51 protein-coding genes (2 of these 51 cut by a window edge) are annotated in these 56170 nt (G+C 71.5%); 17 read left to right on the top strand and 34 right to left on the bottom strand.

The window, feature by feature from the left end; translation table 11 throughout:
- A protein-coding gene (gene secA / locus R9Z33_RS01865) for a preprotein translocase subunit SecA (protein WP_318649605.1) crosses the window boundary here: on the bottom strand, positions 1-1936 show its 5' portion. Its footprint begins 797 nt before the window's first position; 1936 of the gene's 2733 nt are visible here — the first part of the coding sequence; its start codon is at positions 1934-1936; its stop codon lies off the left edge, out of view.
- A gap of 164 nt (positions 1937-2100) precedes the next feature.
- Here secA and R9Z33_RS01870 point away from each other — a divergent pair, with 164 nt between their 5' ends.
- The 4 genes from R9Z33_RS01870 to R9Z33_RS01885 are packed head-to-tail and all read left to right on the top strand — an operon-like array spanning position 2101 to position 6043.
- Positions 2101-3078 (top strand): peptidylprolyl isomerase, encoded by a 978-nt coding sequence (locus tag R9Z33_RS01870; RefSeq protein ID WP_318649606.1) that lies wholly within the window; start codon positions 2101-2103, stop codon positions 3076-3078.
- 3 nt (positions 3079-3081) lie between these two features.
- Complete coding sequence (argJ, locus tag R9Z33_RS01875) at positions 3082-4311, top strand: bifunctional glutamate N-acetyltransferase/amino-acid acetyltransferase ArgJ (protein WP_318649607.1); 1230 nt, start codon at positions 3082-3084, stop codon at positions 4309-4311.
- Positions 4292-5236 carry an 8-oxo-dGTP diphosphatase MutT gene (gene mutT / locus R9Z33_RS01880; RefSeq protein WP_318649608.1) on the top strand — a complete coding sequence of 315 codons (945 nt, stop codon included), beginning with the start codon at positions 4292-4294 and terminating at the stop codon, positions 5234-5236. Before argJ ends, mutT begins: the two co-directional genes overlap by 20 nt.
- A gap of 21 nt (positions 5237-5257) precedes the next feature.
- Positions 5258-6043 (top strand): competence/damage-inducible protein A, encoded by a 786-nt coding sequence (locus R9Z33_RS01885; RefSeq protein ID WP_318649609.1) that lies wholly within the window; start codon positions 5258-5260, stop codon positions 6041-6043.
- On the opposite strand, the gene R9Z33_RS01890 is transcribed toward R9Z33_RS01885, so the two are convergent.
- Together R9Z33_RS01890 and argE are read right to left on the bottom strand one after the other, a co-directional pair.
- Positions 6044-7006, bottom strand: a complete 963-nt coding sequence (locus tag R9Z33_RS01890) for a M14 family metallopeptidase (protein ID WP_318649610.1) — start codon at positions 7004-7006, stop codon at positions 6044-6046. It abuts the gene before it with no gap.
- Positions 7003-8166, bottom strand: coding sequence for an acetylornithine deacetylase (argE, locus tag R9Z33_RS01895; RefSeq protein ID WP_318649611.1), 1164 nt, complete (start codon positions 8164-8166; stop codon positions 7003-7005). The genes R9Z33_RS01890 and argE overlap by 4 nt, the downstream gene beginning before the upstream one ends.
- A 50-nt stretch (positions 8167-8216) precedes the next feature.
- On the opposite strand from argE, the gene R9Z33_RS01900 reads away from it, so the two are divergent.
- On the top strand, positions 8217-9749 hold the full coding sequence (locus tag R9Z33_RS01900; protein ID WP_318649612.1) for a M81 family metallopeptidase: 1533 nt from the start codon (positions 8217-8219) through the stop codon (positions 9747-9749).
- A gap of 12 nt (positions 9750-9761) precedes the next feature.
- Here R9Z33_RS01900 and R9Z33_RS01905 read toward each other — a convergent pair whose 3' ends face one another.
- From R9Z33_RS01905 to R9Z33_RS01925, 5 genes are all read right to left on the bottom strand, one after another.
- Positions 9762-10619 (bottom strand): alpha/beta fold hydrolase, encoded by an 858-nt coding sequence (locus R9Z33_RS01905; RefSeq protein WP_318649613.1) that lies wholly within the window; start codon positions 10617-10619, stop codon positions 9762-9764.
- Positions 10620-11543 carry an allantoinase PuuE gene (locus tag R9Z33_RS01910; RefSeq protein ID WP_318649614.1) on the bottom strand — a complete coding sequence of 308 codons (924 nt, stop codon included), beginning with the start codon at positions 11541-11543 and terminating at the stop codon, positions 10620-10622. It lies immediately after the preceding gene.
- Between the two features lie 73 nt (positions 11544-11616).
- Positions 11617-11883, bottom strand: coding sequence for a hypothetical protein (locus R9Z33_RS01915; protein ID WP_318649615.1), 267 nt, complete (start codon positions 11881-11883; stop codon positions 11617-11619).
- 89 nt (positions 11884-11972) lie between these two features.
- Complete coding sequence (locus R9Z33_RS01920) at positions 11973-12410, bottom strand: CBS domain-containing protein (RefSeq protein WP_318649616.1); 438 nt, start codon at positions 12408-12410, stop codon at positions 11973-11975.
- Positions 12411-12618: 208 nt separating this feature from the next.
- Positions 12619-14376, bottom strand: coding sequence for a glucan ABC transporter ATP-binding protein/ permease (locus R9Z33_RS01925; protein ID WP_318649617.1), 1758 nt, complete (start codon positions 14374-14376; stop codon positions 12619-12621).
- 147 nt (positions 14377-14523) lie between these two features.
- On the opposite strand from R9Z33_RS01925, the gene R9Z33_RS01930 reads away from it, so the two are divergent.
- Together R9Z33_RS01930 and R9Z33_RS01935 are read left to right on the top strand one after the other, a co-directional pair.
- On the top strand, positions 14524-15534 hold the full coding sequence (locus R9Z33_RS01930) for a Bug family tripartite tricarboxylate transporter substrate binding protein (RefSeq protein ID WP_318649618.1): 1011 nt from the start codon (positions 14524-14526) through the stop codon (positions 15532-15534).
- Positions 15531-16517 (top strand): Bug family tripartite tricarboxylate transporter substrate binding protein, encoded by a 987-nt coding sequence (locus R9Z33_RS01935; RefSeq protein ID WP_318649619.1) that lies wholly within the window; start codon positions 15531-15533, stop codon positions 16515-16517. The genes R9Z33_RS01930 and R9Z33_RS01935 overlap by 4 nt, the downstream gene beginning before the upstream one ends.
- A 64-nt stretch (positions 16518-16581) precedes the next feature.
- On the opposite strand, the gene R9Z33_RS01940 is transcribed toward R9Z33_RS01935, so the two are convergent.
- Entirely contained in the window at positions 16582-17094 is a 513-nt protein-coding gene (locus tag R9Z33_RS01940) for a hypothetical protein (protein WP_318649620.1), read from the bottom strand.
- Positions 17095-17219: 125 nt separating this feature from the next.
- On the opposite strand from R9Z33_RS01940, the gene R9Z33_RS01945 reads away from it, so the two are divergent.
- Together R9Z33_RS01945 and R9Z33_RS01950 are read left to right on the top strand one after the other, a co-directional pair.
- On the top strand, positions 17220-18197 hold the full coding sequence (locus R9Z33_RS01945; RefSeq protein ID WP_318649621.1) for a Bug family tripartite tricarboxylate transporter substrate binding protein: 978 nt from the start codon (positions 17220-17222) through the stop codon (positions 18195-18197).
- Positions 18198-18212: 15 nt separating this feature from the next.
- A complete protein-coding gene (locus R9Z33_RS01950; RefSeq protein WP_318649622.1) occupies positions 18213-18665 on the top strand; it encodes a VOC family protein in 453 nt (150 codons plus the stop codon).
- 162 nt (positions 18666-18827) lie between these two features.
- Here R9Z33_RS01950 and trxA read toward each other — a convergent pair whose 3' ends face one another.
- The 6 genes from trxA to tsaE are packed head-to-tail and all read right to left on the bottom strand — an operon-like array spanning position 18828 to position 27807.
- Positions 18828-19157: a thioredoxin TrxA gene (gene trxA / locus R9Z33_RS01955; protein WP_213612301.1), complete on the bottom strand. Its 330-nt coding sequence runs from the start codon at positions 19155-19157 to the stop codon at positions 18828-18830.
- A gap of 53 nt (positions 19158-19210) precedes the next feature.
- The gene (gene addA, locus R9Z33_RS01960; RefSeq protein ID WP_318649623.1) at positions 19211-22705 is read right to left on the bottom strand and encodes a double-strand break repair helicase AddA; all 3495 of its coding nucleotides are present in this window, start codon (positions 22703-22705) and stop codon (positions 19211-19213) included.
- Positions 22702-25704, bottom strand: a complete 3003-nt coding sequence (gene addB, locus R9Z33_RS01965) for a double-strand break repair protein AddB (protein WP_318649624.1) — start codon at positions 25702-25704, stop codon at positions 22702-22704. The genes addA and addB overlap by 4 nt, the downstream gene beginning before the upstream one ends.
- Positions 25701-26441, bottom strand: a complete 741-nt coding sequence (locus tag R9Z33_RS01970) for a nucleotidyltransferase family protein (RefSeq protein WP_318649625.1) — start codon at positions 26439-26441, stop codon at positions 25701-25703. The genes addB and R9Z33_RS01970 overlap by 4 nt, the downstream gene beginning before the upstream one ends.
- Positions 26438-27376: an aminoglycoside phosphotransferase family protein gene (locus R9Z33_RS01975; RefSeq protein WP_318649626.1), complete on the bottom strand. Its 939-nt coding sequence runs from the start codon at positions 27374-27376 to the stop codon at positions 26438-26440. The genes R9Z33_RS01970 and R9Z33_RS01975 overlap by 4 nt, the downstream gene beginning before the upstream one ends.
- The gene (tsaE, locus tag R9Z33_RS01980) at positions 27373-27807 is read right to left on the bottom strand and encodes a tRNA (adenosine(37)-N6)-threonylcarbamoyltransferase complex ATPase subunit type 1 TsaE (protein ID WP_318649627.1); all 435 of its coding nucleotides are present in this window, start codon (positions 27805-27807) and stop codon (positions 27373-27375) included. The genes R9Z33_RS01975 and tsaE overlap by 4 nt, the downstream gene beginning before the upstream one ends.
- An 82-nt stretch (positions 27808-27889) precedes the next feature.
- On the opposite strand from tsaE, the gene R9Z33_RS01985 reads away from it, so the two are divergent.
- The 3 genes from R9Z33_RS01985 (at position 27890) to R9Z33_RS01995 (ending at position 34185) form a co-directional block, all read left to right on the top strand.
- On the top strand, positions 27890-28906 hold the full coding sequence (locus R9Z33_RS01985; protein ID WP_318649628.1) for an NAD(P)/FAD-dependent oxidoreductase: 1017 nt from the start codon (positions 27890-27892) through the stop codon (positions 28904-28906).
- Complete coding sequence (locus tag R9Z33_RS01990; RefSeq protein ID WP_318649629.1) at positions 28903-29547, top strand: DUF938 domain-containing protein; 645 nt, start codon at positions 28903-28905, stop codon at positions 29545-29547. The genes R9Z33_RS01985 and R9Z33_RS01990 overlap by 4 nt, the downstream gene beginning before the upstream one ends.
- A gap of 207 nt (positions 29548-29754) precedes the next feature.
- Positions 29755-34185, top strand: coding sequence for a Calx-beta domain-containing protein (locus R9Z33_RS01995; RefSeq protein ID WP_318649630.1), 4431 nt, complete (start codon positions 29755-29757; stop codon positions 34183-34185).
- A 45-nt stretch (positions 34186-34230) separates the two neighbouring features.
- Here R9Z33_RS01995 and nusB read toward each other — a convergent pair whose 3' ends face one another.
- From nusB to glcF, 12 genes are all read right to left on the bottom strand, one after another.
- Complete coding sequence (gene nusB / locus R9Z33_RS02000) at positions 34231-34713, bottom strand: transcription antitermination factor NusB (RefSeq protein ID WP_318649631.1); 483 nt, start codon at positions 34711-34713, stop codon at positions 34231-34233.
- Entirely contained in the window at positions 34710-35201 is a 492-nt protein-coding gene (ribH, locus tag R9Z33_RS02005) for a 6,7-dimethyl-8-ribityllumazine synthase (protein ID WP_318649632.1), read from the bottom strand. Before ribH ends, nusB begins: the two co-directional genes overlap by 4 nt.
- 103 nt (positions 35202-35304) lie before the next feature.
- On the bottom strand, positions 35305-36426 hold the full coding sequence (gene ribB, locus R9Z33_RS02010; protein ID WP_318649633.1) for a 3,4-dihydroxy-2-butanone-4-phosphate synthase: 1122 nt from the start codon (positions 36424-36426) through the stop codon (positions 35305-35307).
- A complete protein-coding gene (locus R9Z33_RS02015) occupies positions 36423-37025 on the bottom strand; it encodes a riboflavin synthase (protein ID WP_318649635.1) in 603 nt (200 codons plus the stop codon). The genes ribB and R9Z33_RS02015 overlap by 4 nt, the downstream gene beginning before the upstream one ends.
- A 3-nt stretch (positions 37026-37028) precedes the next feature.
- The gene (gene ribD / locus R9Z33_RS02020) at positions 37029-38141 is read right to left on the bottom strand and encodes a bifunctional diaminohydroxyphosphoribosylaminopyrimidine deaminase/5-amino-6-(5-phosphoribosylamino)uracil reductase RibD (RefSeq protein ID WP_318649636.1); all 1113 of its coding nucleotides are present in this window, start codon (positions 38139-38141) and stop codon (positions 37029-37031) included.
- The gene (gene nrdR / locus R9Z33_RS02025) at positions 38141-38593 is read right to left on the bottom strand and encodes a transcriptional regulator NrdR (protein WP_318649637.1); all 453 of its coding nucleotides are present in this window, start codon (positions 38591-38593) and stop codon (positions 38141-38143) included. The genes ribD and nrdR overlap by 1 nt, the downstream gene beginning before the upstream one ends.
- A 157-nt stretch (positions 38594-38750) precedes the next feature.
- On the bottom strand, positions 38751-40049 hold the full coding sequence (gene glyA, locus R9Z33_RS02030; RefSeq protein ID WP_318649638.1) for a serine hydroxymethyltransferase: 1299 nt from the start codon (positions 40047-40049) through the stop codon (positions 38751-38753).
- Between the two features lie 67 nt (positions 40050-40116).
- Positions 40117-40554: a ribose 5-phosphate isomerase B gene (gene rpiB / locus R9Z33_RS02035; RefSeq protein ID WP_318649639.1), complete on the bottom strand. Its 438-nt coding sequence runs from the start codon at positions 40552-40554 to the stop codon at positions 40117-40119.
- A 66-nt stretch (positions 40555-40620) separates the two neighbouring features.
- Entirely contained in the window at positions 40621-41679 is a 1059-nt protein-coding gene (locus R9Z33_RS02040) for a bifunctional transcriptional activator/DNA repair enzyme AdaA (protein ID WP_318649640.1), read from the bottom strand.
- A 49-nt stretch (positions 41680-41728) separates the two neighbouring features.
- Positions 41729-42292: a tetratricopeptide repeat protein gene (locus R9Z33_RS02045; RefSeq protein WP_318649641.1), complete on the bottom strand. Its 564-nt coding sequence runs from the start codon at positions 42290-42292 to the stop codon at positions 41729-41731.
- 50 nt (positions 42293-42342) lie between these two features.
- Entirely contained in the window at positions 42343-43323 is a 981-nt protein-coding gene (locus R9Z33_RS02050; RefSeq protein WP_318649642.1) for a Bug family tripartite tricarboxylate transporter substrate binding protein, read from the bottom strand.
- Entirely contained in the window at positions 43320-44636 is a 1317-nt protein-coding gene (gene glcF / locus R9Z33_RS02055) for a glycolate oxidase subunit GlcF (RefSeq protein WP_318649644.1), read from the bottom strand. The genes R9Z33_RS02050 and glcF overlap by 4 nt, the downstream gene beginning before the upstream one ends.
- A 55-nt stretch (positions 44637-44691) precedes the next feature.
- On the opposite strand from glcF, the gene R9Z33_RS02060 reads away from it, so the two are divergent.
- Positions 44692-45516, top strand: coding sequence for a bestrophin-like domain (locus R9Z33_RS02060; protein ID WP_318649645.1), 825 nt, complete (start codon positions 44692-44694; stop codon positions 45514-45516).
- A 12-nt stretch (positions 45517-45528) separates the two neighbouring features.
- Here the strand turns inward: R9Z33_RS02060 and R9Z33_RS02065 are convergent, their stop codons facing one another.
- The 5 genes from R9Z33_RS02065 to cydD all read right to left on the bottom strand — a co-directional run bounded on the left by R9Z33_RS02065 (position 45529) and on the right by cydD (position 52157).
- Positions 45529-46500: a Bug family tripartite tricarboxylate transporter substrate binding protein gene (locus tag R9Z33_RS02065; protein WP_318649646.1), complete on the bottom strand. Its 972-nt coding sequence runs from the start codon at positions 46498-46500 to the stop codon at positions 45529-45531.
- A 107-nt stretch (positions 46501-46607) separates the two neighbouring features.
- The gene (gene recQ / locus R9Z33_RS02070; RefSeq protein WP_318649647.1) at positions 46608-48416 is read right to left on the bottom strand and encodes a DNA helicase RecQ; all 1809 of its coding nucleotides are present in this window, start codon (positions 48414-48416) and stop codon (positions 46608-46610) included.
- Positions 48413-48817, bottom strand: a complete 405-nt coding sequence (locus tag R9Z33_RS02075) for an OmpA family protein (RefSeq protein ID WP_318649648.1) — start codon at positions 48815-48817, stop codon at positions 48413-48415. The genes recQ and R9Z33_RS02075 overlap by 4 nt, the downstream gene beginning before the upstream one ends.
- 66 nt (positions 48818-48883) lie before the next feature.
- Positions 48884-50530, bottom strand: a complete 1647-nt coding sequence (gene cydC, locus R9Z33_RS02080; protein WP_318649649.1) for a thiol reductant ABC exporter subunit CydC — start codon at positions 50528-50530, stop codon at positions 48884-48886.
- Positions 50520-52157 carry a thiol reductant ABC exporter subunit CydD gene (gene cydD / locus R9Z33_RS02085; protein WP_318649650.1) on the bottom strand — a complete coding sequence of 546 codons (1638 nt, stop codon included), beginning with the start codon at positions 52155-52157 and terminating at the stop codon, positions 50520-50522. Before cydD ends, cydC begins: the two co-directional genes overlap by 11 nt.
- Before the next feature lie 157 nt (positions 52158-52314).
- Here cydD and R9Z33_RS02090 point away from each other — a divergent pair, with 157 nt between their 5' ends.
- Together R9Z33_RS02090 and R9Z33_RS02095 are read left to right on the top strand one after the other, a co-directional pair.
- Complete coding sequence (locus tag R9Z33_RS02090) at positions 52315-53202, top strand: polysaccharide deacetylase family protein (protein WP_318649651.1); 888 nt, start codon at positions 52315-52317, stop codon at positions 53200-53202.
- Entirely contained in the window at positions 53202-53735 is a 534-nt protein-coding gene (locus R9Z33_RS02095; protein WP_318649652.1) for a lipocalin family protein, read from the top strand. The genes R9Z33_RS02090 and R9Z33_RS02095 overlap by 1 nt, the downstream gene beginning before the upstream one ends.
- A 57-nt stretch (positions 53736-53792) precedes the next feature.
- Here the strand turns inward: R9Z33_RS02095 and R9Z33_RS02100 are convergent, their stop codons facing one another.
- A complete protein-coding gene (locus R9Z33_RS02100; protein WP_318649653.1) occupies positions 53793-54548 on the bottom strand; it encodes a sulfite exporter TauE/SafE family protein in 756 nt (251 codons plus the stop codon).
- Complete coding sequence (locus R9Z33_RS02105; RefSeq protein WP_318649654.1) at positions 54545-54691, bottom strand: DUF3553 domain-containing protein; 147 nt, start codon at positions 54689-54691, stop codon at positions 54545-54547. The genes R9Z33_RS02100 and R9Z33_RS02105 overlap by 4 nt, the downstream gene beginning before the upstream one ends.
- A gap of 240 nt (positions 54692-54931) precedes the next feature.
- Between R9Z33_RS02105 and R9Z33_RS02110 the strand changes: the two genes are divergently transcribed.
- Positions 54932-55534: a histidine phosphotransferase family protein gene (locus R9Z33_RS02110; protein WP_318649655.1), complete on the top strand. Its 603-nt coding sequence runs from the start codon at positions 54932-54934 to the stop codon at positions 55532-55534.
- A gap of 159 nt (positions 55535-55693) precedes the next feature.
- Positions 55694-56170: the beginning of a hybrid sensor histidine kinase/response regulator gene (locus R9Z33_RS02115; RefSeq protein ID WP_318649656.1), read on the top strand. The gene runs 2043 nt beyond the window's last position; the window shows 477 of its 2520 coding nt (coding positions 1-477); the start codon lies at positions 55694-55696; its stop codon lies off the right edge, out of view.

Raw genomic sequence — 56170 nt, forward strand, 5'->3', positions numbered from 1 at the left:
TCACGTCGTCGTATTTCAGCAGGTTCTTGCGCGTGTCGAAGTTCCGCGCCTCGACCTTCTTCTGCGCCTTCTCCAGTGCCTTGTTGATCCAGGGATGGATGATGGCCTCGCCTTCCTTGAGGCCGAGCTTCGTCAGCATGCCGCCCATGCGGTCGCTGCCGAAGATGCGCATCAGGTCGTCTTCCAGCGAGAGGAAGAAGCGGCTGCCACCCGGGTCGCCCTGGCGGCCGGAGCGGCCGCGCAGCTGGTTGTCGATGCGGCGGCTCTCATGCCGCTCGGTGCCGATGACGAAGAGCCCGCCCGCCGCCTTCACGATGGGCTGCGCCGCCGCAACCTCCGCCAGGTGGCGCGCATAGACCGCGTCATATTCCGGCCCATGCCCCTCGGGCACCTCGGCCTTGGCGAGCATGTCCGCGTTGCCGCCGAGTTTGATGTCGGTGCCGCGGCCAGCCATGTTGGTGGCGATGGTGACGGCGCCGGGGCGGCCGGCCTGGGCGACGATGCCGGCCTCCTGCTCGTGGTAGCGCGCGTTCAGCACATTGTGCGGGATGCCCGCCTGCTTGAGCAGGCTGGAGATCAGCTCGCTCTTCTCGATGCTGGTGGTGCCGACGAGGCAGGGCTGGTTGCGCTCCCGGCATTCGCCGATGAGCTTGATGACCGCCTGGTATTTCTCCATGGCGGTCCGATAGACCTCGTCATCCTCGTCCTTGCGCGCGACGGGCACGTTGGTCGGGATTTCGACGACTTCGAGCTTGTAGATCTCGGCGAACTCGTCCGCCTCGGTCGCGGCGGTGCCGGTCATGCCGGAGAGCTTGGGATAGAGGCGGAAGTAGTTCTGGAAGGTGATGCTGGCGAGCGTCTGGTTCTCCGGCTGGACGGTCACGTCCTCCTTCGCCTCCAGCGCCTGGTGCAGGCCGTCGCTGTAGCGGCGGCCTTCCATCATGCGGCCGGTGAACTCGTCGATGATCACGATCTTGTCGTTGCGGACCACGTATTCGACGTCGCGCTTGAACAGCACATGCGCGCGCAGCGACTGGTTGACATGGTGCACGATGGAGACGTTGTGGCTGTCATAGAGGTTGCCCTCCTCCAGCACGCCGGCGGCCAGCAGCATGGCCTCGATGTCCTCGCCGCCCTTCTCCGTCATCGCGACGGTGCGCTGCTTCTCGTCCTTCTCGAAGCGTTCCGTGTCCTTCACGAATTCCGCCATGACCGCGTCCACGCGGCGATAGAGGTCGGAGGTGTCGTCCGTCGGGCCGGAGATGATAAGCGGCGTGCGCGCCTCATCCACCAGGATGCTGTCCACCTCGTCCACGATGGCATAGTGGAAGGGTCGCTGGACCATCTCCTCCAGGCGGTACTTCATGTTGTCACGCAGGTAGTCGAAGCCGTACTCGTTGTTGGTGCCGTAGGTGATGTCGCAGGCGTAGGCCGCGCGGCGCTCGTCATCGCTCAACCCCTGGACGATGACGCCTGTGGTGAGGCCGAGGAAGCCATAGACCTGGCCCATCCATTCGGCGTCGCGCTTGGCCAGGTAGTCGTTCACCGTCACCACATGCACGCCCTTGCCGGGCAGCGCGTTGAGGTAGCAGGGCAGGGTGGCGACCAGGGTCTTGCCCTCGCCGGTCTTCATCTCGGCGATCTTGCCGTCGTTCAGGACCATGCCGCCGATCATCTGCACATCGAAATGACGCAGGCCGATCACACGCTTCGCGGCCTCCCGCACCACGGCGAAGGCCTCTTCGAGCAGGCTGTCCAGCTCGGCGCCCTGGGCCAGCCGGGCGCGGAACTCGGCGGTCTTGCCGCGCAGCGCCTCGTCCGACAGCGCGGCAAGCGGCGCTTCGAAGGCGCTGATCGCGGGGAGGCGCGCCTGGAAACGCTTCAGCGAACGGTCATTCGCGGAACCGAAAATGGCACGGGCAAGACGAGCGAACATGGGGTGTGGATTCTCTCCGGGCGCCGCCGACGGAAGGGGCGGCTTTGGGACTTTGACAGGTAAGGTCCCCCTGCCCCCGGGTCAACGTGCCAAAGGGGGCCGGCCGGGTTGTGGGGGGGGCGGGCATCGGCCATTGTCGGGCCGCCCGTGATGGATTCCCGCCGATGTCCCGCTTTTCCCTTCCCCTCGCCCTGATGCTGGCCGCCGGCCCCGCCCTGGCCCAGGCGCCGGCTCCGGCCCGCCCCCCGGCCGCGGCGCCGGCCCCTGCGGCAACCCCCGCCCCCGCGGCGGCCGCCGAGGACAGCAACCCCGTCCTCGCCCGGGTGAATGGCGAGGATCTTCGCCTGGACGAGGTGATGGCCACCGCCGCCGAGGCCATGCCGGCCGAGCTGCGCAGCGTGCCGCCCGCCCTGCTGCGCACCATGCTGCCGCCCCAGGTCTTCGAGCAGCTGCTGGACCGCGCCATCACCGACCGCGCCATGGTCGCCGCCGCCCGCACCGCCGGCCTGGACCAGGACCCCGAGATCCGCCGCCGCGTGCGCCTCGCCGAGGAGAATGAGCTGCGCGACGCCCTGCTGCGCCGCGAGGTGCTGCCCCGCGTGACGGAGGACCTGCTGCGCGCCCGCTACGAGCGAGACGCCGCCAACCGCTCGGCCGAGCAGGAGGTCCGCGCCCGCCACATCCTGGTGGCGAACGAGGCCGATGCCCGCGCCATCCTGGCCGAGATCCAGCGCGGCGCGAATTTCGAGGAGGTGGCCCGCCGCCGCTCGACCGATCCCGCGGCCCGCAATGGCGGCGATCTCGGCTTCTTCCGCCAGGGAGACATGGTGCCCGAATTCGCAGCCGCCGCCTTCGCGCTGCAGCCCGGCCAGGTCAGCCCGGCCCCGGTCCGCACCCAGTTCGGCTGGCACGTGATCAAGGTGGAGGAGCGCCGCACCTCCAGCGGGCCGACCTTCGAGGAGAGCCGCGACACGCTGCGCCAGGCGCTGGTCGAGGAGGAGGTGCTGGCCGCCGTCCAGCGCATCCGCGCCGCGAGCCGCATTGAGCGCGTGGAGCCGCCCGCGCCGCCCGCCCCCGCCATCCAGGCCGAGCCGCCGGCACCCGCCCGGCCCGCCGCCCCCGCCCCTGCCACCCGGAGATAGACCATGACGGGCCCTGTTTCGCCCCTCGCCTTGCCGCTGCCGGAGATGCCGGCCATCGCCGGCGCCGAATGCGCCAGCATCGCCGCCGGCATCCGCTACAAGTCGCGCGAGGACATGACGGTCTTCCGCTTCGCCCCGGGCACCACGGTGGCGGGCGTCTTCACCATGAACAAATGCCCGGGCGCCCCGGTGGATTGGTGCCGTGCCGCGCTCAAGGGCGGCAAGGCGCGCGCGCTGGTGGTGAATGCCGGGAACAGCAACGTCTTTACCGGCAAGGCCGGCCGCGAGACCTGCGAGCGCACGGCGAAGGAAACCGCCGCCCTGCTCGGCTGCAAGCCGCGCGAGGTCTTCATCGCCTCCACCGGCGTGATCGGCGAGCGCCTGCCGACCGATGTGCTGCTGGCCGCCCTGCCCGGCGCGGTCGCCAAGCTCCAGGCCGATTCCTGGCAGGGCGCGGCGCGCGCCATCATGACCACCGACACCTTCCCCAAGGGCGCCACCCGCACGGCGAAGATCGGTGACGCGACGGTGACCATCTGCGGCATCGCCAAGGGCAGCGGCATGATCGCGCCCGACATGGCGACCATGCTCTCCTTCATCGCCACCGACGCGAAGATCCCGGCCGAGGCGCTGCAGAAGCTGCTCTCCAAGGGCAATGCCAAGAGCTTCAACTGCGTGACGGTGGACAGCGACACCAGCACCTCCGACACGGTGCTGCTGTTCGCCACCGGCCAGGCGAAGCACCCGCGCGTGCCGGCGGAAGGCGGCGCGATGCTGAAGGATTTCGCCCGCGCGCTGGATGAGGTGCTGCACGAACTCGCGCTGATGGTGGCGCGCGATGGCGAGGGGGCGCAGAAGCTCATCACCATCGACGTGACCGGCGCCGTCTCGGCCAGGTCGGCCCATCGCGTCGCCATGGCCATCGCCAATTCGCCTTTGGTGAAGACCGCCGTGGCGGGTGAGGACGCGAATTGGGGCCGCATCGTCATGGCCGTCGGCAAGGCGGGCGAGCCGGCGGATCGCGACAAGCTCTCCATCGCCGTCGGCGGCGTCTGGATGGCGCGCGATGGCGGCGTGATCCCGGATTACGACGAGGCGCCGGTGGTGGCCCACATGAAGGGCCGCGACGTGCAGATCACCGTGGATCTCGGCCTCGGGCGCGGGAAGGCGCGCGTCTGGACCTGCGATCTCACGCATGGATACATCGACATCAATGGCAGCTACCGCAGCTGAGCTTCCCATCGCCACGGCGCGGCTCGTGCTGCGCCGCCTGGTGCCGGCGGATGCGCCCGCCGTCACCCGGCTGGTGAATGACTATTCCGTCGCCGGAAACCTCGCCCGCGTGCCCTTCCCCTACCGGGAGGAGCTGGCGCGCGAATGGATCGATTCGGCCGGCGAGCAGATCGATTCGGGCGATGCCTATCACCTCGCCATCACGCAGGACGGTGCGCTGGTGGGCTGCATCGGCCTCACCCTCAAGCGCGGCGCGCTGCCCGAGCTCGGCTACTGGGTCGGCCGCAAGTTCTGGGGGCGCGGGCTGGCGCGCGAGGCGGGGCAGGGGCTGCTGGCCTGGGCCGAGACGCATCTGGGCATCACCGAGGTCGAGGCGAGCGCTCTGTCCGACAACATCGCCTCCCAGGCCGTGCTGAAGCATCTGGGCTTTGTCCAGGAAGGCACGGCGATGCAGCCCTTCCTCTCGCGCAACCGGGCGATGCCGGTGGCGCTGTTCCGCCGTGCCCGCGCACCCGCGCCGCCGCCCAAGCCCATCCTGCTCGTCGTCGCCTGCGCGCTGCTGGACAGCGAGGGGCGCATCCTGCTGGCGCAGCGGCCGGAGGGGAAATCCATGGCGGGCCTCTGGGAATTCCCCGGCGGCAAGCTGGACGAGGGCGAGACGCCCGAGGCCGCGCTGATCCGCGAGCTGCGCGAGGAACTCGGCATCGAGACGCAGGAGGCCTGCCTCTCGCCTCTCTTCTTCGCCAGCCACTCCTACGCGAATTTCCACCTGCTCATGCCGCTCTACATCTGCCGCAAGTGGCAGGGGCGCGCGGTGGCGCGCGAGGGGCAGAACCTCGCCTGGGTGCGGCCCGACAAGCTGCGCGACTACCCCATGCCGCCCGCCGACGTGCCGCTGGTGGCGCTGCTGCGCGATTTCCTCTGATTTCAACCGCGAGGTGCCCTGATGGCCAATCCGACCGCCTGCCTGCTGATCATCGGCAACGAGGTGCTTTCGGGCCGCACGCGCGACGCCAACCTGCAATTCCTGGCGACCCGCCTCGGTGAGCTCGGCATCCCGTTGCGCGAGGTGCGCGTCATCCCCGATGTGGAGGCGACGATCGTCGCCACCGTGAACGAGGTGCGCGCCAAATACGACCACGTCTTCACCACCGGCGGCATCGGGCCGACGCATGACGACATCACCAGCGAATGCGTGGCCAAGGCCTTCGGCGTGCCCTGGGTGGTGCATGAGGAGACGCGCGCGCTGATGGCCGAGGACTACGCCCGCCGCGACCCGCCGGTGGAGATGAACGCGGCGCGCATGCGCATGGCGACGCTGCCGCTGGGTGCCGTGCCCATCCGCTGCGCGATGACCTCCGCACCCGGCTTCACCATGGGCAATGTGCATGTGATGGCCGGTGTGCCGCGCATCATGCAATCCATGTTCGAGGCGCTGGCCCCCTCGCTGACGGGGGGCGTGCCGGTCGTCTCGCGCGCGGTGCACGCGATCGGCGTCTTTGAGGGCAATATCGCCGAGGCGCTGGAGGCGATCCAGAAGCGCCACCCGGACCTCGACATCGGCAGCTATCCCTTCTACCGCCCCACGCCGGGCAGCACGGGCTTCCCGGGCGGCGGCGTCGCGCTGGTCTCGAAGGGCGTCTCCCTGGCCGAGGTGGAGGAAGCGACGGCCGAGATCACCGCCATGCTGGCGGCGATGGGTGCGACGCCCATCCAGGGCGAGCCGGGGTAGCTACTCCAGCCGCGCCAGCCGCACCGCGGTGTGGCCGGGCGAGGTGATCAGGCTCGGCATCACCAGCATGCAGTCATCATGCGGCGTGCGGATCTCCTCATCGCCCTCCAGGGCGATGAGCGTGCCGCGCGCCGGGATGACCGTGCCGCCGCGCCAGGGCTGGGTGAAGGTGAATTCCGCCGTGCGCGCGGTGATCGTCTGCGTCACCTGCGCGAGGCGTGGGCAGGGCAGTGCCGGCATCGGGCCGGGTGCCAGGCCCAGCAGCGCCAGCAGGCGCCGCGTCGCGGTCTCCATGCGCTGCACCGTCTCCGCCTCCCAATGCCAGCCCGCTTCCAGCAAGACGGAGCGCCTGCCGCTGCCGGGCACGGCGAAGCGCCCATAGTCGATCAGCCGCCGCCCGGTCTGGTGGCCGTGATCGGCCACCACCAGCGCGGGCTCGCCCAGCTCCATCGCCAGGCGCACGGAGTCCTGCGGCCCGCCCACCAGGAACAGCGGATCCGACGGCCAGAGCATGGAGTGCAAATCGAGGATCACATCCGCGCTGTCCAGCACAGGGCGCAGCGCGCGCGCGCGCCGCAGCTCGGCCGAGCGGCGCGGCCCTTCCAGCGTCGCGATGTCCCAGAGGCGGTTCAGATCCTCCTCCAGGAAGCGGGAGGCGGTGGGGTCGTCGGGATCGAAGCGGGAGAAGGCGTCGAGATTGGCGAAGATGAGCGTAAGCCGCCCGCAGAGCGGCCTGAGGCCCTCCCGCAGCAGCCGGTCGAGCAGGATGGCGCCGGCGAATTCATTGCCATGGGTGAGGGCGACGACGCAGAGATGCGCGCCAGGCGCCCCGCTGTCGAAGGTCCAGACGCCGGGCAGGCTGTTGCCGGCGCGCCAGCGGGCGATGTCGGGCGGCTGGAGCCGGGCGGTGCGGCGCGGCGCTTCCAGCAATTCCGCCAGGGCGGGCGGCAGTTGCGCCCTCATGCGGCGCGCCTCGATTGCCGCTCGATCAGCCGGCCGAGGAAGTCGCAGCAGGCGAGCAGCTGCGCCGTGGTGATGAACTCTTCCGGCTGATGCGCCTGCGCGATGTCGCCCGGCCCGCAGACGATCGCGGGGATGCCCGCCTGCTGGTAGTAGCCGGCCTCCGTGCCATAGCTGACGAAGCCCGCGCGGTTGCTGCCCGAGGCGCGCTGCGCCAGCAGCACCAGCGGGTCATTCTCCGGCAGGCCGAGCGGCGGGGCGTTCGCGCGCACGCGCAGCTCCATCGTCGCGGCGGGGAAGACGGCGCGCATCTCGGGGAGGATCGCCTGTTCCACATGCGCGACGAAGCGGGAGAGGATCTCGGGCGCGGAATCGCCCGGCACGCTGCGGATCTCGAAGGTGAATTCCGCGCGGTCGGGCACGATGTTCAGCACCGTGCCGCTGCGGAAGGTGCCGGCATGGACCGTGGTGTAGGGCGGCTCGAAGCCTTCCACGCGGCGGCCCTCGCGCGCGAAGCGCCGCGCCTCCGCCTTCAGCCAGGCGATCGCCTCGGCGGCGGCCATCAGCGCGTTCACCGTCTCATGCGCGCGGGAGGAATGGCCGGAGAGGCCGGTGAAGACCACGTCCCAGCTCGCATAGCCCTTGTGGGCGATGACGGGCGCCATGTTGGTGGGCTCGCCCACCACGCAGAAGGCGGGCGGCGGGGCGTGGCGGCCGAGCACGGGCATCAGGCGCGCGGCACCCCGGAAGCTCGTTTCCTCGTCATGCGTCAGGCAGATGTGGAAGGGGCGTGCCAGATGCGCGCCCGTCATTTCCGGCAGCATGGCCAGGATGCAGGCGAGGAAGCCCTTCATGTCGGTGCTGCCGCGGCCGATCAGGCGCTCGCCCTCGGCGCGCAGCGTGAAGGGGTCCGCGAGCCAGGCCTGGCCCTCCACGGGCACGCAATCCACATGGGCTGAGAGCGCGATGCCGCCCTCCAGGCGCGGGCCGATGATGGCGTGCAGGTTCGCCTTGCCATCCTCGACCATGACGCGGGATTCCACGCCATGCGCCTCAAGCTCCGCCTGCACGAATTCGATCAGCGGCACATTGCTGCGCGCGCTCGTCGTGTCGAAGGCGACCAGCCTTGCCAACATGTCCTGGATTCGGGCGATTGACGGCATGCGTTGCAGCTTATCCACTCGGCGGGCCGCGTCCATCGGGGGGTCCTCACATGTCGCCACGCATCGCCATCCTTGGCCTCCATCTTGAGGCCAACGCCTTCGCACCGCCCACGTTGCGCGTGGATTTCGAAAGGCAATGCCTGGCGCGCGGCGCGGAGATCACCCGCTTGGCCCGCGCGCCCAACCCGCCCCTGCCGGCCGAGATCCCGGGCTTTTACGCCCGCATGGACGCGACCGGGCCGTGGACGCCCTGCCCCGTCCTGATGGCCGCGGCACCCCCGGGCGGACCGATCGAGCAGCAGGTCTTCCTCGATTTCCTGGATGAGATGCAGCGCGGCCTCGCCGCCGCCCTGCCGGTGGATGGCGTCTATGTCGCGAGCCACGGCGCCAGCAGCGCCACGGGCGACGAGGACAGCGACGGCACGCTGCTCGCCATGATCCGCCGCCTGGTCGGGTCCCGCGTGCCCATCGTCGTGACGCATGACCTGCACTGCAATGTCAGCGAGCGGATGATCGAGGCGCTGGACTGCTTCATCGCCTATCGCACCAATCCGCATGTGGACATGGCCGCCCGCGCGGCCGAGGCGGCCGATGCGATGCGCGAATTGCTGGCGGGCGAGAAGACCGCCAAGGCCTTCCTGCGCCTGCCGCTGACGCCGCCCTCCGTCACGCTGCTGACGGCGGAAGGCCCCTATGCCGACCTGGTGCGCGATGCCGAGGCGATCATGGCGCGCGACCCCGCCATCCTGAATGCCAGCGTGACCGGCGGCTTCACCTTCAGCGACCTGCCCAAATGCGGCATCACCGTCACCGTCACCGCGCGCGGCGGGGACATGAGCGCGGCGAAGCGCGCCTGCGCGCAACTCGCCCGCCGCGGCTGGGCCGAGCGCGCGCGCCACACGCGCCGGCTGCTCTCCATCCCCGAGGCGACGGAACTCGCGTTGCGCGCGGGCCGCGGCGAGGTGGAGCCGGTGATCTATTCCGATGCCGGCGACAATCCCGGTGGCGGCGGGCGCGGCAGCACCAGCTACACGCTGCGCGCGCTGCATGAGGCGCGGGTGCCGGGCGTGGTGCTCGGCCTCTTCGTGGACCCGGCCCTGGCCGCCGAGGCGCATGCGCTGGGCGAGGGCGCGCATTTCCATGCCGTCTTCAACCGCGTGGAATCGGAATTCTCCAAGCGCTTCGAATCCGGCGCGCGCATCCTGACGCTGACGGATGGCGAGGGTGTCGGCCGGCGCGGCACGATGAAGGGCCGGACCTTCCAGCTCGGCCCGACGGCGCTGCTGGAGCTGGATGACTCGGGCATGAAGGTCGTCGTCATCAGCCTGCGCCGGCAATGCCATGAGCCGCGCACGCTGGAGATGCACGGCATCGACATCGGCGCCGCGCGCGTGGTGGTGGTGAAGAGCCGCGGCCATTTCCGCGCGGGCTTTGACGAGTTCTTCCCGAATGAGCGCATCCATGAGGTGGACAGCGCGGGGCTGACCAGCCCGGTGCTGACCAACTTCAACTGGAAGCGCCTGCCCCGCCCGACCTGGCCGCTCGACCCCGAGGCCACCTGGAACGATCCCGGCTGGAACTGAGCCGCGCGCCGTTCAACCCAGGTGCGTGAAGAAGCGCGCGATCTCGGCTGCCGCCCGGTCCGGGTCCTCGCGATGCGGGAAATGGCCGACGCCCTCGAACATCGCGAGGTCGAGATCGGTGAAGGTCTCGCCCAGCCGGTCCGTCCAGGCGAAGGGGAAGATCGGGTCGTGCTCGGCCCAGCGCACGCAGGTGGGCAAGGTGATGGGCGGCAGCGCGGGGGCCGCGCCCTGCATCATCGCGATGCGCCCGGCATGGGCGGCGCGGTAATAGGCGAAGCCGCCCTCGAGATTTCCGGGCGCCAGGAAATTGTCCACGAAGGCGTCCAACACATCGTCGAAGGCGTGCTTGCGGTGCGACCAGTGGCGCAGGAAATGCCCGATATAGGCGCGGCAGGCTTCGCGCGAGGCGCCGACCAGCGCCGGCGCCATCTGCATCTGATGGAAGGACTGATACCAGATCTCGTTCAACCGCTCGGGCGTGCCCATGCGCGCGCCGATGCCGGGATGGACGAAGTCGAAGAAGAAGAGCCCGTTGATGCGTTGGGGTGCGAGCCGCGCCAACGCCTGCATCACGGCGCCCCCCACATCATGGCCGACGACGCCCGTGCGGCCCACGCCGAGCGCATCCAGCAGCGCCACCAGATCCGCCGCATGCTCCGCCGCGCCGTGCGGGCCAGCCGGCTTGTCGCTCGCGCCGAAGCCGCGCAGATCGGGCGCGATCAGCGTGAAGCGATCGGCCAGGCGCTGCATCACCGGTTCCCAGCTCAGCCAGAATTCCGGCCAGCCATGCAGCAGCAGCAGCGGCGGCCCTTCCCCATGGCGCACGACATGGAAGCGCGCGCCATTGGCCGTGAGCGAGAGGTGTTCCATCTACTTCGCCCTGTAGGGATGCACCGCCATCCAGTGCTTCGCGATGTCCACGCGCCGCGTCACCCAGACATCCTTCCGCCGCGCGATGTGATCCAGCACGCGCTGCAACCCCATGGCCCGCGCCGGATGGCCGATGAGGCGCATGTGCAGGCCGATGGACATCATCTTCGGCTGCCCCTTCGCCCCCTCCTCATAGAGCATGTCGAAAGCGTCGCGGATGTAGGAGAACCAGTCGTCGGAGGTGCCCATCCAGCCGGCGTATTTCCCGTCATTGTTCGTCAGCGAATAGGGCACGACGAGATGCGGCCTGCCCTGCACCGTCTTCCAGATCGGCAGCTCGTCGCCGTAATAGTCGCTGTCATAGAGGAAGCCGCCCTCCTCGACGACGAGGCGGCGCGTGTTCACGCTGGGTCCATAGCGGCAATACCAGCCATCCGGCCGGTGGCCGACCGTCTTCTCGAGGCTGGCAACGGCGAGGCGGATATGCTCGCGCTCCTCCGCCTCGCTCAGTTCATAATGCTTCACCCAGCGCCAGCCATGCGAGCAGACGTCGAAGCCGCTTTCGCGGATCGCAGCCGCCGCTTCCGGATTGCGTTCGAGCGCGAGTGCGCAGCCGAAGACCGTCATCGGCAGGCCGCGCTCCTGGAAGAGGCGCATCAGCCGCCAGAAGCCGACGCGGCTGCCATATTCGAACATGCCCTCCGCCGCGAGGTCGCGGCCGGACTTGATCTCGTTGCGGCCATGCGCCTCGGTCAATCCGGTCTCGGTGAAACCCTCGCCGTCCTGCATGGAGGGCTCCGAGCCCTCCTCGTAGTTCATGACGAAGTTGACGGCGATCTTGGCACCGCCCGGCCATTGCGGGTCGGGCGGGGTGCGGCCGTAGCCGATGAAGTCGCGATGCTCGGAATGGCCTTGCTCAGGCATGGGGGCCTCATGCGTGGGTGCTTCTGCACCCGGAGCATGAGGCATGCCGGCCCGCCGCGGCTAGAGGGGCCCTCTACAGAGGATAGTCGCGCTCTGGCTCCACGCCCGCGGCGCTGATCAGCTTGCGCAGGCGCATCACCTGATCCCCGGCCACGGAATGCGCGCCGAGATGCACACTGTCCTGCGCGCCCTTGAGCGTGATGCGCACGGCGCCGCTGCCGCTCGGATGCAGCTCCGCGCCCAGCTCCTCCAGCAGGTGCTCGACCGCCTTGGGGTCCAGGTTGTGGTTCAGCGGATGCGCGAAGATGCCGTGCAGGACCTTGCGGTGACGATGGTTCATTCTGCTTCATTCTCCCAAGCGAATGCCGCATGGAAACACGCCCTTCGCCCGGGCGCCTTGCGTCAGGTCAAGGCGTGCGGAAAGCCGGCCTAGCCTGCCGTGGCGACGTAGTGCTTCAGTTCCTCGGCCTCCTGCTCGGCCTCGGCGATGCGGGCCTTCACCAGGTCCCCGATCGAGACCATGCCGGCCAGCGCGCCATCAGCCTCCAGCACGGGCAGATGCCGCACGCGCCGGTCGGTCATCAGCTGCAACGCCTCCTGCACGCTGCTGCGCGGATTCACCGTGTGCAGCACGCGCGTCATGAGCTGTCCGGCCGTCATGCGCGTCACCGCCTCGCCCATGCCGGCCAGGGCGCGGACGATGTCGCGCTCGCTGACGATGCCGAGCACGGTGCCATCGCCTTCCACCACGAGAACGGCGCCGATCCGGTGCTGCGCGAGCGTCCGTGTGATGGAGGCGACACAATCCCCCGTGCGGACCGAGATCACCTGGCTGCCCTTGCCGCGCAGGATGTTGGAAATCACCATGGTGTTCCTCCCTCTCCTCGAACGCCAAGGCTGCACCCCCGCACGCGGCGGTTGCAACGAAATCCCGTGCTGCGATGCGTCATATTTGATGCCCTCAGACGCCGGGCGGCCGCGTCCGCGGCCTTGGCTTCGGAATGCTGAAGCATTCCGCCGGGCCTGTTCGGCCCGGATCCTCGGAGGGTGGGGATGGTCCTGTCCGGTTGCGCCGCTACTCGCTGCTTCCGGTCAGCTGCGTCTTCACCAGCTCGGCGAAGCGACCGCCCTCCGCCAGCAGCGCCTGGAAGCTCCCGCGCTCGACGATGCGGCCCTGGTCGAAGACCAGGATCTCATCCGCGTCGCGCACGGTGGAGAGCCGGTGGGCGATGATGAATGTCGTGCGCCCGGCCATCAGCGCGCGCAGCGCCTTGGCCACCTTTGCCTCCGTCGCGGCATCCAGCGCGCTGGTCGCCTCGTCCAGGATCAGGACCGGCGGGTCCTTCAGGAGCGCGCGGGCGATGGCCAGGCGCTGCCGCTGCCCGCCCGAGAGCGAGGCGCCGCGTTCGCCCACCATCGTGTCGTAGCCATGCGGCTGTCGCATGATGAAGTCATGCGCCTCGGCCATGCGGCAGGCGCGCTCGATCTCCTCCTGCGTGGCATCGGCGCGGCCCACCAGCAGGTTGTCGCGGATGCTGCGGTTGAACAGCATGCTCTCCTGGAACACCACGCCGATGTTCCGGCGCAGGCTCTCCAGGCTGATGTCGCGCAGGTCCACGCCATCCAGCGTGATGCGGCCATCCGTCGGGTCCCAGAGCCGCTGCAGCAGTTGCATCGAGGTCGTCTTGCCCGCGCCCGTGGTGCCCACCAGCGCGATGGTCTGCCCGGGCTGCGAGGCGAGGTCGATGCCGTTCAGGATGCGCCCGCTGTTGGGGTAGGAGAAACCCACGCCCTCGAAGCGCACATGGCCCGCGGCGCGGCCCATCTCGGTCGCGTTCGGCCTTTCCGGCACGGTGCTGACCGCGTCCAGCACCTCGAAGAACTGCTTGAGCGCCGGCGCCTGGAACAACATGTGCGAGACGAAGCCCACAGCACCCTCGAGCCGCGCCACCAGCAGCGTCGCGAAGCCCATGAAGCTCACGATGTCGCCCACGCTCGCCTGGCCGCGCAGATGCAGGAGCGTGCCCAGCATGAAGATGAGGATGACGGTGATGGTGCTGGCCGCGCGGGAGAGCACGTTCACCAGCGCCCACCAGTTCAGCACCGGGAACTGGTGGTCCAGCACCTGGCGCATGATGTCGCCGAACATCTTCGCCTCGCTATTGAGGCGCGTGAAGGACTGCACGACGACGACGTTGGAGAGCGCATCCTGCGCCGAGCCCGCCAGCTCGGTGTGGAACTGCTCCACGCGCATCTGCGCCGTCTGCGTCTTGCGGATGACGAGCGTGGTGAGGATGGTGAAGATGACGACGAGGCCGATCAGCAGCAGCCCCAGGCGCCAGTTCAGGAACATGGTCAGCGGCAGCAGCACCAGCGCGCCGATGAAGGTGATCAGGTGCTCGCGGAAGAAGGCGAGCCAGAGGCCGAAGAGGTTGTCGCACCCCATCAGCATCACCTTCATCAGCCGGCCGGACTGCACGTCGCCATGGAATTCCAGCGGCAGCGCCAGCACATGCTGGAAGTATTTCGACATCATGGTCAGGCGGTTGCGATGCGCCATCCGGTCCGCGAGCAGCGAGACGGCGACGTTGCAGCCGATCGCGGACAAGCCCACGGCCGCCCAGATGCCGAGCAGCACGAAGGCCTCGGCCCAGACATTGCTCTCCTCCATCCGGTCGGAGCGGGCGAGCAGGTCGATCACCCGGCCGAACAGCACGGGTTCCAGGAATTGCAGGCCGGCCAGCGCGATGGCGGCGGCCGTCAGCCCGAAGGCGATCTGCCGGTCCGGCTTCAGCAGGGCCAGGACGCGGATGTAGATGCGGACGAAGTCCATCGGCTTGTGATCCTGAGGGCTTGCAGGGAACGCCTGTAGCAACCGCACGGATGCGCGCAAGAGCATGAGTTGCGCAGGCCGCCCCTTGAAGCATGACGGCCACTGGGCCAGACTCATGAACAAAGTGAAAGACAGGGAGTTCGTCCAATGCGCGTGAATCGCCGCGGCCTCTTGGCCGCCAGCCTCGCCATGCCGGCCCTGGCGGGCACCGCCCACGCCCAGGGCGCCCCGGCCCCCTGGGCGCCGACGCGGCCGATCCGCCTCATCGTCGGCTTCACGCCGGCCGGCACCACCGACATCGCCGCCCGCATCCTGGCCGAGCCGCTGTCGCAGCGCCTCGGCCAGCAGGTCGTCATCGAGAACCGGCCGGGCGCTGGCGGCAATGTCGGCGCGGATGTGGTGGCGAAGGCCGACCCGGACGGCCACACCATCCTGATGCAGACGGTCAGCGCCGGGGCCATCAACTACCAGCTCTATGGCGCGCGCATGCCCTACAAGCCGGAGGATTTCGCCGGCATCAGCCTGGTGGTGCGCGTCCCCAACGCGATCTTCGTGAATCCCAATGTGCGCGCGAACACCCTGGCCGAGCTGGTGGCGCTGGCCCGCGCCAATCCGGGCCGCATGAACATCGGCAGCAGCGGCGTCGGCACCTCGCTCCACATGACGGGCGAATTGCTGAAGCTCGCCGCCGGCATTGACCTCACGCACGTCCCCTTCCGCGGCGCGGGTCCGATGATGCAGGAGATCATCGCCGGCCGCATCGAGGTGGGCGTGGACAACCTGCCCTCCGTCATCGGCCATCTGCGCGAGGGGCGGCTGCGTCCGCTCGCCGTCACCACCGCCACGCGCAGCCCCTCGCTCCCCAATGTGCCGACGACGGCCGAAGCGGGCTTCCCGGCGGTGGAGGCGACGGCCTGGTTCGGCCTGGCTGGCCCCGCCCGCATGCCGCGCGCCGCCATCGCCCGCATCAACACCGAGGTGGAGGCCATCCTGGCCGACCCCGCCATCTGGCGCCGCTTCGACGACCTGGGCGGCATGCGGGCGGATCTCGTCGCGGGCGGCGGCAGCACGCCCGAGACCTTCGACGCCTTCATGCGCGCGGAAGTTGCCAAGTGGAGCGACGCGGTGCGCCGGTCCGGCGCGACGGTGGAGGGGTGAGCCGCCTTCCCCGCCGCGCGGTCCTCGCCGCGCCGCTCTTCGCCCCGGGCCTCGCCAGCGCACAGGCCTGGGCGCCGACGCGACCGCTGCGCCTCGTCATCCCCTTCCCGCCGGGCGGCACGACCGACCTGATCGGCCGCATGGTGGCCGAGCGGCTTTCGCCCCGGCTCGGCCAGCCGGTGATCGTCGAGAACCGGCCGGGCGCCGGTGGCAACATCGCGGGCGAATTCGTGGTCCGCGCCGAGCCGGACGGGCAGACGCTGTTCTTCACCTCGATCGGCACCGGGGCGATCAACTACGCCGTCTATGGCGCGCGCATGCCCTGGCGGCCGGAGGAGATGGCGGCGGTCGGCCTCGTCACCCGCATGCCGAACGTGCTGATGGTCGCCAACCGCCTGCCCGTCCGCACCATGGCGCAGTTCCTCGACTTCGCACGCGGCCGCCAGGGTGAGATCACCTACGGCACCGCCGGCATCGGCAGCAGCCCGCATGTCTGCATGGAGCTGCTCGGCCAGCTCACCGGCATCCGCTTCGTGCATGTGCCCTTCCGCGGCTCGGGCCCCATGCTGACGGAGCTGATGGCCGAGCGGGTGGATTGCGGGATGGACAACATCCCCTCCGCCCTGCCCTTCATCCGCGACAACCGGCTGCGCGCGCTGGGCATGAGCGGCGCCGCCCGCAGCCCGGTGGTGCCGGACGTGCCGGTGATCGCCGAGACCGTTCCGGGCTTTGAGGCGACGGCCTGGTTCGGCGTGCAGACGGGTGCCCGTGTGCCGCGCCCGGTGATCGAGCGGCTGGGGGCGGAGGTGGACGAGATCGCCCGCGATCCGGCCTTCCGCGCGCGGCTGGCCGAATTCGGCGCGGAGGGGCCGGGGCTGACGCCCCAGGGCGGCACGACGCCCGCCGCCTTCGAGGCCTTCATCGCGGCCGAGATCCGCAAATGGGGCGAGGTGGTGCAGAAGGCGCAGGTGCGGGTCGAGTGACCCGCGCCCGGCCGGCCGCGAGGCTGGTTCACGCCTGTGGTGATGCCACCAGAGGCGATCCGGCTCAGAGCATCTCGATCAGCAGCCCATCCGCGCCCACCTGAGCGGCGAGGCCGGTGCGGGTCGGGGTGAGGTTGAGCCGCACGCCCGCGGTGTTCTGCAGCCAGAGACCGCCGCGCATCTGGGCGCCCGGCGCCACCAGCCCGGCGCGCGCCTGGCCGTAGAGGCCGGGGAACTGGTCAATGCTGGTCATGTTGTAGACACGGCCGATCGCGCGGATGCGTGCCATGCCGACCCCGCCCGCGCCCAGCCCGCGCACGCGGAAGCGATGCGTGCGGCCCTGGTAGAGCACCGAGCCGGAGCCCCAGGCCACCTGGCCGATGAAGCCCACCTGCCAGTTGTTCATCTCGACGCGGGCGACGGCATTGCCGAGCGGCGCCTCTGCCGGGGGGCTGGGCGGCGGCGGTGCGGGTGTGGCGGCCACCGGCGCGGGCGGCGTCTCGGTGGCGCAGGCGGCGAGGCCCAGCGCCGGCAGGGCGGCAAGCCAGAGGCGGCGGTTCAGGACGGCATCGGACATGGCGGCGGTTCTCTCCCTGGCGGTGGATCAGCTTGCGCCCGCGGCGTCGTCGGGGCCAGCCGGGGCTGCTGGTCCGGGCGGGGGAATCTCTGTATCCAGCGTCCCAGAAATCACGGAGATTCGCCATGCTGAACCGCCGCGCGGCCTTGGCCCTGCCTGCCCTGCTGCCTGCTTCCGCCCTCGCGCAATCGGGGCCCTCCACCTGGGCGCCGAGCCGCCCCGGCCGCATCATCGTGCCCTTCACCGCGGGCGGCGCGACCGACGTCACGGCGCGCATCATCGCCGAACGCCTCTCGACCGTGCTCGGGCAGAATTATGTGGTGGACAACCGCCCGGGCGCCGGCGGCAATGTGGGCGCCGAGCTGGTGGCGAAGGCCGATCCCGATGGCCACACGCTGCTGATGTGCACGATCGGCACGGCCAGCATCAACCAGTTCCTCTACCCCCGCCTGCCCTTCGACCCGCAGCGCGACTTCGCCTCGGTCGCGCTGGTCAACCAGGTGACGAATGCGGTGGTGGTGCATCCGAGCGTGCAGGCCAACAGCTTCCAGGAGCTGCTGGCCCTGGCCCGCCGCCAGCCCGGGCGGCTCAACTATGCCACGCCGGGCAATGGCACCTCGGGCCATATGTCGGGCGAATACCTGAAATTCCGCACGCAGGTGGACATCAACCACGTGCCCTATCGCGGCACGGGCGCCCTGATTCCCGACCTGCTGGGCGGCCGCGTCGAGATCGCGGTGGACAACCTGCCGGCCTATATCCCGCACATCCGCGAGGGCCGGCTGCGCATCCTGGCGGTGACGAGCCGCGAGCGCTGGTTCGCCGTGCCAGATGCGCCGACCGTGCAGGAATCCGGCGTGCCGAGCTTTGAGGCGGTGGCCTGGTTCGGCATGCAGGCGCCGGCGCGCACGCCCCGCCCCGCGCTGGACCGCCTGACCGCCGCCGTCCTGGAGATCTGCGCCGAGCCCGCGACCATCGCGCGCTTCCGTGAGCTGGGGGCGACGGCCTCGCCGCTGGGCGGCGCCGATTTCGACCGCTTCATCGCCGCCGAGAATGACAAGTGGCGCGAGGTGGTGCGGGTCGCCAACATCAAGCTCGAATAGCGCGAGGGGGATCCCATGGCCGCCGAGCATTCCGCGGGCGCGTGGAGCCCGTATCTCGTCGTGGCGGATGCCGCGGCGGCCATCGCCTTCTACGCGGCGGCCTTTGGGGCGGAGGAGGTGTTCCGCCTCGCTGACCGCAAGTGCGGACGGATCGCCCATGCCGAGATGCGGGTGCATGGCGCGCTGCTGATGCTGGCCGATTCCTTCCCGGAATACGGCACCCGCACGCCCGCCGACCTCGGCGGCACGCCGGTGCGGCTCCTGCTGACCGTGCCTGACGTGGATGCGGTGGCCGCCCGGGCCGAAGCCGCCGGTGCCACCATCACGCGCCCGCCCACCGACGAGTTCTACGGCGCGCGCTCCGCCAACCTGACGGACCCGTTCGGGCATTGGTGGACGCTGACGCGCATGGTCGAGACGGTGACGCCCGAGGAGATGCAGCGGCGCTGGGATGCGATCAGCGGGTGAGCGCCGGGGTCATGCGGTTGTTGACCCGTGACCAAGCCGGGCGCACCGCCTGAGAGAGCCGTGCCGAACAGGCCCGGCGCAACGCGTCAGCCTTGCGAAGCCAAGGCCGCGGAGGCGGCCGCCCGGCGTCTGAGGGCGCCAAAAAACTTCCAGGCTGGCCTATCAGGCCAGCTTGGAAGCGATCCAATCCTTCATCTGGCCCTTGGGCATGGCGCCGACCTTGGTGTCCACCGGCTTGCCGTCCTGGAACAGGATCATCGTCGGGATGCCGCGCACGGAATAGGTGTTGGGCGTCATCGGGTTGTCGTCGATGTTCACCTTGGCGACGGTGAGCTTGCCTTTGTACTCGGTGGCGATCTCGTCGAGGATCGGGGCCACCATGCGGCAGGGGCCGCACCACTCGGCCCAGAAGTCGACCAGCACGGCGCCCTTGGCCTCCAGCACGTCGGTCTTGAAGGTCTCGTCGGTCACGGCCTTGGTCACGTCGCTCACAGGGGCCTCCTCGGGTTCAACTGTCGTTAAGGTTGTATCGTCGGCGTTCCAGGTCAAGCGCCACCCTGGATACCCCCTGGGGCAGGCGCATGCGCGTCCAGCAGGGCGTCGGGCAGCGGCATCACATGGGCGCCATAGGTCCAGACCAGGCTGCAATCCACCGGACGGCCCGGAAAGGCAAGCCGCAGCACGGCGCGATAGGCGGCCATCTGGCGCAGATAGGCGGGCGGAGCGGCTTCGGCGAGCTTCGGCGGCGGGCGGTTGCTCTTGAAGTCGAGCAGGGTGATGCGCCCGGACGTGATCAGCAGCCGGTCCACCTGGCCCATGATCAGGCGCTCCCCCACGCGGCCGGCCAGCGGCGCTTCGGCCAGGCTACCGGGCCCGAAGGCGGCGGCGATGGCGGGGTGGGCCATCACCCCCAGCGCCTCGTCCAGGATCTCGGCCTGTTGCGCGGCGTCCAGGCCATGGCCGGGGCGGGCCAGGAAGGCGCGGCCGGCCGATTCGCGCTCGGCCTCCGGCAATTCGGGCAGGGATTGCAGCAGGGCATGGATCAGGTTGCCACGCCGGAAGCGCCGGCCCAGCGGATCGCCCGGGGCATGCGGGGCGGCGGCCGGCACCTCCGCCTCCTGGTCCTCCATGTGGGAGGGGGTGGCGATGCCGGGCGCGGCGATGGCGGTGGCGGGGGTGCGGGCCCAGGCGGGCAGCGCCTCGGCGGTGGCCTCCGCCGTGCGGCGCGGCTCGGGGCGGCGCGGGTCGGTCTGCGGCGATGCGAGGCCGAGCAGCGGGCCGGGCGCGAAGCCATCGGCATCGCCGCCCCATTCGCCGGGGTCGAAGTCGCGCTCCTCCACGCCGTCCAGCCGGGCGAAGCCGGCCTTGATCTTCTCGTACCAGCAGCCTTCCGCCGGGCCCTTGCTGCCGTGCCAGCCGCAGATGATCAGCCGGTCCTCGGCGCGGGTCAGCGCCACGTAGAGCAGGCGGTTCGCCTCCTCTGCCTCGCGCGCGGCCTGGCGCGCCTCGGCCTCGGCATAGGCGGGGGCGTTGAAGCCGGTGCGGCGCGGCGCCCAGAGGGGCAGTTCCTCCTCCGTCCAGCGCAGGCCGGATTTCTGCGGCGGTGCCGCGGCGGTGTCGGGCAGGATGACGATGGGCGCCTCCAGCCCCTTCGCGCCATGCACGGTCATCACGCGCACCATGTCGGCGCCCGCATCGGCCTCGCGCTTCACGGTGGCGCTGGAGCGGCGGAGCCAGTGCAGGAAGCCCTGGAGTGAGGCCGGATTGGCGCGCTCATGCGCCATGGCGGCGGTGAGCAATTCGTCCAGCGGGTCGGCCGCATCGGGGCCGAGGCGCGCCAGCAGCCGGGCGCGGCCGCCGCGCTCGCCCAGGATCTCCGCGATCAGCGCATGGGCGGGCAGGTGGTCGGCGCGGGCGGTGAGCGCGGCAAAGAGGTCGGCGGCGCGACCGATGGGCGTCTCGGCGCCGCGCTCGGCCATCAGCCGGGCGTGCAGCGTGCCCGGGCGGTTCCAGGCGAGGGTGAAGAGATCCTCTTCCGAGAGGCCGAAGATGGGTGATCTCAGCGCGGCGGCGAGTTGCAATTCGTCCTGCGGCAGCAGGATGGCGTCCAGCGTCGCCAGCACGTCCTGCACCGCGATCTGCTCGACCAGCACCATGCGGTCCACGCCGCCCACCGGCACGCCGCGCTCTTTCAGCGCGCGGACCAGCAGGCCGACGAAGGCGTTGCGCCGGCGCACCAGCACCAGGATGTCGCGCGCGCGGATCGGCCGGCCCTGGGCCGGGTCCGCCTCGCAGCGGGAATCCAGCCGGCCATGGGCGATCATGTGGGCGATGCGCGCCGCAAGCGTGGTGGCCAGCCGCGCATCGGCGCCGGTCTCGGCCATCGGTGCCTCGGGCACGTCCCAGGCGGGCGGGTCCTCCGCGCGGGCCTGGGATTGCAGCGGCCAGAGCTCGACCATCCCGGCCGCGCCCGCGCGGTCGGGCAGGTGGCGCAAGGTCTGGCCGGGGGCGACGACGCCGTCCCGCGCCGGGCCCTCGGCAAAGACCGCATCCACCAGGGCCAGGATGGGCGGTGCCGAGCGGAAGGAGACCTCCAGCGGCACGGCGCGGAATTCCTGGCCGGCGGCGGTGATGGCGGCGCGGAACTCGGCCTCGGCGCGCGGCAGCCCGGCGGCATCGGCGCCCTGGAAGCCGTAGATGGATTGCTTGATGTCGCCCACCGCGAAGACGGTGCGCGGCGCCTCGTTGGCGCGGGTGCCGCGCCCGGCGAAGAACTCGCCCGAGAGGGCGCGGGCGATGGCCCATTGCTCCGGATTGCTGTCCTGCGCCTCGTCCAGGAGGATGTGGTCCAGGCCGCCATCCAGCTTGAACAGCACCCAGGCGGCGCCGGGGTCGTCCAGCAGCTTCCGCGCGGCCTGGATCAGGTCGTCATAGTCGAGGCGCCCCATGCGCTGCTTGGCGGCGGCGAAGCGGCGCAGCACGGGGATGCCGAGCACCAGCGCGGCCTCGGTGGAGCGCAGCAGGGCCAGCGCCTCGCATTGCGCCTCGATGCGCTGGATGCGCTCGCCCTCCGCGACCAGGACGGGCAGGGCGGCGGCCTGGCCCGTGGCGCCCAGGCCGCCCTTGGTCGCCAGGTTCCTGTCGGCCTTGACCTTGCCGTCCTTGGTCAGGAAGACGCCGCGCCAATCCTCCATGGCGGCGAGCCGCGCCTCGGCATCGGCCAGGGCGAGGAAGCGGCGCATGGTGGCGCCGCGCTCCTGGTCGCCGGCATTGCCGCTGCCCAGCAATTGCGCCGCGACGCGGGCGAGGCCGCCTTCATCGGCCGGCATCGCCGCCATGCGCCGCAGCGTGGCCTCATCCGCCTCCGGGTCGAGGCCGAGGCGATGGGCGATTTCCGCCACCAGCATGGGCAGGCCGCCCAGTGCCGCGAGGCCAGCCTGCAGCATGGGCTCGGCCCGGCGCAGCTCGCCCATCACCTGGCCGAGGCCGGCGGCGTTGCTGAGGGCCGCGAGGCGCTCCAGCGCGGGGCTCAGCGGCAGCTCCGCCTCGCGCGCGCCGGCGAGCTGCGCGTTTGCGTCCAGCTCCTCCAGCACGGCGAAGCCCGGCGGCAGGCCGGCTTCCAGCGCGAAGCCGCGCAGCAGGGATTGCGCGAAGCTGTGCAGGGTGGCGATCCGCATGCCGCCGGGCAGTTCCAGCACGGCGGCGAAGCCGGCGCGGGCGCGGGCGATCTCCTCGGCGGTGGGCGGGCGTTGCAGCAGCGCGTGCAGCTCGGCCTCCAGAGCGGGTGCGCCGGCCACGGCCCAGCGGCCCAGGCGGCCATGCAGGCGCGTCGCCATCTCGGCCGCCGCCGCCTTGGTGAAGGTGAGGCAGAGCAGCCGCTCGGGCCGCGCGCCGCCCAGCATCAGCCGCAGCAGGCGGTCGGTGAGGAGCTTCGTCTTGCCCGAGCCGGCCGAGGCGGTGACGAAGGCCGAGACGGCGGGATCGGAGGCTTCGGATTGCCGCGCCTCGGCGATGGCGCGCGGGGTGGTCTTGCCGGTCACGCGCCCTCCTCCGCCTCGGCCGACCATTCGGCGGTGCGGGCCAGGTGCTGGAAATCCCCCACGGCGCGGCGGCGTGGATGCGGGTGGGCGGTGAAGGCGGCATCGCCCAGCAGGAAGCGGTCGGCCAGCGCCTGCAGCGCCGCGGCGGCCTCGGCGATGGTGGCGGGCAGGTCGAGGTCGAGCGGCTTCACCTCGCCCGCCTGGTCGGCGCCGGTCAGGCGCCAGTATTCGAGGGCGCCGACGGCGGCGGCCGGCACGCCGGCGAAGGCGCCCTGCTCGGCCAGCCAGGCTTCCAGCGGCAATTGCGGCGCGGTGCCGGCCTCCACCTCGCGCTTCGAGGGCACGGTGCCGGTCTTGTAGTCGAGGATGCGGAGCGAGCCGTCCCGCATGCGGTCCACGCGGTCGGCCCGGGCTTCCAGGGTGACGCTTCCGCCCGGGCGGCGCAGCGTCAGGCTGGCCTTCACCTCGGCCCAGCTGGCCAGGATACGGTCGCGCTGCTCGGCCTCCAGCGCGCGGATGAAGCGGCCGATGCGGTGCAGGCGCGGCGCCCAGAGCGCGGCGACAGCCGGGCGCAGCGCGGCGCGCGCCAAGGCCCCCTCGGCCGCCGCCTCCCAGAGGGGCAGGGCCGCCGCCTCGCCCGGCCAGGCCTGGGGCAGGCTGGCCAGGAAGCGATGGATCGCGGCATGCACCATGTTGCCGTAGTCGGGCGCGCCCGGCTCCTGCTCCAGCGGATCGAGCGCCGAGAGGCCCAGGATGCGGCGGGCATAGAAGGCATAGGGGTCGGCCAGCAGGGTCGCGACATCGCTGACGGTGAGGCGATCCGGCCGGGCCGCGAGCGGTGGGCGCGGGGCGGGGCGCGGGCCGGGGCGGATCTCGGCCGGCTGGTCCAGCAGCCGTGCCCATTCGGCACAGGGCTCGGGCGGCAGGCGCAGCCCCTGCTGGCCTTGGAGGAAGACATCGAGCCGCGTCAGCCAGCGGGCGGGCACCGCCGGGCTGCCGCCGCGCCGTGCGGCGCGGGAGAGCACGGCGCGGCGCGAGCCCGCGGCCGTCAGCAGGAAATCCGCCGCCACGCGGCCGATGCGCAATTCGGGCGACGGCAGGCCGAAATCCCGCCGCATGGGGCGGCTCATCCAGGGGCCGGGGTCGCTCGCCTGGGGCCAGATGGTCTCGTCCAGCGCGCCGAGCACGACCAGGTCGAAATCCAGCAGCCGCGCCTCCAGCAGGCCCAGGATCTCCACCTGCGGATGCGCCGCATCGCTGCGCCCGCGTGAGATGCGGGCCGCCTGGGTGGTGCCCTGGGCCAGCGCCGCCTCGAAGAGGCCGGGCCAGTCGGCTGGCGCGATGGGCGGCATGGCGGCCATGGCGGGGGCGAGGGCGGCGAGGTGCCGCGCCAGCGCCTCGCCCTCGGCCTGGGCATAGAGGCGCAAGCCCCCGGGCAGGGCCGGCGTGCTGGCCAGCGCCTCGGCGGCGGCGAGATGCTCGGAGAGGAGGTCGCCGGGGGGGCGCGCGGGTGAAGGGGGCAGGGCGGTGAAGGGGCCGAGTGCCGCCTCCAATGCGTCAATCAGTTCGGCGAGGCGCGGCTCCGGCGCGCGCAGCGAGGCGAGGGCGGCGCGCAGCCCGGCAAGGCCCGGCCCGGGCGAGGGGCCGCGCAGCACCGCGCGCTCCAGCGCCTGGGTGGCGGCGAGCCATTCGGCGCGCTCCATCCCGCCCGCGCAGAGCGGGTGCTTCAGCACCGAGAGCAGCGCGACCGGCCCGCATTCCCCCGCCGCCAGATGCGCGATCAGCCGCAGGAAGGCGCCGGGCGGCGTGTCGGAGAGCGGCTGGCCGGCGCTGTCATCGGCCAGGATGCCATGGCGTGGCAATTCGGCGGCGACGCGGCGCGCCAGGTCGCGGTCGGGCGTGACCAGCGCGGCGCGCGTGCCGGGGGTCTCCAGCGCGCCGCGGAGCGTGAGCGCGATGGCCGCCGCCTCATGCTGCGCGTCGCTCGCCTCGATGCGGCTGAGGGCGGCGAGCGGCGCCAGCCAGCGGGCGGGCTCCGGGCTTTGCCAGGGGTCGAGATGGCCGGCGGGCAGCAGCGCCGTGCCGAGCAATTCGGAAATCCCCTCCGGCGCGCCCTCCACCCAGGGCGCGGCATCGGCCAGGGTCGCGCCCATGCGGTCCAGCATCGCGCGGCTCCCGGCATAGGGATGCGTCGGCGCCTCGCGCAGCGCCTCCCAGGGCAGGGCGGCGGTGGCGCGGTCCTCGCCGGGCAGCACGACGAAGCCCTGCGGCAGGCGCGTTGCGATGACGCGCAGCAGGTCGGCCGCCGCCGGCACGGTGCCGCCCATGCCGATGCCGGCCGCGATCACCGCGCCCGCGGGGGGCGCATCCTCCCAGGCCACGCGCTGCGCGCGCAGCGCCAGCACGCGCCGCACGCCGATGTCGAGCAGCCCCTGCTCGGTCAGCCAGCCCTGCCATTCCACGACGATGGCGCGCAGGAAGGTGGTGGTGATCTGCCAATGCACGGCCAGCGATTCGGGGGCCAGCGCCTCCAGCCGCTCCAGCCAGCGATGGCCGAGCAGGGCAGGGTCGTCCGGCAGGATCTCGGCCTCCTCGAGGGCGATCTCGTCCAGCAGCTTGCCGAGTTCGAGGCCCAGCGCCCAGGCGTGCTCGGCGCTGGCGGGGCCGCCCATGTCGCGCGGCAGGCGGCTGGCGAAGCCGGCCAGCACCGCCTGGCGGCGCAGCGCATCCACCGCGGGCGGCAGGCGCAGCAGGGCGGGCAGGGCGAGTTCGTCGGCATCCTCGGTGGAAAGGCCGGCCAGCGCGCGCATGCGCGGCAGCAGCAGGGCGGGGGAATCGGCCTCGCGGAGGAAGGCGGCCTGGAGGGCGCGGGCAGCGCGGCGGGTGGGCAGCAGGATCGTCGCGGCGGCCAGCGCCTCGCCCGTGCCGAGCCGCGCCAGCGTGCCGCGCGCGAGGGCGGGCAGGAAGGCCTGGTCCGGCGGGATGGCGAAGAGCCTCACAGCCAGTGGCTCAGCATTCCATCGCGCAGCCGCCGCTCGGTGCGGATGAGGTCGCCCGGGGTGGAGAGGTGGAACCAGGCGCCGTCATGCACGAGGCCGAACAGGCGGCCGGCCTCGATCGCGCGGTCATAGCAGCGGTTCAGGCTGAAGCGGCCCTCGGGCTCGGGCGCCACCAGGGCGGGCGCCATGATCTGCACGCCGCCGAAGAGATAGGGCGCGATCTGCCGCGGGCCAGGGCGGGTGAGGCGGCCTTCGCCATCCAGGAAGAAATCGCCGCGCCCCACCTCGCCCTCGATGCGCGAGGTGCGGATCAGCAGCAGCAGCGCATCCATCCGCGCCGGGTCGAAATGGCGGGCAAGCAGCGTCAGTGCGGGGGTGGGGCCGTCGAGCCAATAGGCATCGCCATTCACCACGGCGAAGGGCGCGTCACCCAGGCGCGGCAGGGCGCGGCGGATGCCGCCGCCGGTCTCCAGCAATTCAGGCTCCAGTTGCAGCCGCAGGCGGGGCGTGGTCTCCCCCCTTTGGCCCTCGCGCGCGGCGAGCGCGGCGGCCACCTTCTCGGCGCACCAATGCGCGTTCACCACCACCTCCTCCACCCCGGCCAGCGCCAGGCGGTCCAGCGCGTGGTCGAGGAGGGAGCGGCCCATCAGCGGCAGCAGGGGCTTGGCGGTCTCCGCCGTCAGCGGCCGCATCCGCTGGCCGAGGCCGGCGGCCAGCACCATGCCGTGGCGGATCATGCGGGGTTGCCGCGGCGCGCGGGCGGCACATGCGCATCGAGGAAGCGGGCGAGCGGCAGGGCCGCCGGATGCTCCAGCGCGCGCGCCAGCAGCGCCCAGCAGCGCGGCCCGTGCCGGAGGTAGTTCGGCTTGCCGTCCCGCCGGTCGAGCCGGACCCAGAGGGCGGCGACGCGCAGGTGCCGCTGCGCCGCATGCACCGCCATGGCGGCGCGGAAGCCCTCGGCCTCCAGTTCCGGCCGCTGGGCGAGATAGGCGCTGACGACCGCCTCGCGCAGGGCGGGGTCCACGTCCCGCCGCGCATCCTCGACGAGGGAGACGACGTCATAGGCGGGGTGGCCCCGGGCCGCGTCCTGGAAGTCGATCACCGCCATGCCGCGCGGCGTGGGGATGAGGTTGGCCGGGAAATAGTCGCGATGGACGAAGCCCTGGCCGGGGAAGGGCGCCAGCATGGCGGCGAGCGCCGCGGCGAGGCCGTGGCGCGTCTCATCCGGGCAGGGGGCGCCGAAGATGGCGGGCCACCACCAGTCGCAGAAGGTGGCCTGGGTGGCGCGGATCATGGCGGGCGCGTCCCAGGCGGGAAGCCCCTCCGGCGGCGGGCTGGCATGCAGCGTGACAAGGCTGCGCGCCGCGTCGAAATAGAGCGGCGCGGGCTCGGCGCCGCGGTCCAGCACGGTGGCCATGCTGGCCTCGCCCAGGTCCTGCACGAGGGCGGTGTTGGTCGCGGGTTCCACGCCGATCACGCCGGGGGCCGGCACGCCCAGCGCCTCCAGGTGGCGCGCCACGCGGAGAAAGGCATCGAGATATTCGGCCGAGGGCGTCCGCATCAGCAGCGCCGGGCGCGGGCCGCCGGAGAGGCGGGTGTAGTGCTTGCTGGCATCGGCCTGCAGCACCTCCTGCCGGGCGGCGGCATAGCCATGGGCGTCGAGCAGGGTCACAGGCGGTCCTCCCATCCGGAGAGCCGGGCGTGGCGCGATTCCTCCGCCGGGCCGGGCGCCAGCGCGACCCGCAGGGCGCCCGGCGGCGCGAGGGGGCCGAGGCGCTCGGGCCATTCCACCAGGACGATGCCCGCTCGCGCCTCATCCCAGCCCAGTTCCAGCAGGCCGTCCGGCCCGGTCAGGCGGTAGAGGTCGAAGTGATGCGCGGCGGTGCCGCCCGGCAGGTCGTAGCTCTGCACCAGGGTGAAGGTGGGGCTGGGCACCTCCAGCGCGGGGTCGGCGGCGGCGGCGCGGAGGAAGGCGCGGGCGAGGGCGGATTTGCCGGCGCCCAGCGGGCCCTCCAGCAGCAGCGCGTCGCCGGGGCGGGCGAGGGCCGCGAGCCGCGCGGCCAGCGCCTCGGTCGCGGCGAGATTGTCGAGTGTGATCTCCATGCACCGCCATCTTGCCGGCAGGGCGCGAGTCCCGCAAAGGCGAAGACTGGACGCACCCGGCAAAGCAAGGCATGGCCCTGGCATGAGCGAGATGATCGAAACTGACGTGGCCATCATCGGCGCGGGGCCCTGCGGCCTCTTCGCCGTCTTCGAATGCGGCATGCTGAAGATGCGCTGCGTGGTGGTGGACACGCTGGAGGAGATCGGCGGCCAATGCGCCGCGCTTTATCCCGAGAAACCGATCTTCGACATTCCCGCGCATCCGCAGATCGCGGGTGCGGCACTGATCGAGCGCCTGGCCGAGCAGGCGGCGCCCTTCAGCCCGCGCTTCCTGCTGAACCAGCGCGTGGAAGCCCTGGCGCAGGCGGAGGGCGGCTTCACGCTGACCACCAGCCTCGGCAACCAGGTGCGGGCCAAGGCGGTGATCATCGCCGCCGGCGCCGGCGCCTTCGGCCCCAACCGCCCGCCGCTGGAGGGCCTGCCCGGCTACGAGGCCAGCGGCGCCGTGCGCTACATGGTCACGAAGCGCGAGGAGTTCCGCGGCAAGCGCGTGGTGATCGCGGGCGGCGGCGACAGCGCGGTGGACTGGGCGCTGAGCCTGAAGGACGTGGCCGAGAAGGTCATCGTCGTGCATCGCCGCCCCAAGTTCCGCGCGGCCCCCGAGACCGCCGCCCAGCTCGAGGCCGCCGCCGCGCGGGGCGAGGTGGAGATGGCCATCCCCTATCAGCTGCACGCGCTGGAGGGTGACGGCGCCAAGCTGGAAGCCGTCGTTCTGGCGACGCTGAAGGGCGAGGAGATGCGCGTCCCGGCCGACCACCTGCTCGCCTTCTTCGGCCTCTCCATGGAGCTCGGCCCCATCGCCGATTGGGGGCTGGGGCTGGAGCGCAGCCATATCGCGGTGACGCCCGCGACCTGCGAGACGAACATCCCCGGCATCCATGCCATCGGCGACATGGCGACCTATCCGGGCAAGCTGAAGCTCATCCTGCAGGGTTTCTCCGAGGCGGCGATGGCGGCGCATGCCATCCACCCGCGCGTCTTCCCCGGCGAGGCGCTGCATTTCGAGTATTCCACCAGCAAGGGCGTTCCGGCGGCATGAGCGCCCCGGGCGATCGGCCGGCGCATCCGGACGCCGACCGGTTCAGCGCCGAGGATGCGCGCCGCTTCGCCCCGGCGGCCGCCCGCAACCGCGAACCCCTGCTGGAGGTGCTGCGCGGCATCCTCCCCGCCCAGGGCCTGGTGCTGGAGGTGGCCTCCGGCACGGGCGAGCACGCGGTGCACATCGCCACCGCCCTGCCCGGCCTGACCTGGCAGCCGAGCGACCCCTCCGAGGAGGCGCGGCGCAGCATCGATGCCTGGGCGGCGGGGCATCCGAACATCCGCCCGGCGCTCGCGCTCGATGCCAGCGCCTGGCCCTGGCCCATCGCGGCGGCCGATGCGCTGCTCTGCGTGAACATGATCCATATCGCGCCCTGGGCGGCGGGACTCGGGCTGCTGCGCGGGGCGGCGGCCCTGCTGCCGCCGGGCGCGCCGCTGGTGCTCTATGGGCCCTATCTGCGGGACGGCGTGGCGACGGCGCCGAGCAACCTCGACTTCGACGCCAGCCTCAAGGCGCGCAACCCGGAATGGGGCCTGCGGCGGCTGGAGGATGTGGCGGCGGCGGCCAAGGGCTTCGCGCTGGAGCGGGTGCTGGAGATGCCGGCCAATAACCTGACCGTGGTGTTCCGCCGGATCGGGTGAAGCGGCTGTCTCGCGCGTCTCGGAAAGCGGGCAATCCTCAAGTGATCTCTAAGCTCTGCCTCAAGCCGTCAAAGACGTAGATAAAAAAGAGACAACAGTCTCGTTTTTGAATAAAAACGCAATCTTAATCCAAAATTAGCGTCAAATCAGGATTGCACAACCATAGGTGTTTTTGCATGGTGAGGAGGCCCTGGGGGGGGCTTACTCATGTTTACACAAGCGAATGTCTCGTTTTCTGCGCAGTGGGGGACTGGTCTGATCGGCCAGATGCGGGTGTCCAACGACTCGCAGCTGCTCAATAATTGGACGATCACCTTCGACGTCCCGTTCCAGATTGTGAATCTGTGGGACGCCACCATCCTCACCGCCACGAACCTGGGCGGTGGCATGATCCGCTACACCGTGGGCAGCGCCGGCTGGAATGCCAGCGTGCCGCCCGGCGGCGGCGTCAGCTTCGTCTTCGAGGGGCGGGCCGAGTCCAACATCCAGGCCCAGCTCACCGGCGTCACCTTTGGTTCCACCGAGGCCCTGGCCGTGCCGCCCGCCGTGACCATCAGCGATGCGGTCCTGGCCGAGGGCGCCTCGGGCACCAAGGAGATGGTGTTCACCGTCTCCCTCTCGAAGCCCGCGACCGAGACGGTCACGGTGCCCTGGTCCACCCAGGACGGCACGGCGCTGGCCGGCAGCGACTACAACGCCGCCTCGGGTAGCCTGACCTTCGCGCCGGGCGAGACGAGCAAGACCATCTCCGTCACCATCCGCGGCGATGCGGCGGTGGAGGCGAACGAGACCTTCAACCTGCTGCTCGGCATGCCCCTGGGCGCCACCACCGCCGATGGCACGGCGCTCGGCACCATCCAGAATGACGACGTCCTGCCGAGTCTCTCCATCGCCGATGCCCAGGTGAGCGAAGGCAATGCCGGCACCCGGCTCATGGTCTTCACCGTGACGCTCTCGGCTGCCGCGCAGGGCCCCGTGACCGTCGCCTACACCACGCGCGACGGCACGGCGCTGGCCGGCACCGACTACAACGCCCAGAGCGGCAGCCTCAGCTTCGCCGCGGGCGAGACCAGCAAGACCATCGCCGTCGAGATCCGCGGCGACACGGTGGACGAGATCGACGAGAGCTTCGAGATCGCGCTCAGCGGCCTCACGGCGGCCAGCTTCGCGCGCTCCAGCGCCATCGGCGTCATCGCCAATGACGATGCGCCGCCCGTCCTCAGCGTCTCCAACGCCGAGGTGGTGGAGGGCAATTCCGGCACGCGCAGCGTCGTCTTCACCCTCAGCCTGAGCCAGGCGATCGCGCAGAGCGTGAGCGCCAACTTCGCGACGCAGGACGGCACGGCATTGGCCGGCAGCGACTATGTGGCGCGCAGCGGCAGCGTTACCTTCGCCGCCGGCGAGACGAGCAAGACCGTCTCCGTCACGGTGAACGGCGATACCGCCATCGAGGCGGACGAGACCTTCGGCCTGGTGCTGAGCAATGTGGCGCGCGCCACATTGGCGCCCGGCGGCGGCACCGGCACCATCCGCAATGACGACCTGCCGCCGCCGACGCTTGCCATCAGCGACGCGCAGGTGACGGAGGGCGATGCCGGCACGAAGCAGATGCTCTTCACCGTCACGCTCTCCCGCGCCATCTCGAGCACCGCCTCCGTCACCTGGGCCACGCAGAACGGCACGGCGGCCTCGGGCAGCGACTACACGGGGGCAAGGGGCACGCTGAGCTTCGCCGCGGGCGAGGTCAGCAAGACCATCGCGGTCGCGGTGCGCGGCGATACGGCGGTTGAGGCGAACGAGACCTTCTCCGTCGTGCTCGGCACCGCGACGCGCGCGACCATCGCGGATGGCACGGGCCTCGGCACCATCCTGAACGATGACGTGCCGCCGACGCTCACCATCAGTGACGCGCAGGTGACGGAGGGCGATGCCGGCACGAAGCAGATGCTCTTCACCGTCACGCTCTCCCGCGCCATCTCCAGCACCGCCTCCGTCACCTGGACGACGCAGGCCGGCACGGCGACGGCGGGCACGGATTTCACGGCGGCCAGCGGCACGCTGAGCTTCGCGGCGGGCGAGGTCAGCAAGACCATCGCGGTGACGCTGCGCGGGGATACGGCGGTGGAGGCGGATGAGAACTTCTCCGTCGTGCTTGGCACCGCGACACGGGCGACCATCGCCGATGGCACGGCCACCGGCACCATCCTCAACGACGACCAGCCGCCGCCGACGCTTGCCATCAGCGATGCCCAGGTGACGGAGGGCGATGCCGGCACGAAGCAGATGCTCTTCACCGTCTCGCTCTCGCGCGCAGCGACGGGCGCGGTCTCGGTGAACTACGCGACGCAGGCCGGGACGGCCACGGCCGGCAGCGACTTCGTCGCGGCCAGCGGCACGCTGAACTTCGCGGCTGGCGAGATCAGCAAGACCATCGCCGTGACCATCAACGGCGACACGGCAGTGGAAGCGAATGAGAGCTTCAACCTGCTGCTCTCGGGCGCCGCCGGCGCGACCATCGCGGATGGCACGGGCCTCGGCACCATCCAGAATGATGATGTCCTGCCCACGCTCGCCATCGCCGACGCGCAGATCGCCGAGGGCAATGCCGGCGTCACGCAGATGCTGTTCACCGTCACCCTCTCACGCGCCATGGGCGGCCCCGTGACGGTGAGCTATGCGACGCAGGCCGGCACGGCGACGGCGGGCGCGGATTTCACGGCGGCCACCGGCACGCTGAGCTTCGCGGCGGGCGAGACCAGCAAGACCATCGCCGTCGCCGTCAATGGCGACACGGCGGTGGAGGCGAATGAGGGCTTCAACCTGCTGCTCTCCGCCGCCAATGGCGCCACCATCACCGACGGCACCGCGCTGGGCACCATCCTGAACGACGATGTCTCCGCGCCCCCGCCCTCCGGCGATACCGCGACCTTCCGCGTGACCGAGCGCTGGAACGGCGGCTTCCTCGCCGAGATCACCGTCGTCAACGACGCGACGCCGATCGAGGGCGGCTGGACGCTGGCCTTCGACGCGCCCTTCCAGATCAAGGGCGTCTGGAACGCTGAGATCGTCAGCCAGTCGGGCAGCAGCTACGTCATCCGCAACGCGCCCTGGAACGGCAATATCGGCCCGCTCGGTACCACCACCTTCGGCATTGACGTGGCGGGTTCGGGCGAGCCGGTGAACTTCAGCGTGAATGGCGCGGCCCCGGCCCCCGTGCTGCCCGGCCTCAGCATCGCCGACGCCTTCCTGACCGAAGGCGATGCGGGCAGCGCGCTGATGAACTTCACCGTCAGCCTCTCCGCGGCGGCGGCCGAGGCCGTTACGGTGCAATACGGCACGGCCAATGGCTCGGCGCTGGCGGGCCTCGATTACCAGGCCCTGAGCGGCAGCCTCACCTTCGCGCCGGGCGAGGTGAGCAAGGTCCTCTCCGTCGCCATCCTGGGCGACACGCTGCGCGAGGGCACCGAGAGCTTCGCCCTCAACCTGACGGCGCCCACGGGCGCGCGCCTCGCCGATGGCGCGGCGCTGGGCAGCATCCGCGACAATGACGCGCCGGCCTCCACCCTGCCGCCGCCCGGCTGGTATTCCACCAGCGGCAACCAGATCATCGACTCCACCGGTGAGGCGGTGCGGCTGAAGGGCATCAACTGGTTCGGGATGGAGGGTTACCTCGGCGTGCCGGACGGGCTCTACACCCGCAACTGGCAGGACATGATGGAGCAGATGCGGGAGCTGGGCTTCGATACCATCCGCCTGCCCTTCAGCCTGCAGAACATCCAGCCCGGAGCGATGCCCAACAACATCGTCTATAGCCTGAACCCGGACCTGGTGGGCCTCTCCAACCTGCAGGTGCTGGACAAGATCGTGGATTACGCCGGCGACCTCGGCATGAAGATCATCCTCGACTGCCACCGCAGCAGCTCGGGCGCGGGACCCAACGAGAACGGCCTCTGGTACGACCAGAACTTCTCCGAGGCGCAGTGGATCAGCAGCTGGAAGAGCCTGGTCCAGCGGTATGTGGACGACTCCACGGTCATCGGCGTGGACCTCCAGAACGAGCCGCATGGCGCGACCTGGACCGACTGGTCGGCTGCGGCCGAGCGCGCGGGCAACGCCATCCATGAGGTGAACCCGAACCTGCTCATCGTCGTCGAGGGTGTGGGCAACTACCAGGGCGACTACTACTGGTGGGGCGGGCAGCTCGAAGGCGTGCGGGATGATCCGGTGGTGCTGCAGCAGGCCAACAAGCTGGTCTATTCGCCGCACGACTATCCGAACTCGATCTACCCGAACAGCTGGTTCGAGGGGCCGAACTTCAAGGACAACCTGCCCAACGTCTTCCGCGAGCATTGGGGCTTCATCTACGAGGAAGGCATCGCGCCGATCTTCCTCGGCGAGTTCGGCTCCAAGCTGACCGACAGCCGCGACATCGCCTGGCTGGACGAGCTGACCCAGTATCTGAACGGCGATTTCGACACGGATGGCGTGCTCGACATCGCGCCCGGTGAGGAGGGGATGAGCTTCGCCTATTGGTCCTGGAACCCGAACTCCACGGATACGGGCGGCATCCTCAAGGATGACTGGATCAGCGTGCACCAGCACAAGATGGCGGCGCTGGAATCCATCCTGATCGGCTGAGCGGGCGGGGGGTCTCAGACCCCCCCCAACCTGCCGCGGAGCGTCCTAGAATTCCTCGGCGCGGAGCGCGCGGGCCAGCGCGTCCAGCACGCCGTTGCAGAAGCGCGGCTCCTCGCCGCCGAAGAAGCCGTGCGCGACGTCCATGTATTCCTTGATGACGACGCGCGCGGGCGGCCCGCCCATGTCGCGCAGCTCGCCCGCGGCGGCGCGCAGGATGGCGCGCAGCACCGGGTCCAGCCGGTTCATCGCCCAGCCCGAGGCGAGGTGGGCGGCGATGAGCTGGTCGAGGTCATCCGTGTGGGTGGCCGCACCGCGCATGATGCGCGCGAAGAGCGGCACATCCGCCTCCTCCACGCGGCCATCCTCGAAGCCCTGCTGGCCCGGGGCGGCGCCCAGGCGGTGGCGGATGAACTGGTCCAGCACCGTCTCGATGTTCTCGCCCGACTGCTCGGTCTGGAACAGTGCCTGGACGGCGGCGACGCGCGCGCCGGTGCGCGGGCGGCCCGGAGGCTTGGCGGCGGCCTTCATCCGAGGCCCCAGCGGCGGCGCAGCGCCACCTGCATGAGTGCGGCCTGCGCGGCCTCGGCCCCCTTGTTGTGCTGGTCCTGGCGCGACCGTTCGATGGCCTGCTGGAGGGTGTGCACGGTCAGCAACCCGAAGCCGATGGCAGCGCCGGAATCGGTCGAGATGTTCATCACGCCCGAGCAGGCTTCGCGGCAGATGTGGTCATAATGGTCGGTCTCGCCGCGTACGACACAGCCGAGCAGCACGAAGCCGTCCCAGCGCGGCTCCTCGTCATCGGCGTCGAGCGCCATGCGGAGCGCGGCCGGCAGTTCGAAGGCGCCAGCCACGTCCACGATCTCGAGCAGGCCGCCCGCTTCCGCCACCACGCGCTCCACGCCCTGGCGCATGCCGCCCACGATCTCGTCGTAATAGGGGGCCTGGATCAGCAGGATGCGCACGGGCGCGCCCGGCACCTGCACCGTGTCGCGCTTGGGTCCATCAACCGTGCTCATTGATCTGCTCCGCAGATGGGGCTCATTGATCTGCTCCGCAGATGGGGCTCATTGATCTGCTCCGCAGATGGGGCTCATTGATCCGCTCCGCCGATGGGGCTCATCAGCTCTCTCCCACGACCGGCCGCGTGGCCACCACGCGCAGGCCCCAGCCCTCCAGCCCCACCAGCGGGCGCGGATGGTTGGAAAGGCGGATCATGTCGGTCACGCCGAGATCGGCGAGAATCTGCGCGCCCACGCCATAGTCGCGCAGCTGCGGCGTTGCGTTGTTGTCGCGGTTGCGGCGCACATGGGTGCTGATGCCGTCCCGCCGGTAGTCGCGCAGGATGACGACGACGCCGCGGCCCTCGGCGGCGATGGCCTCCATCGCGCCGTGCAGTTCGCGCACGCCGCGGCCGCCCACCATGTCGGTCATCAGGTTGGCCGCGTGCATGCGCGTCAGCACCGGCTCCGGCCCCGTGATGTCGCCCTTGATGAGGGCGACATGCTCACCCGATTCCAGCGCGGAATTGTAGACCACGAGGCGCCAGTCGCCGCCCACGGCGTGGGTGATCTCGCCCTCCTCCACGCGCTTGATCAGGCGCTCGGTGCGGCGGCGATGGGCGATCAGGTCGGCGATGGTGCCGAGCTTGAGGCCATGCATCTGCGCGAAGGACACGAGGTCCGGCAGGCGCGCCATGGTGCCGTCATCGTTCATGATCTCGCAGATCACGCCCGAAGGGTTGAGCCCCGCGAGGCGCGCGAAATCCACCGCCGCCTCGGTATGGCCGGCGCGGATCAGCGTGCCGCCCTCGCGCGCCACCAGCGGGAAGACATGGCCGGGTGTGACGATGTGCTCGCGCCCCAGCTCCGGGTTGATGGCGACGGCGACGGTGCGCGCGCGGTCGGCGGCGGAGATGCCGGTGGTCACGCCGTCGCGCGCCTCGATGCTGACGGTGAAGGCCGTCTGGTGGCGCGTGCCGTTGGATTGCGCCATGAGCGGCAGCGCCAGCTGCTCGACACGCTGGCGCGTCATCGCCAGGCAGATCAGGCCGCGCGCGAAGCGGGCCATGAAGTTGATCGCGTCGGGCGTTGCGAATTGCGCGGGGATGACGAGGTCGCCCTCGTTCTCGCGGTCCTCGTCATCCACCAGGATGAACATCCGGCCCCGGCGGGCTTCTTCCAGAAGCTCCTCGGTCGGCGTGATGAACTCGTGGTAGCTCGTGGTCTTGGTCTGGACGCTCACGCGCGAAACTCCATCAGCCGAGCGACGTAGCGCGCCAGGGTGTCGATCTCGATATTCACCGCATCCCCCGGTTGCAGCGTCCCGAAGCTGGTCACGGCGGCGGTATGGGGAATGATGTTGACCCCGAAACTCTCGGCGTCAACCTCGTTGACCGTGAGCGAAACGCCGTCGATCGCGACGCTCCCCTTCACGGCGATGTATTTCGCGATCTCGCGCGGGACGGCGAAGCGCCAGCGGACCGAGGCGTTCTCCGGCGTGGCGGAGAGCACCTGGCCCACCCCGTCCACATGGCCCGAGACGAGGTGCCCGCCCAACTCGTCGCCGAGCTTCAGGCTGCGCTCCAGGTTCACCCGGCCGCCGGCCCTCCAGCGGCCCATGGTGGTGCGGGCCAGGGTCTCGGCGCTCGCATCCACGGCGAAGCTGTCGGCGTTGAGTTCCACCGCCGTCAGGCAGATGCCGGAGCAGGCGATGGAGCAGCCGAGCGCCGCACCGGCCAGGAATTCGGGGGCCACGCCGATGACGAGGCGCATGTCATGCCCCTGGCCGATGGGCTGCACCTCGCGCAGCGTGCCCAGCGCCGTGATGATTCCGGTGAACATGCGCTACTCCTTCACGAACTCGCTCATCACATCCTCACCCACCGCTTCCGTCGCCACGCGCCGGAAGCGCGGCATGGCGGCGAGTGCGGCGACGCCCAGCGGCCCCGCACTCGGCCAGCCCTCGGCGCCCATCACGCCAGGGGCATGGAACCAGACGAGCCGGTCCACAAGCCCCGCCCGGAGCAACCCGGCTGCGAGGCCGGCGCCACCCTCGGCCAGCACGCGGGTCACGCCGCGCGCCGCCAGCGCCGCCAGCATGGCGCGGGGCAGCAGGCCGCCGCCGCCCTCGGCGGTTTTTGGAGCCCGGCGGATGGTCACCACCTCCACCCCTGCGCCGATATAGGGTGCCAGCGCGGAAGGGCGATGCCCGGCGCCGGTGAGAAGCCAGGTGGGGTGCCGCCCCGCCTCGCGCACCAGCCGCGCCGTGGGGGGCGTGCGGAGCCGGGCATCGGCGATGACGCGCAGCATGGGCACGGGGTCCATGCCGGCGATGCGGCAGGTGAGGTCCGGGTCATCGGCCAGCACCGTGCCGCTGCCCACCAGCACCGCGTCGTGCCGGGCGCGCAGGGCATGCACGGCGCGGCGGGATTCGGGGCCGGTGATCCAGCGGCTCTCGCCAGCCTGGGTCGCGATGCGGCCATCCAGGGTCGCGGCGAGCTTCAGGGTCACCAGCGGCAGGCCCTGGGTGATGCGGCGGATGAAGCCGGCATTGAGCGCCGCCGCCTCAGGCCCCAGCAACCCCTCCTCGACCGTGATGCCGGCCGCGCGCAGCCGGGCGAAGCCGCGCCCATCCACCCGCGCATCGGGGTCGCGCAGCGCCACCACCACGCGGGAAACGCCGGCCTGGATCAGCGCATCGCAGCAAGGGGGCGTGCGGCCGTGATGCGAGCAGGGCTCCAGCGTGACATAGGCGGTGGCACCCCGCGCCGCTTCCCCGGCGCGGCCCAAGGCCTGGGTTTCCGCATGCGGCCGCCCGCCGGGCTGGGTCCAGCCGCGGCCGACCACCTGGCCGTCCTTCACCAGCACGCAGCCCACGGCCGGGTTGGGCCAGGTGTTGCCCAGGCCGCGCGCCGCGAGTTGCAGCGCCGCGCGCATATGGGCGGCGTCATCCGGCATCAGGGGGCGTCCAGGCCACCCAGAAAAGCCTGGAAGTCCTTGGCCTCGGAGAAGTTCTGGTAGACTGACGCGAAGCGCACATAGGCCACCTGGTCCACGCCCTTCAGCGTGTCCATCACCATCTCCCCGATGCGGCGGGAGGGGATCTCGGCCTCGGTTTCCATCTCCAGGCGGCGCTGGATGCCGTTCAGGATGCGCTCGATGCGCTCGTCATCCACCGGGCGCTTGCGGCAGGCGATCTTGATGGATTTGCCGAGCTTGTCGCGGTCGAAGGGCACGCGGCGGCCATCGGTCTTGAGGACGGTGAGTTCGCGCAGCGTCACGCGCTCGAAGGTGGTGAAGCGGTTGCCGCAGGCCGGGCAGAAGCGCCGGCGACGGATCGCCGCCCCATCCTCGGAGGGGCGGCTGTCCTTCACCTGGGTCTCGTCATTTCCACAGTAGGGGCAGCGCATGGGCGACCTTCCAGCCAAAACAAAACGGCAGAAAAGACGCTACCCTCGAAGAATCCGGCCGCAAAGCGGCCGGCGCGCCCAGACCACCCTCATCCCCAGCACGCCAGCAGCGGCGCGAAGCCAAGCGCGCGGAGCGCGCGCCCGGCGTCTGAGGGCATCAATAAATGGGGAAGCGCGCGCACAAGGCCTGCACGTCCTTCGCCACCGCCTGCTCCACGGCCGTGTTGCCGTCCGGCGCATTGGCCTGGGCCAGCCCGTCCAGCACGCGGACGATCAGGCGCCCCACCTCCCGGAACTCCGCCTCGCCGAAGCCGCGCGTGGTGCCGGCCGGCGTGCCGAGGCGCACGCCGCTGGTGACCATCGGCTTCTCGGGATCGAAGGGGATGGCGTTCTTGTTGCAGGTCAGGTGGGCGCGGCCCAAAGCGGCCTCGGCCGCCTTGCCGGTCAGGCCTTTGGGGCGGAGGTCCACCAGCATCAGATGGCTGTCCGTGCCGCCCGAGACGATGGCCAGCCCACCCTGCACCAACTCATCCGCCAGGGCGCGGGCATTGGCCACGACCTGCCTGGCATAGGCGCGGAAATCCGGGCGCAGCGCCTCGCCGAAGGCCACCGCCTTGGCGGCGATGACATGCATCAGCGGGCCGCCCTGCAGGCCCGGGAACATGGCCGAGTTGATCTTCTTCGCGATCGCCTCGTCATTCGTCAGGATCAGGCCGCCGCGCGGGCCGCGCAGCGTCTTGTGCGTGGTCGTCGTCGTCACATGCGCGTGCGGCACGGGCGAGGGGTAGGCGCCGGCGGCCACCAGGCCCGCGTAATGCGCCATGTCCACCATCAGGATCGCGCCGATCTCATCGGCCACGGCGCGGAAGCGGGCGAAGTCGATCTCGCGCGAATAGGCCGAGCCGCCGGCGATGATGAGCTTGGGCTTATGCTCGCGCGCCAGGCGCTCCATCGTCTCGTAGTCGAGCAGCCCGTCCTCGGCCTTCACGCCATAGGCGATGGGGCGGAACCACTTGCCGGAGTAGTTCACCGGGGCGCCATGCGTCAGGTGGCCGCCGGCCGCGAGGTCCATCGCCAGGAAGCTGTCGCCCGGCTGCAGCAGGGCGAAGAAGACGGCGATATTGGCCGAGGCGCCGCTATGCGGCTGCACATTGGCGAATTGCGCGCCGAAGAGCTGCTTCGCGCGCTCGATGGCCAGCGTCTCGGCCACGTCCACGAATTCGCAGCCGCCATAGTAGCGACGGCCCGGATAGCCCTCGGCATACTTGTTCGTCATCACCGAGCCCTGCGCCTCCAGCACGGCGCGGCTGACGATGTTCTCGGACGCGATCAGCTCGATGCCGTCCTGCTGGCGGGTCAACTCCTGCGCGATGGCGGCGGCCAGCTCGGGGTCGGACTCCGCCACGCCGGCCTGGAAGAAGCGGGCAGGCAGGAAGCGGGCGGTGTTCTCGTTCATGGCAGAGGTCCTTGCGGGCAGGAAATTCGGCATATCACGGCCGGGCGCGGCCGGGAAACGCCCGAGATCAGGTGAGGGCGGTCTCGATCTTGGCAATGCGGCGCTCATGCCGCCCGCCCTCGAAGGGCGTGCCGAGGAAGGTCGCCAGGGCGTCCAGCGCCACCTCCACCCCGGTGGTGCGGGCGCCGAAGCAGGCGATGTTGGCGTCGTTATGGGCGCGGGTCAGGCGGGCCTCGGTGCTGTTGTGCAGCACCACGGCGCGAATGGCCGGGTGGCGATTGGCCGCGATGCTCATCCCGATGCCCGAGCCGCAGACCAGCACGCCAAAGGCGGCCTCGCCGGCCGCGACCTTGGCCGCGACCTCATGCGCGAAATCCGGGTAGTCCACGCTTGCCTCGTCATGCGTGCCGGCATCGAGCACGGCATGCCCCTGGGCTTCCAGGGCGCTGAGGATGGCCCGCTTCAGCGGCAGGCCGGCATGGTCGGAACCGAGGGCGATGATCATGGTGCGGTGCATTAACATGCCGGGCCGGGCCGCCGGAACCGCGCTCTGCTTATGGCGGACCGGCATTCAGCGCCCGGCTTTCTCCCCTGCCAGAAGCCTTTTCTTGTTGGGCACGCCCCAGCGATAGCCCGTCAGGTCGCCGCTGGCGCCGATCACCCGGTGGCAGGGGACGGCGAGGCTGACGGGGTTCTGCGCGCAGGCCCGGGCCACGGCGCGCACCGCCTCCGGCTTGCCCATCCCGGCGGCCAATTGGCCGTAGCTGCGCGTCTGGCCGATCGGGATGGCCTGCAACGCCTCCCACACCCGCCGCTGGAAGGCGGTGCCCCGCAGGTCGAGCGGCAATTGCAGCGCCGCGTGGGGCTCGCGCAGGAAGGCGGCGACCCGCGCCACGGTGGCGTCCAGCGCGGGGTCCTCCCGCAATTGGGCCAGGGGGAAGCGGCGGCGGAGGTCGCCCTCCAGCGCCTCCATCGCCTCGCCGAAGCCGATGAAGCAGACGCCCTGCGCCGTGGCGCCCACCAGCAGCGGGCCCATCACGCTCTCGGCGCGGGCGATGCCGATGGTCTCGCCCTTCGCCCCTCGCCGGGCGGCGCCGGGCGTCATGCCGAGGGTGGCGCCGCGCTTCTCATAGACCCGGCTCTCGCTGCCGAAGCCGGCCTCGGCCACCGCATCGGCCACCCGTGCCCCCTGGCTGAGGGCGGATTGCAGGCGGCGGGCGCGCACCCCCTCGGCATAGGAGCGCGGGGTGACGCCAGTGATGTCGCGGAACAGGCGCAGGAAATGGTGGCGCGCATAGCCGGCGCGCCTGGCCAGCGCCTCCAGGCTCGGGATGGTCTCGCTCGCCTCGATCAGGGCCACGGCGGCGGCGACGGCCTCGCGGTGCAGGGCGGCACGCTCGCCCTTGGGGTCGCAGCGCTTGCAGGCACGGTAGCCCGCAGCCTCGGCCTCCGGCGCATCGGCGAAGAAGACGGTGTTGCGCCGCAAGGGCGGGCGCGAGGGGCAGCCGGGCAGGCAAAAGACGCCCTGGGTGGTCACGCCATAGAGGAAGGGGCCGCAATCGGGGGTCGCGTCCCGCGCCAGGAGGGCGGTCCAGCGGCGGTCATCGAGCGGGGGAAGGGTGTCGGGCATGGGGGGAATGTGGCGGCGCGGGCGGATCATCGCCATCCGCGCATTGCGCTCACATCTCCTCGCCCTCGGCGGCGCGGGTGAGTTCGCGCAGCCGCTCCGCCCCGCCGGGCAGGCGGGGATGGATGGCCAGCGCCGCCTCATAGCTGCGCAGCGCACCGCGGGCATCGCCCGCCTCCTCCTGCAGGCGCGAAAGGCTGACGAGCGCCGCGAAATGCCGGGGCTCCAGCCGCAGGCATTCGCGCAGGTCACCGGCGGCGGCCACGCGGTCCCCCACCTGCTGGTGCGCCTGGGCGCGCCAATGCCAGGCATCGGCGACCAGGGGGGCCAAGGTGATGGCGGCGTCGAAATCCTCCAGCGCGTCGCCCGGCTGGCCGGCGCGCAGGTTGCGGATGCCCCGGTTCAGCAGCAGGGCCACGGCGGCGCTGGCCTGGCGTGCCCAGATCTGGCGGATCGCCATCTCGGCCATATGCGCGCCGCGCTCATCCGGTGCCTCGCGCAGCGCCTCGAAGGCGCGGTCGAGGTCGCGGCTGGCCTGGCTTTGCGGCGGCGTGGGTGCTTGGGCGAAGGCGGGCGGGGCCAGCAGCAGCGCGAGGGCGAGGGGAGCGAAACGCATGCGCCGATGTTCGGGCGCGGCCGCCCGCGGCGCAAGCGAATCCTCCCGCCTCACCCGCGGCCGAGCCGCAGCCCCGTCTCGCGCACGATGGCCTGGAACTTCGCCAACTCGGCGGCCACGAAATCGCGCGTGCTGGCGGGGGTGGAGGGGTCCGCCGGGTCAATGCCGGCCAGCGTCAGGCGGCGGCGCAATTCGGGCTCGGCCATCGCTTCCATGGCGGCGCGGTTCAGGCGCTGCTGCGTGGCGTCGGGCATGCCGCGCGGGCCCTGGATGACGTTCCAGGTGATGATGTCGAAGCCCGGCAGGCCGGCTTCCACCAGCGTCGGCACCTCGGGCAGCTGCGGGTGGCGCGTCGGGCCCGTGACCGCGAGCGGGCGGGAGGAGCCGTCGCGCAGATGCGGCAGGGCGGAGGCCATGACCTCGGCCGAGAAATCGATCTCTGCCTTGCGCATCGCCTCCAGCACGGCCGAGCCGCCGCGATAGGGCACGAATTCGCCCTGGAAGCCGAAGCGATGCGCGAAGAGGCTGCCGGTCAGATGCCCGATGCCGCCCGAGCCCGAACTGCCCCAGAGCATGGGCGCGCGCGCCGCCTTCGCCGCCGCCACCAGCTCGGCCACGTTGCGATGGGGGCTGCTGCCGGGCACCACGATCACCATCGGCCCGCCGCCCAGGATGGCGATGTGCGAGAAGTCGTTGATCGGGTCGTAGCGCACCGTGTCGGGCAGGGCGGCGGGGTTGGTGGCGTGGCTGGAGGCCGAATGCACCCCCAGCACATGCCCGTCCGGGTTCTGCCGCGCCACATATTCCGCGCCGAGCGAGCCGCCGGCGCCGGGCCGGTTCTCGATGATGATGCGGGCATTGGGCGCGATGCGCGGCGCCATCCGGTCGGCCAGCAGCCGCGCGCCGGTATCCACCGAACCACCGGGCAGGAAGCCGACGACGAAGGTGACGGGCCGGTCGGGGAAGCTCCCCTGGGCCCGGGCGGGCAGCGCCAGCAGGGCGGGCGCGGCGAGGAGGGCGCGGCGCTTCACGCGGGCAGGCCCGCCGTCGCCAGCCTGGGCGGCTTCGGCCCGCCGGCCATCCAGTCCAGCAGCTCCACCGTGTGCACCACGGGCAGGGCATCGCCGGCCAGCTGCGTCATGCAGCCGATATTCCCGGCGGCGATCAGGTCGGCCCGGGTGCGGTTGATGTTCTCGAGCTTGCGGGCGCGCAGCTGCCCCGCGATCTCGGGCTGGAGGATGTTGTAGGTGCCGGCGCTGCCGCAGCAGATATGGCCCTCGGCCGGTTCCTTGACGGTGAAGCCGGCGCGGTTGAGCAGCTGCTTGGGCAGGGCCGTGATCTTCTGCCCGTGCTGGAGCGAGCAGGCGGAGTGGTAGGCCACGGTCAGGCCCGGCTTCTCCCGCGTCGGCGCATAGGCGAATTTCTCCAGCACCTCGGTGATGTCCATGGCGAGCGCCGAGACGCGCGCGGCCTGCTCGGCCTCCGGCTCCTCGCGGAACATGAAGCCGTAATCCTTGAGCGTGGTGCCGCAGCCCGAGGCATTCACCACGATGGCGTCCAGCCCCTCGCCCGCGATCTCGGCGCTCCAGGCGGTGATATTGGCCCGCGCGGCGGCCATGGCCGGGTCATGCTGGCCCATGTGATGGGTCAGCGCGCCGCAGCAGCCCTGGCCCGGGGTGATCACCACCTCGATCCCCATGCGCGTCAGCAGGCGGATGGTGGCCTCGTTGATGCTGGGGTTCAGCACCTTCTGCGCGCAGCCGGTGAGCAGGCCGACGCGGCCGCGCCGCACGCCCTCGGCCTTGTGGACCTGCGCCTCCTGCACGGGGCTCGGCGGCGGGAGGGCGGCGGGGGCGAGGGCCAGCATGCCGCGCAGGCGCTGCGCCGTCATGGACTGGCCGGGAATGAGCCTGCCCAGCGGCCGGGCCAGCGCGGCGGCGCGCAGCGAGAGCCGGAACAGGGACGGGTTGGGCAGCACCTTGGCCAGCACCGCCCGCAGCGCGCGCTCGGGCCAGGGGCGGACATAGGTTTCCTCGATATGGCGCCGCGCATGGTCCACCAGGTGCATGTAGTGGACGCCCGAGGGGCAGGTCGTCATGCAGGAGAGGCAGGAGAGGCAGCGATCCACATGCCGCACCTCCAGCTCGGAGGCCGGGCGGTCATTCTCCAGCATGTCCTTGATGAGGTAGATGCGGCCGCGCGGCGAATCCAGCTCATCCCCCAGCAGGAGGAAGGTGGGGCAGGTGGCGGTGCACATCCCGCAATGCACGCAGGTGCGCAGGATCTTGTTGGCTTCCGCGGTGTCCGGGTCGCGCAACTGCTCGGCCGTGAAATGGGTCTGCATCTGGCGCCCTTCGTTGACTGATGCGACGCTGTTCATGACGGGAAATTGCGCTGAGGTGAAGGGTGGCAGAACGATGATGGCGCTGGAGGCCTTGGCGGCACAGGGGCTGGCGGTCTTCGCCCTGCTCACCTTCGGGACCCTGCTGCTGGCCTATGGGGCTGGCGTGATGATCGGCCGCTGGCACCAGGCCCGCACCGAGGAGACGATCGAGGCGACGAGCTTCGTCACCAATGGGCTGCTCGGGCTACTGGCCTTCACCATGGGCCTGACCATCGCCATGGCGCAGGGCCGCTTCGAGACGCGCCGCGCCACGACGCTCGCCGAGACCAATGCCATCGGCACCGCCTGGCTGCGCGCCGGCGCCTTCGACCACCCCCGCGCCGCCGAGATCGCCCGGCTGCTGGAGGATTACACCCGGCTGCGGCTGGAATTCGTCGAGGCCCCGATGAGATCGACCGAGGTGGCGCGGTTGAGTGCGGCGACCAACCACCTCCAGAACGTGATCTGGGGCCATGCGGCCGCCATCACGCGGGAGCGGCAGGATCCGCTGTCGGCCGCACTGCAGGCCGCGCTGAACGACGTGTTGGACCAGGGGTCGGCGCAGCGCTGGGCCTTCGCCGCGCCCATCCCGGCCGAGCTGCTGCTCTTCCTCATGGGGCTGGCCGTCCTGACCATCGCCACGATCGGCTATCAGTTCGGGCTGAAACGCCTGGGCGCGCCCATGCTGGCCATCCTGCTGGTCGCGGTCTGGACCGGGGCGATGATCCTGGTCATTGACCTCGCCGCCGCGCGCTTCGGTGCGGTCCGGCCGGATTCCGCGCCCTATTACTGGACCCTCCAGGGCTTCCAGGGCGGCGTCGTGATCCCCCCGCCGCCCTGACGGCACGGTCCCTCACTCCGCCCGGATGTTCCCGGCGCGGACCACGGCGCCGAAGCGCTCGAAGTCGCGCGCGGTGAGGGTCGCCAGTTCCTCGGGCGTGGAGGGCACGGCTTCCACCGCGCCCTGCGCCAGCCGCTCCCGGACCGGCGCGGCCAGCATGACGGGGCGGTTGATCTCCGCCATGCGCAGGATGACCTCGCGCGGGGTGTTGCGCGGCGCATACATGGCGAACCAGCTTTCGAAATTCACCTCGGGGATGCCGATCTCGCGCGTGGTGGGCACGTTGGGCTGCAAGGCCTGGCGTTCCCCCTTGGTGACGAAGAGGGCGCGCAGCCGGCCCGCATCCACATGCTGGCCGAGCAGCTGGATGCCATCCATGAAGATCGGCACGCGGTTGGCCAGCACATCGGGGATGGCGGCGGCGGTGCCACGGAAATGCACGGGCTCCGCCTCCACCCCCACGGCGCGGCGCCAGGCCTCGGTCACCACATGGGTGATGCCGCCCGCGCCGGTGCTGGCATAGGTGAAGGACGTGGATGCGCGGCGCATCAGCGCCACCAGCTCGGTGTGGTTCTGCGCCGGCACCTGCGCCGCGATGGTCATCAGGAAGTAGTTGGTCATCATCTTCGCGACTGGGGCGAGTTCGCGCATCGGGTCGAATGGCAGGTTTGCGTAGGTGTGCGGGTTGATCACCACCTGGCCGGAATTGGCGATGAGGAAGGTGTGCCCGTCGGTCGAGCGGATCACCGCCTCGGTGCCGAGATTGGCGGCCGCGCCGGGGCGGTTCTCCACCACCACGGGCTGGCCCAGCGCCTCCTGGAAGCCGGGGGCGGCGAGGCGCGCCAACGTGTCGGTCGGGCCGCCGGCGGCGAAGCCCACGATGAAGCGCAGCGGCCGGTTCGGCCAGGCCGGCTGCGCGAGGGCGGGGGTGGCGAGCAGCGCCCCGGCGCCGAGAAGGCTGCGGCGCTTCACGGATTCACGCATGGACATCTCCCTTGAGACCGGCTGCGGGGATCACGCCCCCGCTTGGCCAGCTGCTGGAAGATGGATTTTATGTAAGTTTCATGCAACCAAAAGATGCAGGCGAGCGCCTATTCCGCCTCGGCCAGCGCCGTCAGCACCGCCGCGCCATAGCGCGCGAGCTTGCTCTCGCCGACACCCGGCACCTCGCGCAGCGTCTCCAGGCAGGTGGGGCGGCGGGTGGCGATCTCGGCCAGCGTCGCGTCGTGGAAGATGACATAGGCCGGCACCTGCTGCGCCTTGGCCTCGGTCTTCCGCCATTCGCGGAGCGCGGCGAAGAGCGGATCATCCGCCGCCGGCCGGGGCGCATCGGCGCGGGCGCTCCGTGCGCCGCGGCTGCTGCGCGGGCGGATCACCTCCTCGCGCAGCATCACCCGCGTCTCGCCGCGCAGGATGGGGCGTGCGGCCTCGGTCGGCACCAGCTCGCCGTGGTTTTCCACGGCGATGTCGAGCGCGCCTTGCGCCACCAACTGCCGCGCCACGCCGCGCCAGGCGCCCTCCGCCACGTCGCGGCCCACGCCGAAGGTGGGCAGCTTGTCGTGGCCGAATTGCGCGACCTTGTCGGTCAGCTTGCCGTGCAGCACGTCCACCAGATGACCGAGGCCGAAGCGGCTGCCGGTGCGCAGCGCGGCCGAGAGCAGTTTTTGGGCCGCGATGGTGCCGTCGGTCAGCTTGGGCGGTGCCGCGCAGACGTCGCAATGGCCGCAATCCTGCTCCAGATCCTCGCCGAAGCAGCGCAGGAGAACCCTCCGCCGGCAGGTGCCGGCCTCGGCGATGCCGACCATGGCGTCCAGCCGCATCCGCTCGATGCGCTTCTGCTCGTCCGAGGCGGGGCTCGCCTGGATGCGCTGGCGGGCCAGGGCGATGTCGGCCGCGCCATAGAGCAGCAGGGCGCGGGCGGGCAGGCCGTCACGCCCCGCGCGGCCGATCTCCTGGTACCAGCCCTCCGGCCCCTGCGGCAGCGAGAGATGGGCCACGAAGCGCACATCGGGGCGGTCGATGCCCATGCCGAAGGCGATGGTGGCGCACATCACCACCGCATCGCCGCGCGCGAAGCGGCGGTGCAGGTCGCGCTTGTCCTCGCTCGCCATGCCGGCATGGAAGGGGGCCGCGTCATACCCATCGGCGCGCAGCCAATCGGCCGTCTGCTCGGCGCGGGCGCGGGTGCCGCAATAAATGATGCCGGCACCCCGCCCGTCGGAGGCCTCACGCAGGAAGGCGCGGATCTGTGCGCGCTCCTGGTCGCGCGGCTCGGCCGCCAGGTGGATGTTCGCGCGGTCGAAGGAGGCGCGGAAGACCGGCGCATCCTCCAGGCCGAGCTGCGCGCGGATGTCGTCCACCGTGCGCGCATCCGCCGTGGCGGTCAGCGCCAGCCGCGGCACCTCGGGGAAGTCCGAACGGAGGAAGTTCAGCGCGCGGTATTCGGGGCGGAAGTGATGACCCCATTGGCTGATGCAATGCGCCTCATCCACCGCGAAAAGGGCGATGCGCCGCTGCGCCAGCCGCTCCAGCATGCCGTCCATGCCCAGCCGCTCGGGGCTGATGTAGAGCAGCTTCAGCGAGGCGTCGTTGATCCCGCGCCAGACCTCGCGCCGGTCATTCTCCTCCAGCTCCGAATGCAGCGCGGCGGCGGCGACGCCTTGCTGGCGCAGCGCGGCCACCTGGTCCTCCATCAGCGCGATGAGGGGCGAGACGACGATGGCCAGCCCATCGCGGCAGAGCGCCGGCACCTGGAAGCAGAGCGACTTGCCGCCGCCCGTGGGCATGAGGACGAGGCCGGAGCCGCCCTCCATCACATGGTGCACGATCTCGGCCTGGCGGCCCCGGAAGCCGGGATGGCCGAAGACCTCGCGCAGGACCTGCTCGGGGTCGCGGCTCAAGGGGCGAACCGGATCTCGACGCGGCGGACCTCGATCGCCGCCATCTCGGGCGGCGCTGGCGCGCGGGACGCGATGGTGACGCGCTCAGGGGGCAGGCCGGCCTGGCGCAGCAGCTCCGCCACATGCTGGGCGCGCGCCGTGGCCAGGCTGCGGTTGAAGGCGCCCCCCGTGGGGCCGCCATAGCCGAGCACGGTGACGCGCGCGCCGGGCGGGCGGCGCGCCGCTTCCGCCGCGGCCTGGACCACGCCACGGGCCGGGCCATCGAGCGTGGCGCTCTCGCCCGTGAAAAAGACGACGCGCGCGGGCTCGGCCCCGGGCTCGGGCTGCAGGCCGGCGCAGGCGGTGAGGCCCCCCAGGGTGATGAGGGCGAGGGCCGGCAGGATCAGGCTTCGGCGTTGCATGGCGATTCTCCGCGCCCGCTCGTGGTCGCGGATGGTGGGGATCGGGTCAAGGGTGATCCGCGCGGGTCAGCCCGCCGCGGGCAGCAGGCGGCCACCGGCCAGGCGGAGCACGCGGTCCAGCGGCTCGGCGCCGGTCAGCTCATGCGTGATGATGAGCAGGCCGCGGCCTTCGGTGGCGGTGGCCAGCGTCGCCATGAAGGCGCGCTCGGCCTCGGCATCCAGGCCGACGGTGGGTTCGTCCAGGATGAGGATGGCGGCCGGCGGGAGAAGGGCGCGGGCGAGCGCGATGCGCCGCGCCTCGCCGCCGCTGAAGCGGGTGCCGCCCTCGCCACAGCGGGTCTCCAGCCCCTCGGGCAGGCTGCGCACGAATTCCGAGACGCCGGCCTTGGCCAGCGCGCGCCACAGCGCCGCATCCGGCGCGCCAGGGGCGGCGAGGCGGAGATTCTCGGCGATGCTCACATCGAAGAGGCGCGCATTCTGCGAGAGGCAGACGATGCGCTGCCGGAGTTCCGCGCTGGACAGGTCCTGGATGTCGGTGCCGCCCAGCTGGATGGTGCCGGATTGGGGCGCGGCGAATTTCAGCAGGAGCGCGGCGAGGCTCGACTTTCCCGCGCCCGAGGGGCCGAGGATCGCCACGCGCTCGCCGGGGCGAAGCGTGAGATCCAGCCCGTCCAGCACGGGCGGCGCATCTGGGCGCCAGCCGAAGGTCACGCCGCTCAGCACCAGCTCATGGCCCGCGGGCAGAGGGGCGGGGTCGGCGGGTTCCTCGACGGGCGGGCGCGTGTCCGCGGCCTCGAAGAGGCGCCGGGCGCTGGCCGCGGCGCCCGCCATGAGCGCGCCGGCGCGCGGCATGAGGCCGAGCGCCTCGGCCGCCGCGATGGCGAGGAAGAGGGCGAGCACGGCCATGGCCGCCCCGGTCGGCCCGGCCAGCAGGCCCCAGCCCAGGGCTGCCAGCACCGCCACCTGCGTCAGCAGCGTGCCCGCCGTACCGGCCGCGGCCGAGCGCAGCGAGACCTCGCGCTGCGCCGCCATCAGCGTGGCGTCGGCAGCCTCCAGCCGGGCCAGGGCGCGCCCTTCGGCATTGGCGGCCAGCGTGTCCTCGAGCCCGGCGATGGGGTCCACCGCCGCGGCGCGCAAGCCGCCGCGCTCATCCGCCGCGCGCCGCGCCGCCCGTGCCGCGGCCGGCGCCAGCACCAGCGGCAGGATCAGGGCGAGCGCCAGCGGCAGGACCAGCAGCGCCATCAGCAGCGGCTCGGCCCCCAGCAGCAGGGCGATGGTGGCGACCACGGCCAGGGCCGCCGCCGCCGGCATGAGGCCGCCGAGATAGAGCCGGTCCAGCGCCTCGACATCCGAGATGACGCGGCCCAGCAGATCGCCCGAGCCGCGCAGGCCGATGCCGGCCGGCATGCGCTCGGCCAGGCGCCGGAAGAACCAGACGCGCGTATCGGCCAGGGCCTGGAAGGCGGCGGCGTGGGAGGCCATGCGCTCCCACCAGCGCAGCAGCGGCCGGATCAGGACGACGGGCCGGAGCCAGATCAGCGCCGCGACGCCGACCAGGCCGACGCCGCCCGCCCCGGCGGCCACGCCCTTGCCGGCCAGCGCCAGCAGCGCCACGCCGCTGAGCGCCGAGAGCATGCCGATGACGAGGCCCAGCATCAGCGCGCGGCGGCGCGAGCCCCAGAGCCGGAGGACGCGGTTGAGGTCAGCCCACATGCTGTTCCGCGAGCCGGTGCCCGGCCAGTTCGATGACGCGGCCCGACAGCCCCATGAGCTGCGGCGAATGGGTGGCGATGATCGCCGTCCGCCCGGTGCAGAGCCGTGCGATCGCCTCCATCACCTCGGCCTCCGTGCCGGGATCGAGCGAGGCGGTGGGCTCGTCCAGCAGCACCAGCGGCGAATCGCGCAGGAAAGCGCGGGCCAGCGCCACGCGCTGCGCCTGCCCGCCGGAGAGGCCGAAGCCGCCCTCGCCCACCACCGTGTCCAGGCCCTGCGGCAGCTGGGCGGCGAAGGTCATGACGCGCGCGGCCTCGGCGGCGCGCAGCACCTCGGCATCGGTCGCCTCGGGCCGGGCGAGGCGGATATTCTCGCGCAGCGTGCCGCCGAACAGGTGCGCGCGCTGGCCGACATAGGCCGAGAGGCGCCGGAGTTCGGCGGGCTTCAGGCGCGTCACATCCTCGCCATTGATGGCGATGCGCCCGGCCGAGGGCTTCACGAAGCCCATCAGCAGTCGCAGCACCGAGGATTTGCCGGCGCCCGAGGGGCCCACCAGCATGAGCGTCTCGCCCGGCGCCAAGGCGAAGGTCAGGCGCGGCAGGGCCGGGCGGTCCATCTCCGGGTAGCGCAGCTCCACCTCGGTGAAGACGAGCGCCACGCGGGGTGGGATCTCCTCCAGGAGCAGGCCGGGCGCCGGGGGGGCCTGCAGCAGCGGCGCGAGTTCGGCCGCCGCGCCACGCGCCGACATCGCCTCGTGATAGGCCTGGGAGAAGTTGCGCAGCGGCAGGAAGAAGACCGGCACGGCCAGGATGCAGAACAGCGCCGGCGTCGGATCGGTCACGGTGGGCGCCAGCAGCATGCCGTGCCGCCAGGCGAGGTAGCCCAGCGTGAAGCCGGCCAGCAATTCGAGCGCGGCGCTGGAGAGGAAGGCGACGCGCAGAACCCGCAGCGTGCGCTGGCGGAACTCGTCCGCCGCGGCGCCGAGCGCGCGGGCCTCGTCCTCGGCGCGGTTGAACTGCACCAGGGTCGAAAGGCCGCGCAGCCGGTCCACGAAGCGGCCTGACAGGCGACCGAGCACGTCGAGCTGCTTGCGGCTTTCCACCGCGGCGCCGATGCCGGTCAGCGCCATCGCCACGGGCACCATCAGGCCCATCACGGCCAGCACCAGCGCGCTGGTGCCGTCGAACTGCGCGACGATGAAGATCACGGCGGCCGGGCCCAGCACGGCCAGCGCGGCGGCCGGAACCCAGCGGGAGAAGAAACCGTCCAGCGCCTCCACCCGGTCCACCAGCAGGGTCGCCTTCTCGCCCACGCCGCGGGGGTCGGCCGGGCCCTGCTCCATCAGGCGGGTGAAGAGGGCGGCGCGGATGCTGGCCCGGGCGCGTTCGCCCGCCGCCTGCTGCGCGATTTCCTGCGACATCGAGAGGGCCGCGCCGAGCAGCGCGAGCGCACCCGCCGCCGCCAATTCGCCAAAGCCGCCGCCCAGCAGGCCAGGGCTGGGGAAGCCCAGGATATGGGCGAGCAGCCGCGCGATGAGGAAGACGAAGCCCACCTGGCACAGGATGCCCGCCAGGCCGAGCGCGATCGGCAGGGCGGCGCGGCCGCCCTGGGCGCGGACCTGCCGCATGAGCCAGGCCGAACCTTGGCGACCGTTACGAGGCGATTCCATCGGGTTGAAGATTAGGAGAGTTTCCGGCCGAGCGCCACGCCCCGCGTCACGCCGCCATCTTGCCCCTGGCGCGGCGCCGGGCCAGATGGGCGGCTTCGTCACGGATGGGTTTCGCATGCTTCCGCATCACGGCCGCTTTCCCTATTCCCCCTGGACCGCCCGCGCGCGGGAAAGCTGGCCCTCGGGCCGCAAGCTCGCCGTCTATCTCGGCGTGAACCTCGAGCATTTCGCCTTTGGCGAGGGGTTGGGTGCCGAGCTGGCGCCCGGCGGCCCGCAGCCCGATGTGCTGAACTACACCTGGCGCGAATACGGCAACCGCGTGGGCGGCTTCCGCCTGGTGCAACTGCTGGACGAACTGGAGCTGCCGGCCACCGTGCTGCTCAACAGCGCCATGTATCATCACGCGCCCGAACTGGTGGCGGCGCATCGCGCGCGCGGCGACGAGATGGCGGGCCATGGCCGCACCAACAGCGAGCGCCAGAGCACCCTGCCCGAGGCCGAGGAAGCGCGCCTGATCGCGGAAAGCACCGCCGAGATCGTCCGGCACGAGGGCCGGGCCCCGCGCGGCTGGCTCTCCCCCTGGATCGCCGAGAGCCGCGTCACGCCCGACCTGCTGGCGGAGGCGGGTTACCGCTACACGCTGAACTGGTGCATGGATGACCAGCCGGTCTGGAAGACGACGCGCGCGGGCCGGCTGCTCAGCATCCCCTACCCGCAGGAGGCGAACGACATCCCCGCCATCGCCGCCCGCAAGGACGGCGCGAAGCAGTTCGCCGAGCTGATCGTGGATGATTTCCACGAGCGGCTCCGCCAGACGCAGGATGGCGTACCCCAGGTGATGGGCATCGCGCTGCACCCCTATATCGTGGGCCAGCCCTATCGGCTGCGGGCCCTGCGCGAGGCGCTGGCCGTGATTGCCGCGCGGCGGGACGAGGTCTGGATCACAACGGCAGGCGGGATCTACGACCACTGCCTCACCTGGCCGGAAGGGAGCATCGTCTGATGCGCGCGCTGCTCCTCGCCGCCCTGCTCGGCCTCACCGCCTGCGCCGCCACCCAGCCCGGGCCCGAGACGCCGCGCACGGTGGAGCGCGTGGATCTCTCCCGCTATCTCGGCCTCTGGCACGAGGTGGCGCGGCTGCCGCAGCGCTTCCAGGACAGCTCCTCGCTTCGTTGCGAGGAGGTGACGGCGGAATATGCGCCGCTCTCCGAGGGGCGGATCAGCGTGCGCAATTCCTGCGTGAACGCGCTCGATCCCGCGCGGCCGCGCCGCGTCGCCACCGGCCAGGCCTATGTGGTGGAGGGCAGCAACAATGCGCGGCTGCGCGTCAGCTTCTTCTGGCCCTTCTATGGCGACTACTGGGTGTTCGGCCTCGATCCCGAATATCGCTGGGCGCTGGTGGGCTCGCCCTCGCGCCGCTCGCTCTGGCTGCTCTCGCGAACGCCGACCCTGCCGCCGGCGGAGATGGAGCGCGCGCTGGCCATCGCCCGCGCCCAGGGCTTCGACCTCGGCCCGCTGATCGTCAGCGGGCGTTGAGAGCATGATGCGTGGAGGCGGAATCGCCGAAACGCTGAAGCATCCTCTCGATCAATGTCACGCCAGCAGCGCGATCCCGCCGGCCGTGAGCAGCACGGCCAGCGCGAAGCGCTTGTAGAATTGCGGCGGGATGACGTGGAAGAGCCGCGCGCCCACCGGCACCGAGAGCAGCAGCACCGGCATCAGGATCAGCAGCTTCGCCAGCACCTCCGCCGTGATCATCCCGAACCAGAGCGGGCCGAGGATGGAGACGACGGCGATCAGCGCGAAGAAGAGGATGAGGTTGGCGCGGTGGCGCTTCGCCTCCTCCGGCCCGGCCAGCAGGTAGAGGATCACCGGCGGGCCGCTCATCCCCGTGGCGCCCTTCAGCAGCCCCGCGCTGGTGCCCACCAGCAGGTTCAGCCCGAGCGGCCGGCTGCCATGGTAGCGCCAGCCCGAGAGCAGCAGCATCCCGAAGACCAGCACGAAGCCGCCGATGCAGCGGCGCAGCAGCTCGGGGTCGGCCGTCAGCAGCACGACGGCGCCGAGCGGCGTGGCGAGCGCAGCAGCCCCTCCGATCGGCAGGATCACCCGCGTATCCGCATCCTTGAAGGCGCGTGGCAGCAGCTGGAGCGAGACGATCAGCTCCATCATCAGCATCACCGGCACGCCGGCGCGCGGGCCCCAGAGCACGGAATAGATGGGTGCCAGGATCACCGCCGTGCCGAAGCCCGCATAGCCGCGCATCAGCCCGGCCACGGCGGTGGCGAGGGCCGCCGCCCAGACCGGCCAGTCGGTGAGCAGGGTGCCCGCTGCCGAGAGCAGCGCGCTCACCCCTCCACCTGTTCGAGCGTGACGACGGCGAGGTTCAAGAGCACCTTGCCCGCATGCTCGAAATTCACCGTCACGCGGTCCCCCACCACGGACTGCACCTGCCCCACGCCCCAATCCGGGCAGCCCGGATGCCTGACCCGCATCCCGGGTTCCATGCCGTGCATCTCTAGACCTCTCCCCGCGCGCGGCCGCTGGTCGCGCATGTAAACCATCGGGCAACCCGGCCCGTCTAAGCCTCCCTCCACCGGGGCCGCCCCGCCGTCAACGCCCCGCCGTCAGCACCCGGGTCGCGGAGCGTCGTGGATTGGCCCGCATCTTGCGCTGCGACGCCTGAGTTGGTCACCCTGCGCCATCGTCAGCGCGGTAAATTGAGAGACATGCGAATGCTTGAGCCCCACCGCCTTGCCGAGCTGATGGCCGCACGGATCTTCCACGACCTGGGCTCCCCCATGGCGAGCATCACGGCGATCCTGCCGCAGGCGACCGATCCCGCGGCCCATGCCATCCTGATGGAGACGGCCGGCGAGTTGCGCGCGCGCATGAAGTTGTTTTCCGCCGCCTTCGGCCATGGCGACGACCTGGGCTGGGCGGAGCTGGGCCTGCTGCTGCAGGGCGCGCCCATGGCGCACCGCGTCCGGTTCGAACTGCCCGGCGCCGCGGGGCTGCTGAGCGCGGGCCGCGTGCGGCTCATGCTCTCCCTCGCGCTGCTGACCGCGGAGGCGCTGCCGCGCGGCGGCGTGGTGCACATCGCTGAGGATTCGCCGGGCTGGGTGACCTTCCTTCCGGAAGGCCGCGACGCCGCCTGGTCTCCCACGCTGGCCGAGCTGATGGCCGGCGGCGAGATGGAGGCGGCGTTGGCCGATGGTCCGCGCCGCGTCCTCGCCCCCTGGGCCCTCGCCCAGGCGGCGGCCGAGGGGATGGAGCTGAGCTTCGCCCTGGGCGTCGGCCAGGCCGTCGCGCCGCTGCGCCTCGGCCCCCCGGGCTGAGCGCCCAGCTCCCGCTTGCGATGCAAAACGCAACGCAAGGCGGGACATCCGGGCCGCCCCGATCACGCGCCCCGTTTACGCTTTCTTCGCGAGCCCTGCGTCATCCTCTCCCGCATCGCCACCCCCGCCTGTCGCGGGGAACGCCGGAAGGGACGCCCGATGGACGATCTGCTCGCCGATTTCCTCACCGAGACCAATGAGGGTCTCGCCAGCCTCGACGCCGCGCTGCTGCAGCTGGAGCGCAACCCGGCGAACGGCGCCGTGCTCTCCGAGATCTTTCGAATCGTCCATACGATCAAGGGCACCTGCGGCTTCCTCGGCCTGCCGCGCCTCGAGGGCGTGGCCCATGCGGCGGAAAACGTGCTGGGCCTCTGGCGCGAGGGCTCGCTGCCCGTCACCCCCGCCGGCATCACGCTGATCCTCACGGCGGCGGACCGCTTCAAGCACATCGTGGCCGGGCTGGAGGCCACGGGCAGCGAGCCGGCCGGCGATGACGCATCGCTGAAGGCCGCGCTGGACGCCGCCGCCTCCGGCGAGGCCGCGGCCGAGGATGTCGCGGCCGAAGCCGCCATTCCGGTCGCCGAGAGCGCCCCCGTCGAGGCATCTGCCGGGGCCCCGGCCGAGGCCGCGCCCGCC

Source organism: Sediminicoccus rosea, assembly GCF_033547095.1.
Classification (GTDB): Bacteria; Pseudomonadota; Alphaproteobacteria; order Acetobacterales; family Acetobacteraceae; genus Roseococcus; species Roseococcus rosea.

Bases quoted from the DNA above. Each gene is read 5' to 3' on its own strand.
- R9Z33_RS01870 (WP_318649606.1), top strand. From the start codon at position 2,101: ATGTCCCGCTTTTCCCTTCCCCTCGCCCTGATGCTGGCCGCCGGCCCC.
- argJ (WP_318649607.1), top strand. From the start codon at position 3,082: ATGACGGGCCCTGTTTCGCCCCTCGCCTTGCCGCTGCCGGAGATGCCG.
- mutT (WP_318649608.1), top strand. From the start codon at position 4,292: ATGGCAGCTACCGCAGCTGAGCTTCCCATCGCCACGGCGCGGCTCGTG.
- R9Z33_RS01885 (WP_318649609.1), top strand. From the start codon at position 5,258: ATGGCCAATCCGACCGCCTGCCTGCTGATCATCGGCAACGAGGTGCTT.
- R9Z33_RS01890 (WP_318649610.1), bottom strand. From the start codon at position 7,006: ATGAGGGCGCAACTGCCGCCCGCCCTGGCGGAATTGCTGGAAGCGCCG.
- argE (WP_318649611.1), bottom strand. From the start codon at position 8,166: ATGCCGTCAATCGCCCGAATCCAGGACATGTTGGCAAGGCTGGTCGCC.
- R9Z33_RS01900 (WP_318649612.1), top strand. From the start codon at position 8,217: ATGTCGCCACGCATCGCCATCCTTGGCCTCCATCTTGAGGCCAACGCC.
- R9Z33_RS01905 (WP_318649613.1), bottom strand. From the start codon at position 10,619: ATGGAACACCTCTCGCTCACGGCCAATGGCGCGCGCTTCCATGTCGTG.
- R9Z33_RS01910 (WP_318649614.1), bottom strand. From the start codon at position 11,543: ATGCCTGAGCAAGGCCATTCCGAGCATCGCGACTTCATCGGCTACGGC.
- R9Z33_RS01915 (WP_318649615.1), bottom strand. From the start codon at position 11,883: ATGAACCATCGTCACCGCAAGGTCCTGCACGGCATCTTCGCGCATCCG.
- R9Z33_RS01920 (WP_318649616.1), bottom strand. From the start codon at position 12,410: ATGGTGATTTCCAACATCCTGCGCGGCAAGGGCAGCCAGGTGATCTCG.
- R9Z33_RS01925 (WP_318649617.1), bottom strand. From the start codon at position 14,376: ATGGACTTCGTCCGCATCTACATCCGCGTCCTGGCCCTGCTGAAGCCG.
- R9Z33_RS01930 (WP_318649618.1), top strand. From the start codon at position 14,524: ATGCGCGTGAATCGCCGCGGCCTCTTGGCCGCCAGCCTCGCCATGCCG.
- R9Z33_RS01940 (WP_318649620.1), bottom strand. From the start codon at position 17,094: ATGTCCGATGCCGTCCTGAACCGCCGCCTCTGGCTTGCCGCCCTGCCG.
- R9Z33_RS01945 (WP_318649621.1), top strand. From the start codon at position 17,220: ATGCTGAACCGCCGCGCGGCCTTGGCCCTGCCTGCCCTGCTGCCTGCT.
- R9Z33_RS01950 (WP_318649622.1), top strand. From the start codon at position 18,213: ATGGCCGCCGAGCATTCCGCGGGCGCGTGGAGCCCGTATCTCGTCGTG.
- R9Z33_RS01970 (WP_318649625.1), bottom strand. From the start codon at position 26,441: ATGATCCGCCACGGCATGGTGCTGGCCGCCGGCCTCGGCCAGCGGATG.
- tsaE (WP_318649627.1), bottom strand. From the start codon at position 27,807: ATGGAGATCACACTCGACAATCTCGCCGCGACCGAGGCGCTGGCCGCG.
- R9Z33_RS01985 (WP_318649628.1), top strand. From the start codon at position 27,890: ATGAGCGAGATGATCGAAACTGACGTGGCCATCATCGGCGCGGGGCCC.
- R9Z33_RS01990 (WP_318649629.1), top strand. From the start codon at position 28,903: ATGAGCGCCCCGGGCGATCGGCCGGCGCATCCGGACGCCGACCGGTTC.
- R9Z33_RS01995 (WP_318649630.1), top strand. From the start codon at position 29,755: ATGTTTACACAAGCGAATGTCTCGTTTTCTGCGCAGTGGGGGACTGGT.
- nusB (WP_318649631.1), bottom strand. From the start codon at position 34,713: ATGAAGGCCGCCGCCAAGCCTCCGGGCCGCCCGCGCACCGGCGCGCGC.
- ribH (WP_318649632.1), bottom strand. From the start codon at position 35,201: ATGAGCACGGTTGATGGACCCAAGCGCGACACGGTGCAGGTGCCGGGC.
- R9Z33_RS02015 (WP_318649635.1), bottom strand. From the start codon at position 37,025: ATGTTCACCGGAATCATCACGGCGCTGGGCACGCTGCGCGAGGTGCAG.
- ribD (WP_318649636.1), bottom strand. From the start codon at position 38,141: ATGCCGGATGACGCCGCCCATATGCGCGCGGCGCTGCAACTCGCGGCG.
- nrdR (WP_318649637.1), bottom strand. From the start codon at position 38,593: ATGCGCTGCCCCTACTGTGGAAATGACGAGACCCAGGTGAAGGACAGC.
- glyA (WP_318649638.1), bottom strand. From the start codon at position 40,049: ATGAACGAGAACACCGCCCGCTTCCTGCCTGCCCGCTTCTTCCAGGCC.
- rpiB (WP_318649639.1), bottom strand. From the start codon at position 40,554: ATGATCATCGCCCTCGGTTCCGACCATGCCGGCCTGCCGCTGAAGCGG.
- R9Z33_RS02040 (WP_318649640.1), bottom strand. From the start codon at position 41,679: ATGCCCGACACCCTTCCCCCGCTCGATGACCGCCGCTGGACCGCCCTC.
- R9Z33_RS02045 (WP_318649641.1), bottom strand. From the start codon at position 42,292: ATGCGTTTCGCTCCCCTCGCCCTCGCGCTGCTGCTGGCCCCGCCCGCC.
- glcF (WP_318649644.1), bottom strand. From the start codon at position 44,636: ATGCAGACCCATTTCACGGCCGAGCAGTTGCGCGACCCGGACACCGCG.
- R9Z33_RS02065 (WP_318649646.1), bottom strand. From the start codon at position 46,500: ATGCGTGAATCCGTGAAGCGCCGCAGCCTTCTCGGCGCCGGGGCGCTG.
- R9Z33_RS02075 (WP_318649648.1), bottom strand. From the start codon at position 48,817: ATGCAACGCCGAAGCCTGATCCTGCCGGCCCTCGCCCTCATCACCCTG.
- cydC (WP_318649649.1), bottom strand. From the start codon at position 50,530: ATGTGGGCTGACCTCAACCGCGTCCTCCGGCTCTGGGGCTCGCGCCGC.
- cydD (WP_318649650.1), bottom strand. From the start codon at position 52,157: ATGCGGCAGGTCCGCGCCCAGGGCGGCCGCGCCGCCCTGCCGATCGCG.
- R9Z33_RS02090 (WP_318649651.1), top strand. From the start codon at position 52,315: ATGCTTCCGCATCACGGCCGCTTTCCCTATTCCCCCTGGACCGCCCGC.
- R9Z33_RS02095 (WP_318649652.1), top strand. From the start codon at position 53,202: ATGCGCGCGCTGCTCCTCGCCGCCCTGCTCGGCCTCACCGCCTGCGCC.
- R9Z33_RS02105 (WP_318649654.1), bottom strand. From the start codon at position 54,691: ATGCGGGTCAGGCATCCGGGCTGCCCGGATTGGGGCGTGGGGCAGGTG.
- R9Z33_RS02110 (WP_318649655.1), top strand. From the start codon at position 54,932: ATGCTTGAGCCCCACCGCCTTGCCGAGCTGATGGCCGCACGGATCTTC.